Annotated in this window: 48 protein-coding genes, 1 pseudogene and 1 riboswitch; of the genes and pseudogenes, 20 read left to right on the top strand and 29 right to left on the bottom strand. The window is 70.5% G+C overall.

Annotated features, from left to right (window positions below; genetic code table 11):
- Positions 1-12: 12 nt before the first annotated feature.
- The 9 genes from ABZU99_RS29065 to ABZU99_RS29025 all read right to left on the bottom strand — a co-directional run bounded on the left by ABZU99_RS29065 (position 13) and on the right by ABZU99_RS29025 (position 10,581).
- On the bottom strand, positions 13-1,341 hold the full coding sequence (locus ABZU99_RS29065; protein WP_356048335.1) for a cyclopropane-fatty-acyl-phospholipid synthase family protein: 1,329 nt from the start codon (positions 1,339-1,341) through the stop codon (positions 13-15).
- 195 nt (positions 1,342-1,536) lie between these two features.
- Positions 1,537-2,916 (bottom strand): NAD(P)/FAD-dependent oxidoreductase, encoded by a 1,380-nt coding sequence (locus ABZU99_RS29060; protein WP_355950396.1) that lies wholly within the window; start codon positions 2,914-2,916, stop codon positions 1,537-1,539.
- A 395-nt stretch (positions 2,917-3,311) separates the two neighbouring features.
- Positions 3,312-4,274, bottom strand: coding sequence for a Ppx/GppA phosphatase family protein (locus ABZU99_RS29055; protein WP_355950394.1), 963 nt, complete (start codon positions 4,272-4,274; stop codon positions 3,312-3,314).
- Positions 4,271-4,849 (bottom strand): DUF501 domain-containing protein, encoded by a 579-nt coding sequence (locus ABZU99_RS29050; protein ID WP_356048332.1) that lies wholly within the window; start codon positions 4,847-4,849, stop codon positions 4,271-4,273. The genes ABZU99_RS29055 and ABZU99_RS29050 overlap by 4 nt, the downstream gene beginning before the upstream one ends.
- Before the next feature lie 64 nt (positions 4,850-4,913).
- Positions 4,914-5,396, bottom strand: a complete 483-nt coding sequence (locus ABZU99_RS29045; RefSeq protein WP_356048330.1) for a septum formation initiator family protein — start codon at positions 5,394-5,396, stop codon at positions 4,914-4,916.
- 139 nt (positions 5,397-5,535) lie between these two features.
- Positions 5,536-6,816, bottom strand: coding sequence for a phosphopyruvate hydratase (gene eno, locus ABZU99_RS29040; protein WP_355950385.1), 1,281 nt, complete (start codon positions 6,814-6,816; stop codon positions 5,536-5,538).
- A gap of 237 nt (positions 6,817-7,053) precedes the next feature.
- The gene (locus ABZU99_RS29035) at positions 7,054-7,764 is read right to left on the bottom strand and encodes a transglycosylase family protein (protein ID WP_355950382.1); all 711 of its coding nucleotides are present in this window, start codon (positions 7,762-7,764) and stop codon (positions 7,054-7,056) included.
- 7 nt (positions 7,765-7,771) lie between these two features.
- A riboswitch (cyclic di-AMP (ydaO/yuaA leader) is annotated at positions 7,772-7,940 on the bottom strand.
- A gap of 254 nt (positions 7,941-8,194) precedes the next feature.
- On the bottom strand, positions 8,195-9,157 hold the full coding sequence (locus ABZU99_RS29030) for a transglycosylase family protein (protein ID WP_356048328.1): 963 nt from the start codon (positions 9,155-9,157) through the stop codon (positions 8,195-8,197).
- Positions 9,158-9,303: 146 nt separating this feature from the next.
- Positions 9,304-10,581 carry a cytochrome P450 gene (locus ABZU99_RS29025; RefSeq protein WP_356048326.1) on the bottom strand — a complete coding sequence of 426 codons (1,278 nt, stop codon included), beginning with the start codon at positions 10,579-10,581 and terminating at the stop codon, positions 9,304-9,306.
- Positions 10,582-11,206: 625 nt separating this feature from the next.
- Between ABZU99_RS29025 and ABZU99_RS29020 the strand changes: the two genes are divergently transcribed.
- The 7 genes from ABZU99_RS29020 to ABZU99_RS28990 all read left to right on the top strand — a co-directional run bounded on the left by ABZU99_RS29020 (position 11,207) and on the right by ABZU99_RS28990 (position 17,234).
- Complete coding sequence (locus ABZU99_RS29020; RefSeq protein ID WP_356048324.1) at positions 11,207-12,328, top strand: ATP-binding protein; 1,122 nt, start codon at positions 11,207-11,209, stop codon at positions 12,326-12,328.
- Positions 12,325-12,726 carry a roadblock/LC7 domain-containing protein gene (locus tag ABZU99_RS29015; RefSeq protein ID WP_355950371.1) on the top strand — a complete coding sequence of 134 codons (402 nt, stop codon included), beginning with the start codon at positions 12,325-12,327 and terminating at the stop codon, positions 12,724-12,726. The genes ABZU99_RS29020 and ABZU99_RS29015 overlap by 4 nt, the downstream gene beginning before the upstream one ends.
- Positions 12,723-13,094, top strand: coding sequence for a DUF742 domain-containing protein (locus ABZU99_RS29010; RefSeq protein ID WP_355950368.1), 372 nt, complete (start codon positions 12,723-12,725; stop codon positions 13,092-13,094). The genes ABZU99_RS29015 and ABZU99_RS29010 overlap by 4 nt, the downstream gene beginning before the upstream one ends.
- Entirely contained in the window at positions 13,069-13,671 is a 603-nt protein-coding gene (locus ABZU99_RS29005) for an ATP/GTP-binding protein (protein ID WP_355950365.1), read from the top strand. Before ABZU99_RS29010 ends, ABZU99_RS29005 begins: the two co-directional genes overlap by 26 nt.
- Complete coding sequence (locus ABZU99_RS29000) at positions 13,668-15,029, top strand: cytochrome P450 (protein ID WP_356048321.1); 1,362 nt, start codon at positions 13,668-13,670, stop codon at positions 15,027-15,029. The genes ABZU99_RS29005 and ABZU99_RS29000 overlap by 4 nt, the downstream gene beginning before the upstream one ends.
- A 468-nt stretch (positions 15,030-15,497) precedes the next feature.
- Positions 15,498-16,454 carry a cytochrome P450 gene (locus ABZU99_RS28995; protein ID WP_355950360.1) on the top strand — a complete coding sequence of 319 codons (957 nt, stop codon included), beginning with the start codon at positions 15,498-15,500 and terminating at the stop codon, positions 16,452-16,454.
- Between the two features lie 3 nt (positions 16,455-16,457).
- On the top strand, positions 16,458-17,234 hold the full coding sequence (locus ABZU99_RS28990; protein ID WP_355950357.1) for an enoyl-CoA hydratase/isomerase family protein: 777 nt from the start codon (positions 16,458-16,460) through the stop codon (positions 17,232-17,234).
- Positions 17,235-17,247: 13 nt separating this feature from the next.
- Here the strand turns inward: ABZU99_RS28990 and ABZU99_RS28985 are convergent, their stop codons facing one another.
- From ABZU99_RS28985 to ABZU99_RS28960, 6 genes are all read right to left on the bottom strand, one after another.
- A complete protein-coding gene (locus ABZU99_RS28985; protein WP_356048318.1) occupies positions 17,248-17,667 on the bottom strand; it encodes a DUF6479 family protein in 420 nt (139 codons plus the stop codon).
- A gap of 28 nt (positions 17,668-17,695) precedes the next feature.
- Positions 17,696-18,694, bottom strand: a complete 999-nt coding sequence (locus tag ABZU99_RS28980) for a nucleoside triphosphate pyrophosphohydrolase (RefSeq protein ID WP_355950351.1) — start codon at positions 18,692-18,694, stop codon at positions 17,696-17,698.
- A 35-nt stretch (positions 18,695-18,729) separates the two neighbouring features.
- Entirely contained in the window at positions 18,730-19,347 is a 618-nt protein-coding gene (locus tag ABZU99_RS28975) for a SurA N-terminal domain-containing protein (RefSeq protein WP_355950348.1), read from the bottom strand.
- 140 nt (positions 19,348-19,487) lie between these two features.
- Positions 19,488-21,026: a serine/threonine-protein kinase gene (locus tag ABZU99_RS28970; protein ID WP_356048387.1), complete on the bottom strand. Its 1,539-nt coding sequence runs from the start codon at positions 21,024-21,026 to the stop codon at positions 19,488-19,490.
- 35 nt (positions 21,027-21,061) lie between these two features.
- Positions 21,062-21,628: a hypothetical protein gene (locus ABZU99_RS28965; RefSeq protein ID WP_356048316.1), complete on the bottom strand. Its 567-nt coding sequence runs from the start codon at positions 21,626-21,628 to the stop codon at positions 21,062-21,064.
- A gap of 130 nt (positions 21,629-21,758) precedes the next feature.
- A complete protein-coding gene (locus ABZU99_RS28960) occupies positions 21,759-23,900 on the bottom strand; it encodes an N-6 DNA methylase (protein WP_356048314.1) in 2,142 nt (713 codons plus the stop codon).
- A gap of 187 nt (positions 23,901-24,087) precedes the next feature.
- On the opposite strand from ABZU99_RS28960, the gene ABZU99_RS28955 reads away from it, so the two are divergent.
- Together ABZU99_RS28955 and ABZU99_RS28950 are read left to right on the top strand one after the other, a co-directional pair.
- The gene (locus ABZU99_RS28955) at positions 24,088-24,372 is read left to right on the top strand and encodes a hypothetical protein (protein WP_356048312.1); all 285 of its coding nucleotides are present in this window, start codon (positions 24,088-24,090) and stop codon (positions 24,370-24,372) included.
- Positions 24,372-25,112 carry a hypothetical protein gene (locus ABZU99_RS28950; RefSeq protein ID WP_356048310.1) on the top strand — a complete coding sequence of 247 codons (741 nt, stop codon included), beginning with the start codon at positions 24,372-24,374 and terminating at the stop codon, positions 25,110-25,112. Before ABZU99_RS28955 ends, ABZU99_RS28950 begins: the two co-directional genes overlap by 1 nt.
- Here ABZU99_RS28950 and ABZU99_RS28945 read toward each other — a convergent pair.
- Positions 25,109-25,429, bottom strand: coding sequence for a MerR family transcriptional regulator (locus ABZU99_RS28945; RefSeq protein ID WP_355950331.1), 321 nt, complete (start codon positions 25,427-25,429; stop codon positions 25,109-25,111). The genes ABZU99_RS28950 and ABZU99_RS28945 overlap by 4 nt on opposite strands.
- An 873-nt stretch (positions 25,430-26,302) precedes the next feature.
- On the opposite strand from ABZU99_RS28945, the gene ABZU99_RS28940 reads away from it, so the two are divergent.
- The 3 genes from ABZU99_RS28940 to ABZU99_RS28930 all read left to right on the top strand — a co-directional run bounded on the left by ABZU99_RS28940 (position 26,303) and on the right by ABZU99_RS28930 (position 28,787).
- The gene (locus ABZU99_RS28940; protein ID WP_355847077.1) at positions 26,303-26,506 is read left to right on the top strand and encodes a cold-shock protein; all 204 of its coding nucleotides are present in this window, start codon (positions 26,303-26,305) and stop codon (positions 26,504-26,506) included.
- 351 nt (positions 26,507-26,857) lie between these two features.
- A complete protein-coding gene (locus ABZU99_RS28935) occupies positions 26,858-28,330 on the top strand; it encodes a DEAD/DEAH box helicase (protein ID WP_356048307.1) in 1,473 nt (490 codons plus the stop codon).
- A 58-nt stretch (positions 28,331-28,388) separates the two neighbouring features.
- Positions 28,389-28,787: a CBS domain-containing protein gene (locus tag ABZU99_RS28930; RefSeq protein WP_355950326.1), complete on the top strand. Its 399-nt coding sequence runs from the start codon at positions 28,389-28,391 to the stop codon at positions 28,785-28,787.
- A gap of 106 nt (positions 28,788-28,893) precedes the next feature.
- Here the strand turns inward: ABZU99_RS28930 and ABZU99_RS28925 are convergent, their stop codons facing one another.
- From ABZU99_RS28925 to ABZU99_RS28910, 4 genes and pseudogenes are all read right to left on the bottom strand, one after another.
- A complete protein-coding gene (locus ABZU99_RS28925; protein WP_355950323.1) occupies positions 28,894-29,271 on the bottom strand; it encodes a hypothetical protein in 378 nt (125 codons plus the stop codon).
- 593 nt (positions 29,272-29,864) lie between these two features.
- Positions 29,865-30,347 carry a diadenosine tetraphosphate hydrolase gene (locus ABZU99_RS28920; RefSeq protein ID WP_356048305.1) on the bottom strand — a complete coding sequence of 161 codons (483 nt, stop codon included), beginning with the start codon at positions 30,345-30,347 and terminating at the stop codon, positions 29,865-29,867.
- Positions 30,348-30,401: 54 nt separating this feature from the next.
- Positions 30,402-31,130 (bottom strand): HNH endonuclease family protein, encoded by a 729-nt coding sequence (locus tag ABZU99_RS28915; RefSeq protein WP_356048303.1) that lies wholly within the window; start codon positions 31,128-31,130, stop codon positions 30,402-30,404.
- A gap of 170 nt (positions 31,131-31,300) precedes the next feature.
- Positions 31,301-31,750 (bottom strand): annotated as a pseudogene (locus tag ABZU99_RS28910) (HNH endonuclease family protein); the annotation flags it as partial.
- 77 nt (positions 31,751-31,827) lie between these two features.
- Between ABZU99_RS28910 and ABZU99_RS28905 the strand changes: the two are divergent.
- Positions 31,828-33,288 (top strand): DUF2079 domain-containing protein, encoded by a 1,461-nt coding sequence (locus tag ABZU99_RS28905; protein WP_356048301.1) that lies wholly within the window; start codon positions 31,828-31,830, stop codon positions 33,286-33,288.
- An 87-nt stretch (positions 33,289-33,375) separates the two neighbouring features.
- Here ABZU99_RS28905 and ABZU99_RS28900 read toward each other — a convergent pair whose 3' ends face one another.
- The 3 genes from ABZU99_RS28900 to ABZU99_RS28890 form a co-directional block, all read right to left on the bottom strand.
- Entirely contained in the window at positions 33,376-34,158 is a 783-nt protein-coding gene (locus ABZU99_RS28900) for a VOC family protein (protein ID WP_356048299.1), read from the bottom strand.
- Between the two features lie 214 nt (positions 34,159-34,372).
- A complete protein-coding gene (locus ABZU99_RS28895) occupies positions 34,373-35,653 on the bottom strand; it encodes an Ig-like domain-containing protein (RefSeq protein ID WP_355950311.1) in 1,281 nt (426 codons plus the stop codon).
- A 159-nt stretch (positions 35,654-35,812) separates the two neighbouring features.
- Positions 35,813-36,145: a hypothetical protein gene (locus tag ABZU99_RS28890; protein WP_355950308.1), complete on the bottom strand. Its 333-nt coding sequence runs from the start codon at positions 36,143-36,145 to the stop codon at positions 35,813-35,815.
- Positions 36,146-36,253: 108 nt separating this feature from the next.
- On the opposite strand from ABZU99_RS28890, the gene ABZU99_RS28885 reads away from it, so the two are divergent.
- Positions 36,254-36,574, top strand: a complete 321-nt coding sequence (locus ABZU99_RS28885) for a hypothetical protein (RefSeq protein WP_355950305.1) — start codon at positions 36,254-36,256, stop codon at positions 36,572-36,574.
- 303 nt (positions 36,575-36,877) lie between these two features.
- Here ABZU99_RS28885 and hutH read toward each other — a convergent pair whose 3' ends face one another.
- Positions 36,878-38,422 carry a histidine ammonia-lyase gene (gene hutH / locus ABZU99_RS28880; protein WP_356048296.1) on the bottom strand — a complete coding sequence of 515 codons (1,545 nt, stop codon included), beginning with the start codon at positions 38,420-38,422 and terminating at the stop codon, positions 36,878-36,880.
- Between the two features lie 252 nt (positions 38,423-38,674).
- On the opposite strand from hutH, the gene ABZU99_RS28875 reads away from it, so the two are divergent.
- Positions 38,675-39,772 (top strand): GGDEF domain-containing protein, encoded by a 1,098-nt coding sequence (locus ABZU99_RS28875; RefSeq protein ID WP_355950526.1) that lies wholly within the window; start codon positions 38,675-38,677, stop codon positions 39,770-39,772.
- Positions 39,773-39,850: 78 nt separating this feature from the next.
- On the opposite strand, the gene ABZU99_RS28870 is transcribed toward ABZU99_RS28875, so the two are convergent.
- The 4 genes from ABZU99_RS28870 to ABZU99_RS28855 all read right to left on the bottom strand — a co-directional run bounded on the left by ABZU99_RS28870 (position 39,851) and on the right by ABZU99_RS28855 (position 44,625).
- Positions 39,851-40,648, bottom strand: a complete 798-nt coding sequence (locus ABZU99_RS28870; protein WP_356048294.1) for an enoyl-CoA hydratase-related protein — start codon at positions 40,646-40,648, stop codon at positions 39,851-39,853.
- 82 nt (positions 40,649-40,730) lie between these two features.
- On the bottom strand, positions 40,731-42,263 hold the full coding sequence (locus ABZU99_RS28865) for a cytochrome P450 (protein ID WP_356048292.1): 1,533 nt from the start codon (positions 42,261-42,263) through the stop codon (positions 40,731-40,733).
- A 118-nt stretch (positions 42,264-42,381) separates the two neighbouring features.
- The gene (locus ABZU99_RS28860) at positions 42,382-43,575 is read right to left on the bottom strand and encodes an adenylate/guanylate cyclase domain-containing protein (RefSeq protein ID WP_356048290.1); all 1,194 of its coding nucleotides are present in this window, start codon (positions 43,573-43,575) and stop codon (positions 42,382-42,384) included.
- A 168-nt stretch (positions 43,576-43,743) separates the two neighbouring features.
- A complete protein-coding gene (locus ABZU99_RS28855) occupies positions 43,744-44,625 on the bottom strand; it encodes a biotin--[acetyl-CoA-carboxylase] ligase (RefSeq protein ID WP_356048288.1) in 882 nt (293 codons plus the stop codon).
- A gap of 190 nt (positions 44,626-44,815) precedes the next feature.
- On the opposite strand from ABZU99_RS28855, the gene ABZU99_RS28850 reads away from it, so the two are divergent.
- The 4 genes from ABZU99_RS28850 (at position 44,816) to ABZU99_RS28835 (ending at position 47,525) form a co-directional block, all read left to right on the top strand.
- On the top strand, positions 44,816-46,411 hold the full coding sequence (locus ABZU99_RS28850; RefSeq protein WP_355950288.1) for an acyl-CoA carboxylase subunit beta: 1,596 nt from the start codon (positions 44,816-44,818) through the stop codon (positions 46,409-46,411).
- Positions 46,412-46,425: 14 nt separating this feature from the next.
- Positions 46,426-46,632 carry an acyl-CoA carboxylase epsilon subunit gene (locus ABZU99_RS28845; protein ID WP_356048286.1) on the top strand — a complete coding sequence of 69 codons (207 nt, stop codon included), beginning with the start codon at positions 46,426-46,428 and terminating at the stop codon, positions 46,630-46,632.
- A 78-nt stretch (positions 46,633-46,710) separates the two neighbouring features.
- Entirely contained in the window at positions 46,711-46,842 is a 132-nt protein-coding gene (locus ABZU99_RS28840; RefSeq protein ID WP_355955340.1) for a hypothetical protein, read from the top strand.
- A gap of 77 nt (positions 46,843-46,919) precedes the next feature.
- On the top strand, positions 46,920-47,525 hold the full coding sequence (locus tag ABZU99_RS28835; protein ID WP_355955342.1) for a nucleoside triphosphate pyrophosphatase: 606 nt from the start codon (positions 46,920-46,922) through the stop codon (positions 47,523-47,525).
- 301 nt (positions 47,526-47,826) lie between these two features.
- Here the strand turns inward: ABZU99_RS28835 and ABZU99_RS28830 are convergent, their stop codons facing one another.
- Positions 47,827-48,285, bottom strand: coding sequence for a hypothetical protein (locus ABZU99_RS28830; protein ID WP_356050508.1), 459 nt, complete (start codon positions 48,283-48,285; stop codon positions 47,827-47,829).
- Positions 48,286-48,653: 368 nt separating this feature from the next.
- Between ABZU99_RS28830 and ABZU99_RS28825 the strand changes: the two genes are divergently transcribed.
- On the top strand, positions 48,654-49,099 hold a 446-nt coding region (locus ABZU99_RS28825; protein WP_356228046.1), incomplete at its 3' end, for a biotin carboxylase N-terminal domain-containing protein.

The raw sequence follows: 49,099 nt of genomic DNA, 5'->3' as shown, positions 1-49,099 counted from the left end.
TGGGTCCTGTGGTCACCCCCGCCAGTCGCGGGTGCGCAGCAAAAGCCCCGAGGCCCCGTCGCCCGGGGTACGGACCGCGAGGATCTGGTTGACGCCGATCCGGTTGCGTTCGAAGGAGAGCGCACAGGCGGCCATGTAGAGCAGCCAGACCCGGGCGCGGCCCGGCGAGGTGAGCCGAACGGCCTCCCTCCAGGAGGCCTCCAGACGGGCCACCCAGCGGCGCAGCGTGAGCGCGTAGTGCTCGCGGATGGCCTCGACGTCGCGCACCTCGAAGCCCGCCTCCTCCAGTTGCGAGACGGTCCGGCCGACCGGGGCCAGCTCGCCGTCGGGGAAGACGTAGCGGTCGATGAACTCGTCCACGCGGTACGCCGCTTCGTCCGGCTCGGGGCGCCGGGCGATCTGGTGGTTCAGCAGCCGTCCGCCCGGCTTCAGCAGCCGGTGCAGAATGCCGGTGTACTCGGCGTAGCGGGCGGCGCCGACGTGCTCGGCCATGCCGATCGAGGAGATCGCGTCGTACGGGCCGTCCAGGACCTCGCGGTAGTCCTGGACGCGGATCTCGATCTGGCCGGTGAGCCCGGCGTCCGCGATGCGCTTGCGGGCGTACGATGCCTGCTCCTCCGAGAGCGTGATGCCCACGGCGCTCACCCCGTACTCGTGCGCCGCGTGCAGCACCATCGATCCCCAGCCGCACCCCACGTCCAGCAGCCGCTGACCGGGTTTCAGGGCCAGCTTGCGGCAGACGAGGTCGAGCTTGTCGCGCTGGGCGTCCTCCAGCGTCGTATCCGGTCTGTCCCAGTAGGCGCAGGAGTAGACCATGGAGGGTCCGAGCACCAGCTCGTAGAAGTCGTTGCCGACGTCGTAGTGGTGGCTGATCGCCTCCTTGTCGCGGCGCGGGGTGTGCAGCGGTCCGCGCCGGACGGCCCGGACCTCCTCACGCGGCGGGGGCGGCGGCAGACCGGGGCCGGCGAGCACGATCAGGGCACGGACGGCGGCGCGCCGCCGGGGGTCGCGCAGCGCCTGGAGGGCCGCGGCCGGCCGGGACCGGCGCCGGGCGGCGGGGTCGGGGTTGGGGTCGCGCTCCCACAGATGTCCCGCCAGCCGGTCCAGGGCGTCGTACAGATCGCCCTCGATGGCGAGGTCGCCGGAGACCCAGGCGCGGGCGAGCCCCAGCTCGCCCGGCTTCCACAGCAGCCGGCGCAGCGCCCGGCGCCGCCGCAGGACCAGGGTGGGTGCGCCGGGGGGACCGGTCTCGCTGTGGTCCCAGGCGCGGATACGGATCGGGAGCGGGGCTCCCAGCATCTCCTCGGCCAGGGTGGCGAGTCGACCAGCGGCGTCGGCCATGTCGCACCTCCGTGATGGCGAGTCAGGACGATTCACTCACCACGTAAACACCATGGAACCCGCCGCGCAGTCCCGCCGACACGTCTGGAAACGGCAAAAGAGCCGAAATTCCTTACCCGTCACGGCATGACGAAGGGCGTCCGCCCCACGGATGGCGGACGCCCTTGCGTCAGAGGTGTGCCGGTGGCCCGGGCGTCAGGACGCCTTGGCCTTCTCGGCGGCCGGGGCCGTCTTGGCGGCGGCGGCCGCGGAGACCGGGGAGGCGGCCTCGTAGAACTCCTCGCGGGGGTTCTCGATGGCGCCGAGCGAGACGACCTCGCGCTTGAGGAACATGCCCAGCGTCCAGTCGGCGAGCACGCGGATCTTGCGGTTGAAGGTCGGCATCGCCATGCCGTGGTAGCCACGGTGCATGTACCAGGCGAGGCGGCCCTTCAGCTTGATCTTCATCTTGCCGAGGACGATCATCGCGACGCCCTTGTGGAGGCCGAGACCCGCCACGGCACCCTTGTTGGCGTGCTTGTACTCGCCCTGCGGGAAGCCCCGCATGCCCGAGATCACGTTGTCACCGAGGGTCTTGGCCTGGCGCAGCGCGTGCTGGGCGTTCGGCGGGCACCAGGCGCCCTCGCCGCTGGCGAGGTCCGGGACCTGGGCGTTGTCGCCGGCGGCCCAGATGTAGTCGGTGCCCTTGACCTGCAGGGTCGGCTCGGTGTCCACATGGCCGCGCGGGCCGAGCGGGAGGCCGAAGCGGCCGAGCGCCGGGTTCGGCTTGACGCCCGCGGTCCACACGATGGTGCTGGAGTCGAGCTCGAGGCCGTTCTTGAGGACCACGTGGCCGTCGATGCAGGAGTTCATCGAGGTGTTGAGGTAGACCTCGACACCGCGCTTCTGCAGATGCTCAAGACCCCACTGGCCGAGCTTCGGGCCGACCTCGGGGAGGATCTTGTCGGCGGCGTCGACGAGCACGAAGCGCATGTCCTCGCGCTTCACGTTCGGGTAGTACTTGGCCGCGTCACGGGCCATGTCCTCGACCTCGCCGATGGTCTCCGCGCCGGCGAAGCCACCGCCGACGAAGACGAAGGTGAGCGCCTTGCGGCGGATCTCCTCGTCCGTGGTGGAGTCGGCCTTGTCGAGCTGCTCGAGGACGTGGTTGCGCAGGCCGATGGCCTCCTCTATGCCCTTCATGCCGATGCCGTTCTCGGCGAGACCGGGGATCGGGAAGGTACGGGAGACCGCGCCGAGAGCGACGACCAGGTAGTCGAAGGGCAGCTCGTACGCCTCGCCGACGAGCGGCTGGACGACGGCGACCTTGCGGTCCTGGTCGATGGTCGACACCCGTCCGGTGAGAACCTCCGCCTTGGGGAGCACACGCCGCAGCGGAACCACGACGTGGCGCGGAGAGATGCTGCCGGCCGCAGCTTCGGGGAGGAAGGGCTGGTACGTCATGTACGAGCGGGGGTCGACGACCGTGACGGTCGCCTCGCCGTACCGCATCTTCTTGAGGATGCGGCGTGCCGCGTACAGGCCTACGTACCCACCGCCTACAACGAGGATCCTGGGACGCTCCGTGGTGCTCATGTTTCGAGTATCCAGCACCTTCGGGGGGTGACCTCGTGAGCCCCTTCACAAGCATGGTTGAGGGGTCTGCTACACTCCGCCGCTCGCGTGATGGACGCCATACGGAGACAAGGGAACCAGAAGGCGGACCAGCACGTTCCGGACCCCTCTGAGCAGGGATTGTCGTTGAACGCCGGAGTAGACCACCTCACCGGCGGACAGCCCCGCGGGACTGTTGGGATACCTCACGGTCCCTTCAGCGGCCAGGCGCCGTCAACGAAACCGCCCCGGAGCCCCCCATACGGCGGCGACCAGGCATCTTTTTCATGTGAAGGATTTCACGAACTTTTCGAGAAGCGGCTCGCGAACGGCCCCCGGAGGGGGTCTCGCGGCCGCTCATACGATATCCCGGAAGCTCAGGCGATGCTCCATGCGATCCCATCGAGGATGTCGTGCTCGCTCACCACGACCTCCTCCGCACCGGTCCGTTCCATGATCGAAAGAAGCACGAGCGCCCCGGCGGCGATCACATCCACCCGCCCCGGATGCATCACCGGGATCGCCGCACGCTCGGCATGAGTGGAGCGCACCAGCCACTCGGTGATCTCGCGCACCTGATCGACCGGGATCCGGGAGTGGTGGATGGCGGCGGGGTCGTACGCCTCGAGCTCCAGCGCGATGGCGGCGACGGTGGTGACCGAACCGGCCAGCCCGACGAGCGTATGGCCGCCCTCACCGGGCCGGCAGGCACCGGTGAGCGCCACGGTCTCCTCGGCGAGGTCCAGCGCCTGCCGGACGTCCTTCTTCATGGCGGCGATCTGACCATCCGTCGGGGGATCGCTGATCGCGCCATCGGAGACCAGATGGCGCTCGGTCAGCCGTACGCAGCCGATGTCCACGCTGCGGGCGGCCCGCACACGCTCATCGCCCGCGACGAACTCCGTCGAGCCGCCGCCGATGTCCACCACCAGATACGGCCCGGCCACATGATCGTGGCCCTTCAGCTCCTTGGTGGCCCCGGTGAAGGAGAACTCCGCCTCCTGGTCCCCGCTGATCACCTCGGGCTCGACGCCCAGGATGTCGACGACGCCGCGCACGAACTCCTCGCGGTTCTCGGCGTCGCGGGAGGCGGAGGTGGCCACGAAGCGGACGCGCTCCACCCCCAGCCCCCGTATGACCTCCGCGTACTCACGGCAGGCGGCGAAGGTGCGCTCCAGCGCCTCGGGGGCGAGCCGTCCCGTACGGTCCACGCCCTGGCCCAGCCGGACGATCTTCATCCGGCGGTCGAGCTCCAGCAGCTCGCCGGATTCCGGCTCGGCGTCGGCCACCAGCAGCCGGATCGAGTTGGTGCCGCAGTCCACGGCAGCGACGCGGGTCATGCGCTCTCCTCCCCGGCGTGCGGCTCGGCATCGCCGTTCGTGGCACCGTTCTCATGGGGTTCGCACGGGCTCACGCACGGGCCCTTGCGCCACCACTCCGGCAGCATGGCGAGCGCCTCGTCCCCGAGCGGATTGACCCCGGGCCCGGCCGCGAGCGCATGGGCGACCAGGACGTGCAGGCACTTCACCCGGTCCGGCATCCCGCCCGCGCTCGGAAAGCCCTCCAGCACCTCGATGGCATCGCGGCGCGCGATGTAGTCCTCATGAGCGGCCCGGTAGGCGGCGGCGAGCTGCGGGTCGGTGGCCAGCCGGGCCGTCATCTCCCTCATCACGCCCTCGGCCTCCAGCGTGCCGATCGCGGACGCGGCGCGCGGACAGGTCAGGTAGTAGAGGGTCGGGAAGGGCGTGCCGTCCTCGAGTCGCGGCGCGGTCTCGACGACATCCGGGTTGCCGCAGGGGCAGCGGTGGGCGACAGCGCGCAGCCCGCGCGGCACCCGGCCCAGCTGCCTCTTGACGGCGGCGATGTCCGCATCGGTGGGCGCGGTGTGCTCCGTCTGCGGAGGGGGCGTATCCATGAGTGGGAAGTTCTCTTCGATCGGTTTCGGACCGGGTACGGCCGGGCGGCTCGCGGCGGACGCCTCAGCGTCGCGCGCTGTCCGCCTTCGCGGCGTCCGCCGTGTCCACGGCGTCCCAGAGGTTGGTGTACCAGGGGCGGTCGGCCGCGCTGTGGTGCGAGGAGCGCTCGGTCACGCCATGGCCGTCCACCACGCTGTAGCCGGTCTCCCCCGGCATCAGGAAGTGCAGCCGCTCGCGGGCCTGCCGCTCGGTGTAGGCGGGGTCGCGCAGCCGGGCCTTGTGCTCGCGCAGCTTCTTCACGTCGTCCCGCGCCTGCTGGGCCTCGCGCCGCTGGTCGGCGATGGCGGAGCGCTGGGAGATGTACTGCCGCGTCGGATAGGCGAGCGCGACGACCAGCGAGCAGACGACCAGGGCGAGCAGGGCCGCGCGGCCGGTGAGCCGGCCCCGGCGGCGCTTGACGCGGGCGCGGTAGACCCGGGCGGCGGCGTGCTCGCCGAGCGCCTTGAGCCTGGTCGCGGTGGAGAACCGATCCCGATCCGCCGGCACGTCGCCTCCCCGGTGATGACTTCGCGTAGCTACGCCGTCCCCGGCCACGGTACGGGACCGCGGCCGGGGACGGGTGTCGGACGTGACTGCTCCGTGAACCGAGCCGCGCGGTCGGCCGACCGCGCGGCTCGGCCGGCGGTCAGCCCTTGAAGCGCGGGAAGGCGGAGCGGCCCGCGTACACCGCCGCGTCGTCGAGGATCTCCTCGATGCGCAGCAGCTGGTTGTACTTGGCGACCCGCTCGGAGCGGGCCGGGGCGCCGGCCTTGATCTGGCCGCAGTTGGTGGCGACGGCCAGGTCGGCGATGGTGACGTCCTCGGTCTCGCCGGAGCGGTGGGACATCATGCACTTGTAGCCGTTGCGCTGGGCCAGCTCGACGGCGTCGAGGGTCTCGGTGAGCGAGCCGATCTGGTTGACCTTGACCAGCAGCGCGTTCGCCGTGTCGCTCTCGATGCCCTTGGCCAGCCGCTCCGGGTTGGTGACGAAGAGGTCGTCGCCGACCAGCTGGACCTTGTCGCCGAGCTGCTCGGTGATGGCCTTCCAGCCGTCCCAGTCCTCCTCGTTCAGCGGGTCCTCGATGGAGACCAGCGGGTAGGCCGCGACCAGCTCGCCGTAGTACGCGATCATGTCGGCGGCGGAGCGGGAGGTGCCCTCGAACTGGTAGGCGCCGTCGTTGTAGAACTCGGAGGCGGCGACGTCGAGCGCCAGGGCGATGTCCTGGCCCGGCTGGTAGCCGGCCTTCTTGACGGCCTCGAGGATCAGGTCCAGGGCCTCACGGTTGGAGCCGAGGTTCGGCGCGAAGCCGCCCTCGTCGCCGAGGCCGGTGGACAGGCCCCGCTCCTTCAGCACGCCCTTCAGGGTGTGGTAGACCTCGGCGCCCCAGCGCAGGGCCTCGGAGAAGGACTCCGCGCCGATCGGAGCGATCATGAACTCCTGGATGTCCACATTGGAGTCGGCGTGCGAGCCGCCGTTGAGGATGTTCATCATCGGGACCGGCAGCAGATGGGCGTTGGGGCCGCCGAGGTACCGGAAGAGGGGGAGGTCGGAGGCCTCGGAGGCGGCGTGCGCGACGGCGAGGGAGACGCCGAGGATGGCGTTGGCGCCGAGCGAGGACTTGTCCGGGGTGGCGTCCAGGTCGAACATCGCCTGGTCGATCAGGCGCTGCTCGGTGGCGTCATAGCCGACCAGCTCGGGGCCGATCTGCTCGATGACGGCGAGGACGGCCTTCTCCACGCCCTTGCCGGCGTAGCGGCTCTTGTCGCCGTCACGGAGTTCGAGGGCCTCGAAGGCGCCGGTGGAGGCACCGGACGGAACGGCGGCACGGCCGGTGCTGCCGTCGTCGAGGCCGACCTCGACCTCGACCGTGGGGTTGCCTCGCGAGTCGAGGATCTCGCGAGCTACGACGACGTCGATGGACGGCACGAGGTTCTCCTTCGTATGTGTCTGCGGTAGCAGCACGAGCCTAACGGGCCGGGAGGGCTGCACCCCCCGTTAGCCCGCCCCGCGAGACAGGACGTGGCACAAAAACCCGGATTGGCCGCGGATATCCAGATTTCCGGGTGACTGACAAGCCCCGGCCGGACACACCGAGGGGGCGGCGCGCCCGGCCGGGGCTGGATTCTCGGAGGCCGGGCCCGAGCGGAGGCCGGCCGAGGTGGGTCAGCTCAGGTGGAGCTGCTGGCCCGGGTAGATCAGGTCGGCCTGCTCGACGATGTCCTTGTTCAGCGTGAAGAGCTTCTTCCAGCCGCCCTTGACCCGGTGCTCCTTGGCGATCTTGGCAAGGGTGTCGCCGGACTCGACCTTGTACTCGCCGTCACCCTTCTTGACCGGGCCGCGGGTCTGCGAGCGCCCGGCGTGCTCGGGCTCGCTGCGGGTCTCGGCCTTCGGCTGGGCGGGCTGGGCCGCCGGGGCCGACTGCGAGGGCTGGGGGGAGGACTGGGTGGAGGCGTCGGACTGCGCCTGCGAGCCCGAGGAGGAGCCGGAGGAGCCCGAGGGGGCGCCACCGGAGGTCAGGCCCTTACCGCAGACCGGCCAGGCGCCCTTGCCCTGGCTGGAGAGCACCTTCTCGGCGATCTGGATCTGCTGGTCCTTGCTGGCCTTGTCCGCGGTGGGGGCGAACGCGGTACCGCCGTAGGCGGCCCAGGTGGAGCTCGAGAACTGCAGACCGCCGTAGTAGCCGTTGCCGGTGTTGATCGACCAGTTGCCGCCGGCCTCGCACTGGGCGACCTGGTCCCACTGGGACGTGGTGGCGGCGGAGGCGGAGGTGGCGCCGAGGAGCGGCGCGGCCACGGCCGCGCCGGCGATGCCGGTGAGCGCGGCGATACGGGTGACCTTGGACGGGCGGCGGTGCTTGCCGTTGGACTTGAGCATCGTTGGTTCGTTTCCTCACCGACGCCTACGAGGTGAGCTGTCGGGTTCGGGCGTGAGTTGCCCGGCCGGATACGGCACGCCGCATCCGGCTTCACCCCTAGCCGTCGAGCCCGCTTCCACAGGCTTTTCGGCACCTACCTTGGGTCCCCCGCTCCTGCCTTCGGCGCTGACGCGTCGGTACCGGTCGACCGCCGGCAGGATTCGGCGTGACGATCGACGGTGCCCGCGGTAGCGAGCGGAAAGACGTTAAACACACCTGTGGGGAAGGTTCAAACACCTTCATCTCGTCGCAGGATGGTGTTCCCGATCTCACTTGTCGCACATCCCCGCAGGTAGGACCGGGTGCGGAGGGATCGGACAGGGGGAACACGCCGGACGATGTGACGAGAGGTATATCTCACCGGTTCCAGATCGGGCAATTCCCCCCGAATTACCGCCCCTTGGCGGATAGGTCAAGGCGCTGACCAGGGAGGATGAGGTCCGGGTCGGACCCGATGACCTGCTCGTTGGTGTCGTAGAGCCCATGCCACCCATCGGCCAACTCGCCCCGTTGGGCAATCGCTGACAGATTGTCACCCGGTCGGACGGTGTAGTCGTCACCCGTAGAGCCCTGGGCACGGTCCGCGTCGCCGCGGGAGGCATGCTTCCCGGAGGGCCGGGCATCCGCCGTCGAACCGTCGCCCGCGCGCTCTCCCGCGCCTTCTTCACCCCGATGGCGGCCGCTGGGCGCGGGATCGGCGGACGAGTCCGGCGCGTCCGGGGAGGCGGAGGGGTCCGGCGAGGACGTGGAGTCGTCCAGTCCGTCGGGGGACTGGGAGGTACGGGGCGCGTCCGGCTTCTCGGCACTCGGGGACGCATCCGGCGTACGGGGCGTATCGGATGATCCGGAGTCACCGGACGCGTCGGACGGCAGCACACCGTCCAGCAGCCCCCGGCCCTCCTCCGTGTCGCCGCGCTGGGCCGAACCCGGCCGGTCCGGGGTGGCCGTGGAGCCAGGGTCCACATCGGGGGCGCCGCTGCCGTCGGAGAGCCCGGCGTTCAGCGCACAGCTCGGCCAGGCGTCCGGGCCGCGGTCACCCAGAATCGATTCGGCAACGGTTATCTGCTGGGAGCGGCTGGCCAGATCGGGGCGCGGGGCGTAGTCCGTACCACCGTGGCTCTTCCACATGTCCAGGGTGAGCTGGAGCCCGCCGTAGAAGCCGTTGCCCTCGTTGGCGCTCCACATGCCGCCGCTCTCGCACTCGGCGACGCGGTCCCATGTGGTGGCCGGGGCGGCTTGGGCGCCGCCCGCGCCGAACAGCGGTATGGCGATGCTCGCCCCAGTGACGCCTGCCGCGACGACGATGGCCGGAGCCTGACGAGGGCGGCGGTGTCTGCCGTTCCCGGAAAGCATGCGATTGGGCCTCTCGTGTGACCTTCAGTTGCGGTTGAACATAGCGAGGCCGCCCGATCATCACAACCCGATGTATCCCAGGTCACGCCCAGGTCACGCAGCTGAGCGTTCGTCACTTATGTCGCCCCACAAGGGGCTTGATCGATTCACTCGTCCGGCGAATTCCATTCCACCGGAAGCGCGCGCAGCCCGCGCATGATCAGTCCGCCGCGCCAGCGCAAATCCCGCGAATCCACCGCAAGCCGCAGATCGGGCAGGCGCCGCAGCAGGGTACCGATCGCGGTCCGTGCCTCCAGCCGGGCGAGCGGTGCGCCCAGGCAGTAATGGATGCCGTGGCCGTAGCCGAGATGCTGATTGTCCTCGCGGGTGAGATCGAGGACCTCGGGCGCGTCGAACCGCTCCGGGTCGCGGTCGGCGGCGGCGAGCACCACCAGCACCGGCTCCCCCTCGGCGATGCGCTGTCCGCCGATCATGACCGGCTCGGTGGCGAACCGCCAGGTGGCGATCTCCACCGGCCCGTCGTATCGCAGCAGCTCCTCGACCCCGGCCGCGAGCACCCCCTCGTCCCCTTCTTCCAGGGCCCGCTGGAGCAGGGCGCGCTGCTCCGGATGGCGCAGCAGCGCGTACATCCCGTTGCCGATCAGGTTGACGGTCGTCTCGAAGCCGGCGAACAAGAGGATGAAGGCCATGGCCGCCGCCTCGTTCTCGGTGAGGTGCTCACCGTGGTCGCCGGCGCGGATGAGACCGGAGATCAGGTCCTCCTCGTCCCCTTCTACTCCGGGTGCCGCAAGGGACAGCCGCTTCCGGTGGATCAGCTCGGCGAGATACGCCCGGATCCGCTTCACCGCGCGGGCCACCCCACCGCGCGGCCCTCCGCCGTGCCGGATCATCGATCCGGCCCAGTCCCGGAAGTCGTCCTGGTCCTCGCGCGGCACCCCCAGCAGATCGCAGATCGCATAGATGGGGAGAGGGAAGGCGAACTCATGGATGAGGTCCGCCTCTCCCCTCTCCGAGAAGGCGTCGATGAGCTGATCGGTCAGCTCCCGCACGCGCGGCGCGAACGCGGCGACGCGGCGGGGCGTGAACGCCTTGGACACCAGCCGGCGCAACCGGGTGTGGTCCGGAGGGTCGATATTGAGCAGATGTGTCATCAGGTCCGCGCGCTGTTCGCCGGGAATGCCCACCTTGCCCCGGGCATGAGCCGACTCGCTGTGCCGCTGGGGATTCTTCGACAGACGGGGATCGGCCAGCGCCTGCCGTGCGTCGGCGTAACGGGTCACCAGCCATGCCTCGACACCACTGGGGAGCGTGGTCCGGTGCACCGGCGCGTGTTCGCGCAGCCAGGCGTACGCCGGGTAGGGGTCGGTCGCGAACTCCCAGGTGAAGAGGGTGGGAGGGGAGATGTAACGGGGCTGTTCTGGCACCCTCCGACGATACCGGCCACCATCCGGGGACCCCGATACCGACCTTTATCGGAAGTAATGGGATAAGGCGGTGGCTGAATCGATAACCGTCGAATATTAATTCAAGTTTCCCTCCACGCATCCTCCACCAGGCACACACAGCCGGAGTCGATTGCCCCGTATCCGAGGAGCGCGAACGACGATCTACGGCCACTCCACCACCCTCCGCGCGCCGCGTCCGCACACGCTCCGACCTGGGCCAACGCCCGCATGCCCAGGCTTGGCTGAAATGGCGTCAGATGGCCCGAATGAGACTGAGGCACATGCACGGCGACCCCTGAGCGTGGTGATACGATCACCGCGCTTGCCAGGCGAGCCAAGGGCGCGTAAGACACACGGCGACCCCGGCAGAAAGCCGAGAGGGTCACCACTCTGAGGAGCATTATGCCGCCAGTCGGGCATACGGAGCCGTTCCGGCGCACCGACTTCTGTGCGCTGCCGTCGGCAAGACGAGTGCGATGTCCCCGGACTCTGCGGACACCGTACGAGCGCTGACTCACCGCATCCTCTCAGCACACCCGGATGCAAAAACGCACAACACCTCCTTATCAAGTCCATGGCGGTCTAGTCGTTTAAAGAGAGTCTTATGACGCAATACATACAGGATCCAGCACTCTGGGGCCTGATCGTTGGCACGCCTCTCGCCGCAACCGCCCTTATCCGTGGCCGGAAGGCGCGGGCGACTCTGCGCAAGGAAAAAGCGGAGCTGGAGAAGCGCGCCGCGGACCTCGAGAGCAATTACGCCGAGGCGGTGCAGGAGGCTCAGATCCGCGCGGAGGAGGCCACCAAGAGTGCGCTGAAGTCCGCCATGCGAACGCTTCAGGGCCTCGCCAACGAGCAGCAGCTGGCCATCTCCAAAACCCAGGACAAATACGGGGAGCACCAGATTCTCCAGGACCTTCTGGAGATCGACCACATGAACTCGCAGTTCGGGCGGCGTGCCCAGTCCATCGCCGTGCTCTGCGATGGCTGGCTGGGCCGTCAGCGGTCCGTCGCCTCGGTGTACGACGTGGTGCGCAGCGCCAAGGGCCGTATCCGCCACTACACCCGCGTGGAAATCCGCTCCCAGAGCAATTTCGCGCTGGTCAGCAAGGCCGTCGAACCGGTCGCGCTGGCCCTGGCCGAGCTGCTGGACAACGCGACCAGCTACTCCGCCCCCGACTCTCCGATCGACATCACCATCCGCACCGTGCCGAAGGGCGTCTGCGTCATCATCGACGACGCCGGCGTCGGCATGAACGAGGAGGAGAAGAACCGGGCCGACAAGCTGCTGTCGGCCACGCGCTCGACGGGTGTGACGGGGCTCGGCAATCCACCGCAGTTCGGCTTCGCGGTGATCGGCGTGCTCGCCTCGCGGTACGGCTTCAGCGTCTCCGTCGATTCGACCTCTCCTTACGGTGGTGTGCGCGCCGTAGTGCTTCTTCCCGAGGACCTCCTGACCAACATGCCCGAGCCGGCGGAGCAGCCGTCGCGCCGCGCGTCCGCCGCGGCGGACCAGCCGGAGGCGAGCGCGGAGACCGGCTCCACCGCGGGTGGTCTGCCCAAGCGTCGCCGCAAGGGCTCGATCTCCATCGTCCCGAAAGCAGATTCCCCGAGTGCCTCGGCCAGGACGAGCGAGGAAACCGCTTCGATCATGGGCGCCTTCCAGCGCGGCACCCAGTCCGGACGCTCCGCAAACCCGAGCAGGGAAGGGCATGATCCTCAGTGAACAACGACCTGTCATGGATGCTTGACAGCGCCCTGGAGGTACCAGGGGCCCGTCATGCGATCCTGGTCTCCGCCGACGGTCTGCTGATGGCCCGTTCTCAAGAGGTCAACAAGGACGAGGCGGATACCGTCGCTGCCGCGATGAGCGGCATCCAGTCTCTGAGCCGGACCATGGCCGGCTTCTGCGGCGGCCCCCATATGACCTGGCGTCAGACACTCGTCGAGTTCGACGGAGGATGGGTCTTTCTCATCTCCGCCGGGGAGGGCGCGTATCTCGCGGTCTCCTCCGCGCCCGATGTCGACATGGCTGACATCACCTTCCGGATGCAGCAGCTCGTCGGGCAGCTCGGCAAGGTACTGACCACTCCACCTCGCGAAAACACGAGCGTTCAGGCATGACAGCGCCGGGTGAGCAGGAGCCGGAGTCCGCACAATTAGTGCGACCGTACGTCATCACCAATGGTCGCGGGCTCCCGGACAATGACCAGTTCAACCTGATCACTTTGGTCACCGCGTCCGACCAGGTGCGCCCCGGTCATCTCGACCCGGAAAGGCGCAGCCTGCTGGACCTGTGTGGGGGAGGCTATCTCTCGGTCGCCGAAATAGCGGGCCACATGGGTCTTCCGATCGGCATTGTCAAGGTTCTGCTGTCCGATCTCTCCGCGGACGGATACCTGATCACACGCGCCCCCGCGCCTCCCGCCCAGCTTGTCGATGTTTCGCTCCTTCAGGAGGTGCTGGATGGGCTCCAGGCCCGTTTCGGATGATGACGTCTATCTGGACGACGCCGTGCAGATCGCGGCCAAGGTCCTGGTCGTGGGGCACTTCGCGGTCGGAAAGACGACGTTCATCGGCACCATGTCCGAGATTCCTCCGCTGCGCACCGAGGAGCGGATGACACAGGCCGGAGCCCATGTCGATGACCTGATGGGCACCCGTGGCAAGACCACGACCACCGTGGCAATGGACTTCGGCCGTCTCACGCTGAGCGAGCGACTCGTTCTGTATCTGTTCGGCACCCCCGGACAGGAACGCTTTGTTCAGGTATGGGAAGACATGACCCGAGGCGCGCTCGGGGCGTTGATCCTGGTAGATCCGGAACGGCTCAAGGAGTCCTTCCCCGTGATCGACCTGGTGGAGCAGTACGGACTTCCCTACGCGATATCCGTCAATCACTTCGACGGCACACCGGCGCGCCCCGACGAGGAACTGCGCGAGGCGCTTGACCTGCTGCCCGAGACCCCCATCGTCACCTGCGACGCACGCGACCAGAAGTCATCGGCCAACGCGCTGATCACCCTGGTCCGCTACCTACAGGAACGTACCCGCCAGGAGCACGAATGAACACGCAATCGGATTACCCGGCGGCGCCGCCGCCGGGCTGCCCCGCCCATGGCAGCGGCAAGCGGGTGCCGCTGTACGGGCCGGAGTTCGCTGCCGATCCGGGGGCCTTCTACGCCCATCTGCGCTCGTACGGGCCGGCCGCGCCGGTCGAGCTGTCCCCCGGTGTGGAGGCCACGCTCGTCACGGACTACGCGGCGGCCCTTCAGGTGCTGCAGAACCCGGACACCTTCGCCAAGGACGCCCGCCGCTGGCGGGCCTTCAACGAGGGCAAGGTGTCGCCGAAGAGTCCGGTCGTGCCCATGCTGGGGTACCGGCCCAACTGCCTGTTCACCGATGGCGCGGAGCACATGAGGCTGCGCCAGGCGGTGACGGACAGCCTCGCCGGCGTCGATCCGCACTGGCTGAGCCGACACGTCGAACGCGTGTCCTCGTATCTCATCGACCAGTTCAGCGCGCGCGGCACGGTCGATCTGCTCAACGACTATGCCAAGATGCTGCCGCTCCTGGTGTTCAACGAGCTGTTCGGCTGCCCTCCGGAAATCGGTGACCGACTGGTCTTTGGAACCTCCGGAATCTTCGACGGCGGAGTGGACGCGGAAAAGGCGAACGCCGAGCTGACACAGGCCCTCGTCGAACTGATCGCGCTCAAGCGGAGGCAGCCGGGGGACGATGTCACCTCCCGGTTGATGCAGCACCCGGCCGAACTGAGCGACGAGGAGATGATCCATCAGCTCGTCATGCTCATCTGCGCCGGCACGGAGCCCCAGCGGAACCTCATCGCCAACGGGCTCTACTTCATTCTCTCCGACGAAAAGTATTCGGGCGGCGGGATGATGGTCGAGGATGCCATCCACGATGTGCTGTGGAACAGCCCGCCGATGGCCAACTACGCCCCGCACTATCCGGTGCAGGATGTCGAACTCGAGGGCGGCCGGCGGCTGAATGCGGGCGACCTCGTTCTCATCAGCTTCGCGGCGGCGAATACCGATCCGTCGCTTTCCTCGGCCCGGCAGACTCTGAGCAAGCGGGCGCATCTCGCCTGGAGCGCCGGGCCCCATGCGTGCCCCGCCAAGGACTCCGGTCAGCTCATTGCCGTGGGGGCCATCGAGAAGCTGCTCAACCACCTTCCCGACATCGAGCTCGCGGTGCCCGTCGAGAGCCTGACCTGGCGGCCCGGCCCCTTCCATCGGGCGCTTGCCGCCCTTCCGGCCCGCTTCGCCCCGGTTCGCCCCAAGCAGCCCCCGTCCATGCCGGCCGAGCGGCGGCCGACCCCCGCGGCCGGCACGGGGAGCCAACCCCCGGGAAGGCCGGAAAAGGGTAGCTGGTGGAGCTCATTCCTGTCGTGGTGGAAGGCATGACCAAAAGATGTGATCTTGCGCACAATTCGAATTTATTTCATCCTGAATGAATGTTCAATCACGGGGGTAGAACGTATCGCGAATTCGCGTGATCCACACATCACTCTCGGCATTCGGCGTGAATTGGATTAGCCGGTCCGAGGGTGTTGTGGACCTGAAGGAGTGATTGTGGAATCTGTCGCCGCCGGCACGGTTGTCGACCGACGTTCCGTGGTTTCGCTCATGTCTCGCCTACGCGCCTCGCGAGGACAGTCAAATCCCTATCCCATTTACGCGGAGCTCAGGGCGATGGGTGATGTCGTACCCGCGCCCTGGGGTGGTTTCCTGCTCATGTCCCATGATATCTGCGACTATGTTCTGCGCAGCAGGGAATGGGCGACATTCGACGCCGAATGGCGATCACGCCAAGGAGAGGGAAACCGTTGGTCCGCACCCGCGGCCCAACAGCTGAGTCATACGCTCCAGGGGTTGAATCCGCCGCACCACACCCGGCAGCGGCGGTCCCTGGGGAACATCTTCGACCGAGCCACCCTGAACGCCCTGCACGCCCCCGTCGCGCGCATGGCCGACGAGCTGCTCGACCGGCTCGCCGAGCGGCTGCGCACCGCCGGGGAAGCGGACTTCGCCACCGTGGTCGGCGAGGAACTGCCAGTGGCCACCATCGGCCACTGGCTGAAACTCCCCCGGGCCGACCACGAGTTGCTCAGGTCGCTCACCCACGGTCAGGCATACGCCCAGGAACTCCTCCCCTCGGCAAGTCAATTGACGCAGGCAAATGCTGCCGCCCGTGGCCTGCGCGACTACTTCACGGCGGTCGTCCAAGAGCGCCGGCAGGCCCTGGGAGACGACGTGCTCTCCGACTGGATCCGTACCTGGGACGCGATCGAGCCGGACCGGGCCGTGGCCGACGAGACGCTCTACCACCTGGTGATGTTCATCGTCATCGCCTCGCTGGAGACCACCTCCACGCTGCTCTCCAACATGGTGTGGCTGCTCGATCAGCACCCCCGGCAGCTGCAGTGGCTGCGGTCCCACCCCGAGGGGATACCGCAGGCCGTCGAGGAAGTGCTGCGCTACGATCCTCCCATTCATCTGACCACCCGTGTCGCCACCGAGGACACCGTTCTCTCCGGCTTTCGAATATCGAGGGACGACATAGTGCACGTCATGATCGGCGCCGCCAATCACGACCCGGCCCATATGGCGGATCCCGACACGTTCGATATCTGGCGCACGGCAAGTCATCTCGGTTTCGGGGGCGGAATTCACTACTGCCTCGGGGCGGCTCTGGCCCGTTTGGAGGCCAGGGTGCTGCTGTCCGGCCTCATCAGGCGTTTCCCGACCCTTCGCGTCGTTTCCCCTCCGGTATGGGAGCCGCGCGTGGCCTTTCGGCGTCTCACGGCTCTGCATGTGGTCGAGCGCTGAGCCATGGTGAGGAACACGGTGTTCAAGGACTTCAAGACCCTTCAGGTCACCGGTGACGGCCCCGAATTGCGGGTGCGGTTCAACAGCCCGGAGACCGGAAACGCCATAGGCGAACACACTCTGGACGAGCTCCTCACGGTACTCGACGAGGTGCACGAACGGCCGGATATACGGGTGGTGGTGCTTTCCGGCGCCGGACCCGATTTCTGCGTCGGCGGGGACCGCCGGGAATTCTCCGACCACCTCGCGGACGACCCCACCGGAGGGGCCCTGCGGACCATGGGCGGGAAGGCACGCAGAGTGTGCGACGCGCTCGCGACCACCTCCGCCGTCACCATCGCCCGGCTGCACGGCCAGGTCATCGGCGCGGGTCTGGCGCTCGCCCTGTTCTGTGATCTGCGCGTGGGGGCGGCCGACAGCCGCTTCCGTCTGCCGGAGCTCGCGCTCGGCCTCCCCGCCGCCTGGGGCGGTTCACTGCCGCGGCTGCTGCAGGAGGCCGGGGTGGCCAGGATCCGTGAGCTGATCCTGACCGGAAACAGCTTCGACGCCGCCAAGGCGGAGCAGCTGTCCATCGTGCACCGGGTGGTCCCGGAGGCCGAGCTCGACACCGTGGTCAGCGAGTGGTCCCGCCCGGTCATCCGCCGCTCGGCGGCGGCTCTGCGCACCACCAAGGCCCTGGTGAACTCCTACTCGGCCGCCGGCAGACTCGCGGATGCCACCTTGCTGGACGCCGAGTTGCTGGCGGCCGTGGTCGCCGCAGGGCGGCATCCGCGAGGCTGACCGGCTCATTCCGTCAGCCGGATCCGAACGAGCCGCTGTGGCCCTCGGTCCAGGTCGGCCGGTTCTCGGTGCCGCTTCTGCCGGAGTCCTTCGTACCGGAGCCGCCCAGTTCGTGCGGGCGGCGGCGGGCGCCGTCCTGCGGGAGCTCATCGGGCTCACGGCTCTGGGTGACGTAGCCGATCCGCTCGGCGTCATCCTGATGCCCGGGGCCGTGGCCCGCCTCCCGGGCCTGGCGGTCGGTCTCGTCGGCCTGCTGCCAGGCGTCCGACCGGGGCTGCGGGGTCCGGGGCGGTTCGGGCTCCCGGGCCCGGATCCGTATCCCCCACCACACTGCCGCGATCAGTACGACGACGATCACGGCTCCGACGATGAACGGCCCGGTCCCGATCAGCAGATCCCGGGCCACGGCGAGATCAGTGGCGTACGCATACATGCCGGCCGTGTACCCCCCGCCGCCCGGGTCACTCCGGGATGCCCTCGGCCGCGCGTATCGCGTCGCGGTAGGCGCGGGCCGCCGCGCGCAGGGACGTCTCCGGGTCGATGCCGTCCGCCTCGGCGCGCACCGCGAGCGCCAGCAGCTCGTAACCGATGCCCGCGCCCCCGGGGAGGGCCACGTCGAGACCGGCGGTCCGGGCGCGGGAGGCGAGCTTGGCGGTCAGCGCGAGGGCGGGCTGACCGAGCGGCACCCCTTCGGTGACCGACTGACGCTGCTTCTCGATCGCCTTGGTCCGCAGCCAGTGCGCCTTGACGTCCTCGGGGGTCTCGGCGGCCTCCTCACCGAAGACATGCGGATGGCGGTGGATCAGCTTGTCCACGATCCCGCCCGCCACATCGTCGATCGAGAACGGCTGGTCCGGGTCCTCCTGGGCGATCCGGGCGTGGAAGACGACCTGCAGAAGCACATCGCCGAGCTCCTCGCGCAGCGCCTCGCGGTCGCCCTCCTCGATGGCCTCGACGAGTTCGTACGCCTCCTCGATGCCGTACTTCACCAGCTCCTCGCTGGTGCGGGTGCCGCTCCACGGGCAGGCGATCCGGATCCGGTCCATGACCTGCACCAGATCGAGCAGCCGCGCCCCCGGCAGATCGTAGGAGCCGGGCAGCAGCTCCAGATCCGGCATCGCCTCACGACCGGATCCGGCCAGCCGGGCCAGCCCGTCGGTCAGCCCGGACTCACCGGCGGCCGAGGTGATCACGACCGTGGTACGCCCGCCCTCCGCGCGGCAGTAGTCGACCAGCTCGCGCGCGTCGGGCGCCGCGAGCTCCACCTCGATGCCCGCCTCACGCAGATACGGGAGCTGCGGATGGTCCGGGTCGCCGCACATCACCCGGTCGGCACCGCGCAGCACCTGCCACGCGGACCAGGACAGCAGGCCGGGCGCCACCCGGTGGCTGGTGGTGAGGAGGACGACACGGCCGGTGGCGGCTGCTTCGGCGGGGGCGGTGGAGTCAGGTGCGGTCACCCTTGAAACGTAACGTACGCCTGCCGGAACGGGACTTACACCGGCTGCTGGGGGGTGTTCGAGGTGCGCAGCCACGCCTCCTTGGCGAGGACGGCGGTGCCCTGGGTGTCGTCCCACTTCCCGTACCGCGGATTGACCCGGATGTCGAGCTCCTCGGAGGTACGGCTGAACACCTCGTTGACCTCGGCGGTGCCGAGCTTGCGCAGCAGCGCGGTGCGGGTGAGCTCCATCCGGACGGCGTCGTCGATCCGGTCGGGCGCGATGCCCTGCTCCAGGTAGACGGCGCGCAGCGTGGCGGGGCCGCCGCTCTGCCGCTCGGCGGCGGCGCGGGCCCGCTGCACCTCGCGACGGGTGACGTTGATCCCGTTGTCCTTGCCGGCCCGCTCAATGACCCGGAACTGGATCATCCGGATCAACGTGTCCTGGCTCAGCCGGCCGCTCCCCGCGACCAGCTGGTCGGCCCTCGGGGAGCCGCGCTGCGCGTCCCGGACGTCCCTCACCTGCGCCTGCAGCTGGGAGACGGTGATCCGGCCCCCGTCCACGACGGCCGCGGCGCCGGGGCGCGGGGCGTTGCCGCACGCGGTGAGCAGCGGGGCGGAAAGGAGCAGGGCGGACGCGGCGGAGACGGAGAGCGCGGTACGGCGGCGGATCATTGAGCCTCCCGGCAGAGATCGTGCGGCGCGACAAACGATCTGGCGATGATCGATGGTATGGAGTCGGCGCGGCCTAGGCCACTGCTTGGACAACGATTCACCGCGGTCTTGGTCAGCCTTCAGCCGTCGGCCCTCCCCCCTCAGCCGTGGACCCGGCCGAGCCAGTGCAGCGTGCGGCGGATCTCGTCGGTGAAGGGGTGGTGCGGCCCGTGCACCCGCTCGGCGTCGTGGAGGAGCCGGACGAGGATGTCATGGGCCGCCGGGCGGTCGCCGAGGGAGAGCAGCAGATGGCCGGTGCGGCGGCGGATGTCCAGCGGCTGGGTGGGGTCGGCGGCGGCGTACTGCTCGAAGTACGGCAGCAGGGTGCGGTATTCGTACAGCGCGGCGGCGGCCTCGCCGAGCTGTTCCAGGCACTGGGCCGCCTCGTAGCGGAACTGGAGCGACTGGCGCAGCGCGAGCGGGCCCGACTCGGCGGCGTACTCATCGGCCAGCCGACGCAGTTCGGGCAGGGCGCGGCGGTACTGGCCGTCGTCCATCAGCGTCGCCGCGTACTGCTTGCGCAGCGACCGTACGACGGCCGAGCGTTCACCGTGCTCGGCGGCAGCGGCCGGGAGGATCGCGCCGAGGATGTCCACGGCCTGGGTGATCCGCCCCTGGTCGAGCAGGCGCTTGACCTCGTCGACGGCCGCGGCGACATCCGGCCGCCCGGCCTGCCCGGCGGTCTCCGCGGGCCGCGGCAGCGGTACGGGGACGACGGGCGCCGCGGCGGTACGGCCCGGGTGATCCGCACGGTCCGGCCAGGGGGCGTGCGGGCGCAGAAAGGGGCGCGTGGGGTCCATCGGTCCGCCGGCCGGTGCGGGGCCCGCGCCCGGGTGGGGCAGCAGCGGCACCAGCGCCTTGTAGACCTCCTGGGCATCGGCGGGCCGGGCCTGCGGATCCTTGGCGAGCAGCCGCAGGACGAGCGCTTCGAGCGCCTCGGGCACCTCCGGGCGCACCTGGCGGACCGGGACGGGCGATTCGTAGAGATGGCGGTGGAGCACCCCGAGGGCGGTGGACCCGGCGAAGGGCACGCTGCCGATGAGGAGTTCATGGAGCAGCACACCGAGCGCGTACAGATCGGTGTACGGGCCGACGGCGCCGCCCATCGCCTGCTCGGGGGCCATATAGGCGGGGCTGCCGATGGGCGACCCGGTGTGGGTGAGCCGGGTGGTGTCGGTGTCGAGGACGGCGGCGACGCCGAGGTCCAGGACGGTCACCGAGCCATCCGGGCGGACCATCACATTCCGCGGCTTCAGGTCGCGGTGGACGATCGGCACCGCGTGCACGGCCGAGAGCACGGCGCACAGCTGGGCGGCCACACAGACCGCCCAGGGCCAGGGGTACGGATCGTGCTCGGCGAGGTGGTCGGCCAGGTCGGCGCCCCCGACATGGCTCATGACGAGGTAGAGGTCCTCGCCGTCGCTGCCCGCGTCATGCACGGTGACCAGTCCGCGGTGGTCAACCTGCGCGGTGACCCGGCATTCGCGGACGAAGCGGCGGCGCAACTCGTCCACGGCGTCGCCGGGACCGCCGGGGCCCGCCACCCGGTCGGGGCGCAGCAGCTTGACCGCGACGCGGCGGTCCAGTCTGCGGTCGTACGCGGTCCACACCTGCCCCATACCGCCCTGGCCGAGCAGCATGGCCAGCTCATAGCGGTCGGCGATGACGCGTCCGTTCAACGGCCCTGCTCCTTGCGCAGCCACTCGCTCAGCTCGTCCAGCTCGGCGCGGACCCGGTCGATGCGCTGGGGGTGGGGCTGCTGCGGCAAGGAGGGCTGGGCCCCGATCCCCGGGTGGGGGTAGGCCGGGGGCTGGGGCGGGACATAGCCGTACGGCCGGAGCCCGTAGGGGGGCGCCGACAGCGGCGCCGCGGTGGGGACCCCCGAGGCCGCCCGGGCGGCCGAGGCCGCGCGGTAGTGGCCGATGTCCACGACCAGGTAATGCGTCGTCACCCCGGCGGCCAGCGTGAACAGCGCCGCCAGCGCGATGTACCCCAGCGTGCCGGGGTTGTCGTCCGGTCCGGTCCCGATCTCCACCAGGGTCAGCACGACCAGCCCACAGGTGCCCCAGAACAGCGCCCAATCCAGCGGCCGGCGCCGCATGATGGCGATCCGCAGCATGGTGACCCAGGACAGGATGCCGATGCTGAGCAGGGTCACGGACACGAAGATCACCCGCACGATGACCACCAGGGCGGTGGCGGCGGGGCGGGGCTGCGGCGGCGCGGGGACGTGGCCGTGCATTGCTGCTCCTGGAGGGACCTGATTCGGCGGACGCCGATGGACGCTGACGCGCTTTTGAGCGTATACGTGGACACGGCGGAGGGAGCCCGGGTTGTACGGAACCGGCATGCGATTGATCACACAATTGTGATCAGTCGGGCTGGACGGTGCCGTCCGCGAGGCCGTCGTACAGCCCGCGCACCAGCTGGTCGCCCAGGCGGGCCGCGAGCCGCAGGGTCTCCTCGAACGCGGCCAGGGTGCGGTAGCGCTCACCGTAGCGCCGCTGGTCGGCCAGCGGCAGCCGGGGCAGCCGCAGCCGGCGCACGTCCAGCCGGGTCGCGGTGGAGGCGTAGCTGCTGGCCTGCCGCTGGTTGGCGCTGCCGCGCAGATACCCGGCCAGGAACCAGGAGTCCAGCGCCTCGGGGTCCGGCCGGAGCAGACACAGATGGCGGGCCGGGGCGGCCCCGGCCGTGGTCTCGTCGATGACGCGGGCGACGGTGCCGCCGCCGATCAGCGGGACGACCACATCGCCGACTTCGGTCAGCACGGGCTCCCCGTCCGCGGCCCCGGGGGCGGCGGGGGCGACCGGGGTGCCGGTGGGGCCGGTTCCGGCGAGGACGTCCTGTTCGGTGAGGAGCGGGGCCGCGGCGGGGCCGCCGCCGGTCTTGAGCACCAGGGCACCCGCGCGGGCGAGTTCGCCGACGGTGGTCATGGGCCAGCGGCCCTGGGCTCCGGCCGGGGCCGGGGCCTCGGCGGGCGGCTCGGCGGGGGTGGCGGGGGTCAGTTCGGTGGTGCGGGACAGGGTGGCGGTGAGCCGCTCCCGTACGGCGGTGAGCTCGGCGGCGCCGCCGCCCGCGGCGGGCGGCGGGAGATGGCGGGCGGGGGCCAGGTCCACATCGTCGTCGAGGAGTTGGATGACGGGCAGGGTGCGGCAGACGCCGGGCTGCTCGGGGGCGGTGCCGTCGCGGTCGAAGGCGCGCCAGGCGTCCAGGACGGTGGTGTGCACCGTCCGCCAGGGCAGCTTGTCGCGGCCGGGTGAGCCGGATGAGACGGCGGCGCCCTCCGTGGTCGCATGCCCGGCGGCGGCTGCCGCGTCGATGAGCAGCAGCCGGGGGGCGGCGGGCTGCCCGGCCCCGGGGCGGCGCAGCACCCACAGGTGCAGCGGGATCCCGTACGGCGGCGCCGCCCCGGCGGGCAGCGCGACGACGGCCCGCAGCGCACCGCGCCGCAGCAGATCGGCCCGGATCCGGCGGCCGGAGCGGCGGGAGGCGGCGGCGGGCGGCATCAGCAGGACGGCGGTGCCGCCCTCGCGGACATGCGCGAGGGCGTGCTGCACCCAGGCCAGCTCGGACTCGGTACGGGCGGGGAAGCCGTACTCCCAGCGCGAGTCGTAGGCCAGCTCGTCATGGCCCCAGTTGCGCTCGTTGAACGGGGGATGGCTGACCACGGCGTCGGCGCCGAGCCCCGGAAAGGCGTCCGCCCGCAGGCTGTCCCCGCCGCGCACCCGCACCTGGCCGTCGGAGTCCAGCGCCAGCCGCAGCGCGGTGAGCGCGGCGAGATCGGGGTCCAGCTCCTGGGCGTGCACGGTCTCCGCGCCCCGGGCGGCCCGCAACACTCCCCCGGTCCCGGAGGCGGGGTCGAACGCGGTGCGGGCGGGGGCGGCCGACGTGCCGGATCCAGCCCGCCCGGCCGTGGCCAGGCCCGCCAGGGCGGCCATGAGGGCGGCGGGGGCGGGCGGGGTGAGGGTGTACTGGCGGGGGTTGGCGTCCAGATGGCGGCCCAGCAGGAATTCGTACGTCTCGCGCGGACCGAGTTCGGCGGCGAGCTCCGCCGCCCCGCGCAGCAGCGGCACCGAGGGGCGCAGCCCGGCCGGGTCCGGGGTGGGTACGGGGTGGTCCTCTCCGAACCGTGCGGTCAGGGCGGGGGCGAGGGCCGCGGGCAGCAGCTCGGCCAGCTGATCGTCGGTGGCCCGGCCCAGCCGGCCCCAGACCCCGGGCCGGTCCCGTACCAGCAGCAGGACGGCGCCCACATGGCCCAGCGCGGCCGTGCCGCCCGCCGGGTGGCCGGCCAGCAGCTGCCAGACGCGCTCGCGCAGCGGGACCTCGGCGAGCTTGCCCTGGGCGCGCAGCCACTGCTCGATGTCGCCGAGCGCGAAGGTCGGACTGGTCTCGGTGCCGCCCACCGGCTTGGGGAAGTCGGCGTGGCGGCGGCGCCAGTTGGACACGGCCGCGCGGCCCACCCCCGCGAGCCGGGCGATCCCGGCGGCGGTCACCTCTGCTGCGTTCTCCGGCACCTGGCTGACTCCGTCCCGTGGTGCTGACCGGCGGTCAAGCATAGCGGCGAGCATCACATAGAGACCCATTCACGCCGTGAACCCCCCAACTCCCGCTGATTCTTGTTGACTCGGTTCACTGTGTCTGCTCTTATTAACGCGTCGGTTCACGGAGCCTCCTCCAACGCCTGAAAGGTGCCCATCCGTCATGTCCCAGCAGCAGAACCGGTTCGCCCGCCACAAGGTGCTCACCGGCACCGGCACCGGCACCGGCACCTGCGCGCTGGTCGCCGTCATCACCCTCGGTGGCGTCGCGGGAGGCGGTCACAACGGCGACGGCGAGAACGGCGGCACGGACACCAAGGCCTCGTCCGCCGACGGTGGTTCGGGGACCACGTCCAAGGCATCGGGCCAGAAGGCCATCGTGACCATCGGTGCCGACAACACCTATTTCAAGACCAACGGCTGCAAGAACTGGAAGAAGACGGGCTGATGCGCTCCACCACGACCCTGGCGGCGCTGTGCGCCGCCACCGCCCTCGCCCTTACGGCCTGCGGCACCGACGACGCCGGCGCCAAGAAGGCATCCGCCTCCCCCGCCCCCACCGGGGTCGCCGGGCTGACGGGTCCGCAGATCGCCAACAAGGCCATCCGGACGACGAAGTCGGCGTCCGCCATCACCGTCGACCTCGACGGGATCGTCGACGGCGGCGCCATGAAGTACCACATGTCCTCGGACAGCAAGGGCGACTGCGCCGGCACCATGTCCATGGGCGGCGACGGCAGCGTGCGGCTGATCAAGACCGGCGGCACGGCCTATATGAAGTACGACGCGGCCTTCTGGCGGGAACAGGGCGGGAAGGACGGGGCCGCCGCGGCCAAGATGATCGGTGACCGCTGGACCAGGACCGACGCCTCCGGCGCGGACGCCAAGGACCTCACCGGCATGTGCGACTCGGACGAGCTGCTCGCCGGGTTCGTCACCGGCGACACGGCCGCGCGCAAGGGCAAGGCCACCACCGTCGACGGGCAGCCGGCCATCACGGTGGTGGAGAAGGACGGCGACGAGACGTACACCCTGTATGTCGCCACCCAGGGCAAGCCGTACCTTCTCAAGCTGGTGACCAAGGGCGGTAAGGAGCCCGGCACGCTGCGGTTCGGCGACTTCGACCGGCCCGTCGACGCCAAGGCCCCCACCGGGGACATCGTCGACCTCGACAAGCTCGGCGGCTAGCCGCGGCGCCGCAGTTCCTCGTTGATCCGCTGGGCTTCTTCCAGCTGGTCCTCGAGGATGATGATGCGGCAGGCGGCGTCGATCGGGGTGCCCTGGTCGACCAGTTCACGAGCGCGCGCCGCGATGCGCAGCTGGTAGCGGGAGTAGCGGCGGTGGCCGCCTTCGGAGCGCAGGGGGACGATGAGACGGGCCTCGCCGACCGCCCGCAGGAAGGCGGGGGTGGCGCCGATCATCTCCGCCGCCCGGCCCATGGTGTAGGCGGGGTAGTCGTCGTCATCGAATCTGTCGTCGGCGCGCTCGTGGGGCTGTGACGTCATTGCACCTCTCTGGGGACGCGTCAGGGGGCCCTGGTGCCATATGGCACCAGGGCCCCGAGAGTTTCAACACCATCTACCGGCGCCGTGCGCCGGCCTTCTGTTTCCGCGTGCCGCCCGGCGGGCGGGGTGCGGGGATCGCGACTGCGTGACCGGGGACCACCTTCCAATCCGGGGTCTGCGGTACCCGAGCGGACCAGGTCCGTGCTCGGGCGATCCCGATGGCGTCTCCTCCTCTCCTGCTTCTCTCACTGATCTGGCCGATACCGCTGTCATCCTCATGCGCGGCCTCGTGCGCGGCGGCTCACCGCCGCGCCGGGTACCACTCGCGGCAGTTCGTCTCTGCCGCGCCTGATCGACCTCGTTGGCTACGAGAGAAACCCTAGTGGCAACGATCGCGGATGTCTACCTCGGCCGGTGCAGATTTCCCTCCGTCGGAGCAAGAGGCCCGGGATCGTCGGAGCAAGAGGCCCGGGATCGCCGCAGGGCGGGCGGCCGCCCGTCGGTCGGCACGCGCTGCGGGGTCGGGGCGGGGCCGTCCTCCCACCGGCCCGCCGATTTTCGGTTTCCCGGCGGCCTCCCTCTGCCCCCTCGCCGATGCCGAATATCTGACACCGCAACTACAGAAATACCCACGGGCGCGGCAAGGTTTTTTATGCCCGCCAATGACGCGGATCGAGTACCGTGCACGGCGCCGTATGCCGTGCTACTGTCGTTATCAGTTGCAGTTGTGGTTCCCAGAGACTTCAAGCGCTCCCACCGTCGTACACGGCGGGAGCACTTTTGTGCCCGGTGTATTTCCGGAGAGGGCAATCATCGCGGCGACGCGGGATCCGCAGAGTGTGGGATCCGAGAATTGCCAGAAGGAGATATGACATGGCTAATGGAACCGTGAAGTGGTTCAACGCGGAAAAGGGCTTCGGCTTCATCGAGCAGGACGGTGGCGGCGCTGACGTCTTCGCCCACTACTCGAACATCGCCACCCAGGGCTTCCGTGAGCTGCAGGAGGGCCAGAAGGTGACCTTCGACGTCACCCAGGGCCAGAAGGGCCTGCAGGCGGAGAACATCCTTCCCGCCTGACGCCCAACACCCAACGCGAAGCTGGGGCCCGCACCTAGGGTGCGGGCCCCAGGCTCGTTGATTCCTCTGCGACCCCCTCGTGCGCGCCGTGACGGCGGCATGAGCGGCGCAGGGCAGCCCGTCCGGTGTGCCGGCGCCATGCGGCGCGGCAGGACAATGGGCCGCCCATCCGATCCGGCATCGTGCGCGTCCGTCCGAGGGCGCATGCCGATCGTCTTTCGACACGATGGGGCCATCTCTTCGCGCCCCACTTCGATTTACCTGTTTCTTCGGTTCGTCCTTGCGATTCTTCTGTGCGCGGCTCATCGCTGCCGGGAATTCCTCGACGTGCCGCATCGAGGAAGGTTCCGCGTGAACCGCACACCCCGTACGAACAACCGCTCCTCCGCCCGCTACCGCTCCGGCGGGAACAGCCGGCGTCCCGCCGCGCGGCAGGGAGAATTCGCCCTGCCCGTCACCCTCACCCCCGCTCTGCCCCCTGCCGAAACCTTCGCCGCGCTGGACATGCCGCCCGCGCTGCTGACGTCGCTGACCGCGGAAGGCATGGCCGTGCCGTTCCCGATCCAGGCCGCCACGCTGCCCAACTCCCTGGCGGGCCGCGATGTTCTGGGCCGTGGACGCACCGGCTCCGGCAAGACCCTCGCCTTCGGCCTGGCCCTGCTGGCCCGTACCGCCGGACAACGGGCCGAGCCCCGCCGACCCCTGGGGCTGGTCCTGGTCCCGACCCGGGAGCTGGCCCAGCAGGTCACCGACGCGCTCGCCCCCTACGCCCGGTCGCTGAGGCTGCGGCTGGCCACCGTCGTCGGCGGCATGTCGATCGGCCGTCAGGCCAAAGCCCTGCGGGACGGAGCCGAGGTGGTCGTCGCGACCCCCGGACGGCTCAAGGACCTCATCGACCGCGGTGACTGCCGCCTGAACCAGGTCGCCATCACCGTGCTGGACGAGGCGGACCAGATGGCCGACATGGGCTTCATGCCCCAGGTCACCGCCCTGCTCGACCAGGTGCGGCCCGAAGGACAGCGGATGCTCTTCTCGGCCACCCTGGACCGCAATGTCGACCTCCTGGTCCGGCGCTACCTGACCGACCCGGTCGTCCACTCCGTCGACCCCTCGGCCGGCGCCGTCACCACGATGGAACACCACCTGCTCCACGTCCACGGCGCCGACAAGCACGCCACGACCACGGAGATCGCCGCCCGCGACGGCCGGGTGATCATGTTCCTCGACACCAAGCACGCGGTGGACAAGCTCACCAAGCACCTGCTGAGCAGCGGTGTCCGCGCCGCCGCGCTGCACGGCGGCAAGTCCCAGCCCCAGCGCACCCGCACCCTCGCCCAGTTCAAGACCGGCGAGGTCACGGTGCTGGTGGCCACCAACGTCGCCGCCCGCGGCATCCACGTGGACAACCTCGACCTGGTCGTCAACGTGGACCCGCCCAACGACCACAAGGACTACCTGCACCGCGGCGGCCGCACCGCCCGCGCCGGCGAGTCCGGCGTCGTCGTCACCCTCGTCCTGCCGAACCAGCGCCGCGAGATGACCCGCCTCATGAGCGCTGCCGGCATCACCCCGCAGACCACCCAGGTCCGCTCCGGTGAGGCCGAACTGAGCCGCATCACCGGCGCTCAGGCGCCCTCCGGTGTCCCCGTCACCATCGCCGCGCCGGTCGTCGAACGCGCCAAGCGCGGCGGCTCCTCCTCGCGAGGACGGCGCAGCCGCCCGGCCCAGGCCCGCCGGGCCGCCGGATCGTCCCGGACGGCGACATCGTCCCGGACGGCGTCAGGGGCCTCGCGGCGGCAGTACCCCCTCGGCTCGGCCGCGTAACCCGCGGACCGGTCCCGCCCGCACGGATCGTTGGACCACCACTTCCCGGAGGCTCCCCTTGACGACGGTTCACCCCCATCCCCGCCCGACGAGCTGCTCCCAGCGGACAGCCGACGACGCCATGGCCCCGCCCGGACCTCAGGTCGGGGACGACATGTTCCTGGATGTGGCCCTGTCCGTCCTGATGGGCGCCCGCGCCGACCATCTCCTCCTCCGTGACGAGGACGGCCGGTGCACCGGGCTGGTGGCCCACGCCCAGTTGAACGCCCACCGCGGAACCTCCTGGTACACCGAGGACACCAGGTTGCGGGACATCACGCACGACCGGGGACCGTTCACCTCGCCCCTGACGACGGTGAGCGAGGCGGAAGTCAGGATGCGCGAGCGCACGCTGCGTGCCTCACCGGTGGTCGACGACGACGGGTACGCCCTGGGAGTCCTCGTCCTCTCCTCCTGACCTCCCCCTGAGCTCTTCGGTCGGCAGCCGAACGACGAGGGCCCCGGCCGATGCGGCCGGGGCCCTCGTCGTTGCGGTCCTCTCGCCCAGGCCGAGGCGCCGGTCCTCAGTGGTCGGAATAGCTGAAGTCGCCCACGGTCCAGGCGCCGACGTCCGCGATGGCGACGCGATACATTCCGCCGGTCTCGGGAATGCCGACGCTCCCCTGCAGGATCCGCGCGACATGGAAATACAGGTGCGTGGGCGGCCCGCTCCGGTCCGAAGAGCGGGATTCCTCGGCGGCGGAGGTGAAAAGGTCGGCGAATGGCGCCAGCCGCTCCGACTCCTGCAGCACCTCGGCCACGCGCTGCCTCCACACGGCCTCCGGGGCCAGCCGGCCGGTGATGACCGTGCCCTGGACAACCACGGTGAGAGACATCTGGTTGCTCTGCTCCGACTCCACCATGGCGGCGATATCGACGAGCAGCTCATCGGGTTTCGACATGAGCAAAAATTCTACTACCGGGCCTGAGGGGCGCCGGAGCGCGCGGGCAGTTCGGTTTTCGGGCAGCGGCCGAGCACCCGCCGCATCGCGTCCTTCTCGGCGCGCGTCACCCACACCCCGTACTTCTGCGGCGCAGTCCAGCCGCTGATCCCACGAGACGACCAGGGCGCCGAGGTCTGCGGGCCCTGCGTCGGCTTCACCGCCGACTACAGCTGCCGCCAGTACGGCCGGGCCGGCAATCCCCACAGCCGCGGCCGATGCGCTCACTGTGTCCTCGCCGAGCGGGTCAATGCCCTGCTGGCCGGGCCCGACGGCACCATCGCTGAGCAGCTGAGACCGCTCGCGGACGCGCTGACGCACGCTCCCTCACCGTTCCCCGCCATCCAGTGGATCAAGGAAAGCCCGAACACCAAGCTTTTTGCCCGACTCGTTACAGAAGGCCACGCGCTCACACACGAGCTGCTGGACGAGCTCCCGCCCAGCCGGAACCAGCGGTACGTCCGCCAACTGCTCGTCCACGCCCACCGGGGCGGCTTCCGAACAGACATGACCTCGCAGAGCACCGCTGCGAACACCGCCCTTGCTCCGCCCACTTATCGGTTCGCCGCGGACAGCCGATCCAGCTCGACCCCGATCGCCTCGCGCAGCGGCTCATGCTGAGGACCGAGTGCAAACTGCTCGTCCGTCCATCTGTCGCGGGCGTAGAGCCAAACCGGCCGGCTCACCAAGTCGGCTGGCTCCCAGTTGAACCGTGGCCACACATGCGCATGCAGAAAGCCGTCGGTATTGCCCAGGATCTCCAGATTGATCCGGCGGAACTCCGTGTCCAGACGTCTGCAAGCCCGCTCGACTGCCTCTCCGAGCTGGTCCATGTCGGACAAGAACGACAGCCGCTTGGCTCTGGGCAGGTCAGACAGTCTCTCCACCTCCGAATCATCCGCTAGAAGCACCGAGTAACCCGGCAGGAACTGCACATCGCCGATCACTGCGAATCCCGCGGTCAAGCGCCTCAGCACAGCGGGGTTCTCGCCCCGCAGAGCGCTCCCGATCCGGTCCATTCGCCAGTTATCAGCCACGGCCCGAACCTATCCGGTCGCGATCAGCGTCCCGAGCCGGCCTCTCGGCCCCGTTCAGCCTCCGCATTGGCGAAGCATCGTGCTCTTGTCCGCCGCCGTCACAGGTAGCTCGTACTTCTCCGCCGCCTGCGCGAACCGCACCGAGTACGAGCACCGAATCGTCTTACTGGGCGGCAGCCAAGACGCGGGTCCCGAGTCCCCCTTGGCCGAGTTCGTGGAGCCCGAGACCGGCAGCAGATTGAGGACGTCGTTCGCCAGTCGCTGCCGCTTCTGCTTGTCCCATCGTGCGGCACCCATCTGCCAGGCGTACGACAACGGCACCACGTGGTCTATCTGTACCTCGGCGGCCTTCGTCTTCTTCCAGGAGATGTCCTTGCCCGTGTACGGGTCATACAGGCGCATTGACACGACCACGCAGTCCGAACCGGCCCGAAACCTGACCTCCTGACCATCGCGTTTCAGCAAGTCGTTCCGCGTGTCACAGCCATTCCGTGCCAGCGGCACGCCGTCCGCCGTGTCCATCCAGGCGTACCCGAACTTGTCACGGTCGTACCCGGTCTTCGCTCCCCGCCCCTTGGTGGACAGCTTGGAGATCAGTGCACGCGCCGTCGCCCTGTCCTTCTCGGAGGAGATCGACGCCAGCCCGGGCTTCGTGCCGTCCGGATCGGCCAGAGGACTGCTTCCGTGCCCTTCCGAGGCCGACGAGCCGCCCTCCGGTGTGCCACTCCCACTGGAGAGGTCGTTCCCCGCGCAGCCGGTCAGCGCTGCCCCGAGTACCAGCACGACACAGCTGGTGGCCCTGCCACGAGCAGCCCGGATCATCCGTCCCGTCACTTCCCCGCCCTTCCGCCAGCCACCGAGCCGGAACAGATTCCGCGTGAGACACGACCTCGCAGTCGGCTGCCCGGCCCCTGAGACACATCAGCATGAGACACCTACGCAGCCAACATAAGGTCATTGGCGAACGCGACGCGCTTGTCCCGGTCCCATTTCTGGGCGCCCTTCTGCCAGGCGTCCGACAGCGCCACCACATGGTCGATGTCGACCTTGCTGTGGCCCCGTACGAACCGCACGCTGCGGCCCGTGTACGGATCGTCGGTGAGCGTGCCCGAGGTCACCAGGCAGTGGCCGTCGCGGAATCGGGCCCCGGCCAGATCCCGCTTGAGGATGTCGTCGCGGGTACCGCAGCCGTTGTCATCGGTGTCGACCCAGGAGCTGCCGAACTCGCTCCGTTCATAACCCGTCCTGGGCGCCCGCCCCTTGACCGTGAGCGAGCTCACAGCCGCGAGCGCGGGCCCGGACGGCCTGCCTTCGCCGCTGCCGTGCTCGCCCTTGCCACCGGGCTGACATCCGGTGACGGCCAGCAGCGCGGCGAGCGCGACGGAAAAACCCCGCCCCGGTATACGAAACCGCCCCTGCAACCTACCCACCCCCTTCGCGTATCTTTTCGCACAGACCGCCCACACGATAAGGACCCTGGATGGATACGGCAGCAGCAGCCTCGCCCGGCACTACCGCCGAGAGGGCCACCGCCGCCACGGACCGCACCCGGCTCCTTGTCCGAGCGGCCGCGCTGCGTCATCCGCGCCTCGACCCGTACTGGCTGGCCCTCGCCCTCTTCGCCGCCTACGCGACGCTGTCGGTCTGCCGCTACCGCCGTATGGCCACCATGTCCTGGGACCTGGGCATCTTCGAACAGGCGATACGGGCGTACGCCAACCTTCAGGCCCCCGTCGCCGATCTCAAGGGCCCCGGCGCCAATATCCTCGGCGATCACTTCAGCCCCGTCACGGCGCTGCTCGGCCCCCTCTACCGGCTCTTCCCCGGCCCGGTCACCCTGCTGGTGGCGCAGGCGGCGCTCTTCGCGGTCTCCGCCGTCCCCGTCACCCGGGTCGCCACCCATCTGCTGGGGCGCGGCCGGGGGGTCGCGATCGGCGTCGCGTACGGGCTGTCGTGGGGGATCCAGCGCGCCGTCGACTTCGACTTCCACGAGATCTGCTTCGCCGTCCCGCTGATCGCCTTCTCCCTCGAAGCGGTCATACGCGGGCGCTGGTACGCGGCGATGCTGTGGGCCGCCCCGCTGGTCTTCGTCAAGGAGGACATGGGCGCCACCGTCGCCGCGATCGGCGCCGTCATCCTGCTCCGCGCCTGGCGCGAGCGCGAGCACCAGCCGCGCGTCGCCCCGCTCGCGGCCGCCCTCATGGGCTTCGGCGTCCTGGCCTCGGCCCTGGCGCTCGGCGTCATCATCCCGGAGTTCAACGGCGCGGGCGGGTACGACTACTGGGAGAAGGTCTCCAGCGGCGGCGGGCAGACCGCCACCATCCCCCTCGACACCGCACTGCGCACCCTGGCGTGGACGCTGCTGCCGACCACCGGTCTGCTCGCGCTGCGCTCCCCGCTGCTGCTGGTCGCCGTGCCCACCCTCGGCTGGCGCTTCGTCTCCCACGAGGAGCACTACTGGGGCACGGACTGGCACTACAGCGCGGTGCTGATGCCGGTCGTCCTCCTGGCCCTGGTCGACGCGCTCGACCGTGGCCGCGACAGCCGCCGGGGCTGGCTCGCGGCGTACTCCCGCCAGCTGCCCGCCGCGGTCTGCGGCGCGGCCCTGGCGCTGACCTCCTCGCTGCCGCTGTACGGCCTGACCGAGAAGCCGACGTACGACAAGCCGGCGACGGTCGGCGCGGTGGAGCGGCTGCTGGACCGGATCCCGGGCGGGGCGACCGTCGAGGCCAACGTCGGGCCGATAAGCCGGCTCACCAGCCGCTGCCGGGTCCTGTGGGTCGGGGCCACGCGAGGCGTCGAGCCGGAGTACATAGCCCTGCAGGAGCCGCCGGAGCGCACCGCGCGGCAGGTGGCCGACTACGCCCGGCAGCTGCATCCAGACGCCCGGTACGGGCTCCTCGGCTCGACGTCCGGCTACTTCGTCCTCAAGCGGCAGTAGCGGTCCCCGGCTCGTCCGGCCGGCTCATCGGCTTCGGTCCCCGGCTCGTCCGGCCGGCTCATCGGCTTCGGTCCCCGGCTCGTCCGGCTAGCTCATCGGCTTCGGGGCGATGACGGCGAACGGCGCGCCCTGCGGGTCCTTCACGACCGCCATCCGGCCCGCGATCATGTCATGCGGCGGCCGGAGTACCCTTCCGCCCGCGATGGTGACCTTGTCGGCCGTCGCGTCCACGTCCTCGACCGCGAAGTAGACCAGCCAGTGCGAGGGGACATCGGGCGGCGTGCCCTCGGGCAGCGGCTGGAGCCCGCCGACCGTGTGGCCGTCCACGGAGAGCGCGAAGTACCCCTCGGCGCCCTCCATCGGGGTGCTCTGGATACCGAGCGCGTCCGCGTAGAACGCCGAGGCCGCCTCCCGGTCGGTGGTGTTGAGCTCGTTCCAGATCAGGGCCCCCGGTTCATTGACGATCCCCGCGCCGGCGAACTTCAGCGGCTGCCAGCCGCCGAAGACGGCCCCGGTGGGGTCGGCGGCCACCAGCATGCGCCCGAGGTCCATCACGTCCATGACCGGGAGCAGGACGGTGCCGCCACTGCGGCTGATCGCCTCCGAGGTGGCCTGGGCGTCGGCGGAGCAGAAGTACGTGGTCCATACGGTCGGCGGCGCGACCTGGCCCTCCACCATCTGGGCCTCCATGATCCCCGCGACGGGCTTGCCCTTGAGGGTGCAGGTCGCATAGCCGCCGGTCTCCGGCGGTCCGATCTCCCCGGTCCAGCCGAACAGCCCGGAGTAGAAGTCGATGGCGGCCTGCTGATCGGGGACCATCAGATCGATCCAGCAGGGCGTTCCGGGCTGGTAGGACGTGACCTCGGGCATAACGACCTCCCGGCTGCCGCCCGCCCGGCCCGGCGCCGGACGGAACCACCCGCTCGTACCACCCTTCCCCCAGTCCGGCCCGCCCGCCACTCGGCGCGGATCGCCCCAGGTGGGGGCCGTTCGCGGGCAATGGAGCCGGCGTGGGGGAAACGCGCCGGGCGGCGGCCGGCCTTCGGGGCCGACCGCCGCCCGGCGGTGGTGAGGAGAGGGGGCGTCAGGCGCCGAGGGCGCTTCCGGCCACCCACTCGTTCCAGTCCATGTTCCATCCGTTGAGGCCGTTGTCCGGCTGGACGGTCCTGTCCTTGGAGTTCTTCACGACGACGACGTCGCCGATCTGGGAGTTCTTGTAGAACCAGGCGCCATCCGTGTTGGGGTCGCCGGCGCCCTTGGTGTCCGACAGGCCGACACAGCCGTGGCTGGTGTTGACGTTGCCGAAGATGGACTTGGCACCCCAGTAGTTGCCGTGGATGAAGGTGCCCGAGGTGGACAGGCGCATCGCGTGCGGCACGTCCTTGATGTCGTACTCGCCCTTGCCGTCGTCGTCCGTGAAGCCGACCGTCGCACCGTTCATCCGGGTCTCCTTGAACTTCTCGGAGATCACCATCTGACCGTTGTACGTCGTGTTGTCGGGGCTGCCCGCCGAGATCTTGATGGTCTTGAGCGGCTTGCCGTCGCGCACGACCTTCATCGTCTTGGCCGCGGCGTCCACCGTGGAGACCTGTGAGTGGCCGATCTTGAAGGTGACGGTCTTCTCCTGGACGCCCTTGACCCCCGGAGACGCCTCGACGCCGTCCAGGTCGAGCTTCATGGTGACGCTCGAGTTGGCCTTCCAGTAGTCCTTCGGGCGCAGATCCAGCCGCGTCCCGTCGAACCAGTGACCGACGACCTGCTGGCCGCTGCTGGAGGAGACCTTGATGTGCGACTCGACGGCCTTCTTGTCGGTCACCGACTTGTCGAACCGGATCGAGACCGGCATGCCCACGCCGACCGTCGAGCCGTCCTCCGGCGTGAAGTTGCCGATGAAGCTGTTGGAGGGCGAGACGGTGGTGAAGGACGAGTTCTCCGTGGCCTTGCGGCCGTCGGAGTCCTTGGCCGATGCGGAGATCTTGTACTGGGTGGACCGCTCCAGCTGGCCGTTGGGCTTCCAGGTCTTGCCGTCGGACGATATGGAGCCGGGGACCGTGGTGCCGGTCTCGGCGGCGGTCATCGTGACCGAGGTGAGCTTGCCGCCGCTGACGGTGACCTTGGTGTCACGGTTGATACCCGCGTTGGTCGCACCGGCCTTCGGCGTGATCTTGATGCGGGCATCCGACGCGTCCTTGGCCGCCGCCTCGTCCACCTGCGACTGCGATTTGCCGTGACCGTCGTTCTTGCCGTCGCTGCCGCCGTCACCGTCCCCGCCACAAGCAGCGAGAGTCAGTACGCCGCCGAGCACGGCGGCCGCGGCCACCAGCCCCTTGCGGCGCTTGCCGTCCGTCATCACACGCTTCTCCATTTGACCTGGACCTGATCTGGAACCCAGAAACCCCGGACCTATCTCACAAGAACGCCTGTACCTTTTGGCCGGTTCCTCGCACAGTAAAACTGTGCGCAAGGCCACTTAGCAAAGGCACCGGTCAAGCCTATGGCCCGCCGGTACCCGGACCCGTACGGCTCACTCTTCCTCGTCGTCCATGTCGTCGACGAATTCGTCCGTCCACTCCGCCGCGCCGGGGTCGTAGTCGATCCGCTCACAGCTCCAGGACGCCTGGGCCAGCTCGACCCCCGCCACCTCGTCCACGAGGTCGAACGGGTCGATCAGATAGGCCAGCGCCTCCGCCTCGTCCGACTCGGCGGTGATCCGCGCATGGCCCCGTTCCTCGACCGGCATGCCCGCGTCGCCCTCGATCCGCTCGTACGCCGTCCGCCGTAGCTCGCCCGGGTCGGTGATCTCCAACACGAGCTCCACGCGAAGCCGGACAAATGGAGATGTCTCGGTACTCGTCATGCGTCGGAGGGTAGGCGGCCGATCGGTCTCGCTTCCGTACGACCCGCACTTGTCACTACGATCGGGCGCACGGGGTCAATTTGCCGCAGCCGCAAGGAGGATGCCGTTGTGTCCGCACGCCGACCGCTGCTGACCGCCGCCGCTGCCGGTTCGCTGCTGTGCGGTCTGTGGTTCGTGCCCTCCGCCAACGCGACGGTGGAGCGGCCCGGGGCAGCGTCATCGATCTCGTCGATCTCGTCGACCTCGTCCCAGACCTCCTCGCGGTCCGGGGCGGCCGGCCCCAGGGCCGACGCGGTCCCCGGCGAGAACCTCGCCGACACCGGCAGTGTGGACGTCACCCCGTACCTCGTCGGCGGGACGGCCTTCGTGGGCCTGGGGGTCGCGATGGTGACCGCCTCCGTGCGGCGTACCCGCCCGGAGGCGTACTGATCACCCGCTGACCGGCCCCCGGCGGCCACCCGCCGACGCGGTCCGGGGCGGCCGGCCCCAGAGCCGACGCGGTCCCCGGCGAGAACCTCGCCGACACCGGCAGTGTGGACGTCACCCCGTACCTCGTCGGCGGGACGGCCTTCGTGGGCCTGGGGGTCGCGATGGTGACCGCCTCCGTGCGGCGTACCCGCCCGGAGGCGTACTGATCACCCGCTGACCGGCCCCGGCGGCCACCCGCTGACCCGTCCCGGCGCCCGCCCGCTGACCGGCCCCGGCGGCCGCCCGGCGGCCGCCCCGCTGTGCTCAGGCGAGCGGGCCCGTCACCGATTCCACGGCCTCGGCCAGCTTTCCGGACCGTACGAACGCCTCCGCCGCCGCCAGATCCGGCGCCAGGTAGCGGTCCTCACCCGCCCCCTCGACCCCCGCCCGCCGCACCGCCGCCAGCACCGCACGGCTCGCGGGCGCGGGCACCAGCCCCTCGCGCAGCTCCAGCCCGCGGGCCGCCGCGACCAGCTCGACCGCCAGCACCCGGGACAGGTTGTCCACCGCCGTCCGCAGCTTGCGCGCCGCCGACCAGCCCATGGAGACGTGGTCCTCCTGCATCGCGGAGGACGGGATGGAGTCGACCGAGGCGGGCACCGCGAGCCGCTTCATCTCGCTCACCAGCGCCGCCTGGGTGTACTGCGCGATCATCAGACCGGAGTCCACACCCGGGTCGCCCGCCAGGAAGGGCGGCAGCCCATGGGAGCGGTTCTTGTCCAGCAGCCGGTCGGTGCGGCGCTCCGCGATCGAGGCGAGATCGGCGGCGGCGACGGCGAGGAAGTCCAGCACGTAGGCGACGGGCGCCCCATGGAAGTTGCCGTTCGACTCCACCCGGCCGTCGGGGAGGACCACCGGGTTGTCCACGGCGGAGGCCAGCTCGCGGTCGGCGACCAGCCGGGCGTGCGCGAGCGTGTCCCGGCCGGCGCCCGCGACCTGGGGCGCGCAGCGGATCGAGTACGCGTCCTGGACGCGCGGCGCATCGTCCTGGTGATGCCCGGTCAGCCCGGAACCGGCCAGCACCCGCGCCATGTTGGCCGCGCTCGCCGCCTGGCCCGGATGCGGGCGGATGGCATGCAGCTCGGGCGCCAGCACCCGGTCCGTCCCCAGCAGCGCCTCCAGCGACAGCGCGGCTGTCACATCGGCGACGGTGAACAGCCGGGCGAGATCGGCACAGGCCATGATCAGCATGCCGAGCATCCCGTCCGTGCCGTTGAGCAGCGCGAGCCCCTCCTTCTCCCGCAGCTCGAGCGGCTCGATGCCGTGCTCGGCCAGCAGCTCGGCGGCGGGCCGCACCGCCCCGTCGGGCCCCTCGGCCTCACCCTCGCCCATCAGGGTGAGCGCACAGTGCGAGAGCGGCGCGAGGTCGCCGGAGCAGCCGAGGGAGCCGTACTCGTGCACCACGGGGGTGATCCCCGCGTTGAGGACCGCGGCGATGGTCTCCACCACGACGGGACGTACGCCGGTGCGGCCGGACGCGAGCGTCTTGAGCCGCAGGAACATCAGTGCCCGCACCACCTCGCGCTCCACCCGGGGGCCCATCCCGGCGGCGTGCGACCGGACGATGTTGCGCTGCAGCCGGGCGCGGAGGTCGGGGCTGATGTGGCGTACGGCGAGGGCGCCGAAGCCGGTGGAGACCCCGTACACCGGCTCGGGCTTGGCAGCCAGATCGTCGATCACCTGCCGCGCGGCGGCCACGGCCGCCAGCGCTTCCCGCGACACCTCGACCCGCGCGGCGCCGCGCGCCACGGCGATGACATCCTCGGCGGTCGTCCCGGACGTCCCCACCACCACAGAGTGCATATCCATATTCAGGAACCCTAGAATCTGAATCTCGACCTGTCACCTGTCCGGTTTCGTCTTGACCGCCCCGGCCGATACCGGCGGTGAACGGGCCACAGCGGATTGTTCCCGACATTCTTACGCTGGAGGACAGAGCGCGCGTCTGCGCGCGGTGAGGAATGCGAGGCCGTGGTGACGGACAGCGGGGACACGGGGCCCGGACAGCACAACGGTGGTCTCGACGGACGGCTGCGGGCCGTGGTGGGGCTCGCCCAGGCGATGGCGGCGGCGCACACCCCGCGCGAGGCGGTGGGCGCCGCCGCCGAGGCCGCGCGGAGCGCCCTCGACGGCACGTTCGCGGCGGTCTCGGTGTGGGAGCGGGAGCGGGGGCGGCTGCGGGTCCTGGTGAACGTGGGCGAGCTGACAAACGCCGAGGAGCCGCTGCCGGAGGACGAGTCGTACCCGGTGCACGACTTCCCGGAGATCGCCGAGTTTCTGCACGAGCGATGGGCCGCGGGCGGGGAACCGCACGCCTGGGTCGAGACGGCCGAGGGCAGACGCAGCGGCTCGGCCTCCTACTGCCATCAGCGCGTGGCCGCCCTGCGGCGGCGCGGGCGGGGCAGCTGTGTGGTCGCGCCGATCGTGCTGCACGGGCGGGCCTGGGGAGAGCTGTATGTGGCGCGGGCGGCCGGGATCCCCGTCTTCGACCGCGACGACGCCGACTTCGCGACCGTCCTGGCCGCGGTGACCGCCGCGGGGCTCGCCCAGACCGAGCGCCTGGAGGAGGCCCGCCGCCTGGCCTTCACCGATCCCCTGACCGGTCTGGGCAACCGGCGTGCGGTCGACATACGGCTGGACGAGGCGCTGGAGGCGCATCGCGAGCACGGCACGGTGGTGAGCCTGGTGGTCTGCGACCTCAACGGCCTCAAGCGGGTCAACGACACCCTCGGGCACGCGGTGGGCGACCGTCTGCTGGAACGTTTCGGCTCGGTGCTCTCCCTGTGCGGCGCGATGCTTCCGGGGGCCCTGGCGGCGCGGCTGGGCGGCGATGAGTTCTGCCTGCTCGGAGTCGGCCCCCCGGCGGACGAGGTGGTACGGGTCGCCGACGAGCTGTGCCGCAGGGCCACCGAGCTGGAGATGGGCGAGGGCGTCGCCTGTGGAATCGCCTCGACCGGCGACCCCATCGGCCCCATACGCTCGGCCCGCCGTCTCTTCCGCCTGGCGGACGCGGCCCAGTACCGGGCCAAGGCCGCCCGCTCCCTCAAGCCGGTGGTCGCCGGCCGCGACGGCGGCCCGGACGACCCGGTCATCCGCCTGGCCGACACCCCCGCACCCCAAGCCCGGGAACGCCGCCGCTTCCGCGGCCGCCGGCCGTAGCCGCGTCCGGGAGTACCGCGCCGCCGCCGGGTGACGGGCGCGCGCCGCCGGCGGGTGACGGGCGGGGCGCCCCGGAGGCTAACCGAGACCCTGGAACTTGGGCGGGCGCCTCTCGTTGAAGGCGGCCACGCCCTCGGCCCGGTCGGCGGAGAAGGCCACCGTCCGCCAGGCCGCGTCCTCGACTTCCAGCCCGGCCCGCAGGTCCAGACCCTGCCCCAGCCGCAGCGCCCGCTTGGCGGCCCGCAGGCCGACCGGGGAGTTGGCGGCGATGCGCCGGGCCAGCTCCAGTGCCTCGGTGCGGTCCTCCCCCTCGGGCGCCAGCCGGTCGACCAGGCCCAGCTCGTGCGCCTCCTGGGCGGCCACCCGGCGGGCGGAGAAGATCAGCTCGGCGGCGCGGGCGGAGCCCACCCGGCGCGGCAGGAGCTGGGTGCCGCCGCCGCCCGGGATCACCCCGACCGAGACCTCGGGGAGCCCGACGACCGCCGTGGGGTCGGCGATGATGACGTCGCAGGCCAGGGCGAGCTCATAGCCGCCGCCGAGGGCGTAGCCGTGGACGGCGGCGATGGCGGGCATCGAAAGCTCCAGTACGGCCGTATAGGCGGCGCGGGAGATCGGCCGGTGCCGCATCATCTCGGCGTCGGAAAGAGAATTCCGCTCCTTGAGATCCGCGCCCACGCAGAACGCCCGCTCGTGGGTGGAGGTCAGCACCACGGCCCGGACCTCGGGGTCATCCGAGAGCGCCGTGCACGCCGCCGTGATACAGCGGGCCATCTCCGAGGAGACGGCGTTCATGGCCTTGGGCCGGTCGAGCACCAACTCGGCGACGAAGCCGTCCCGCCGGACCGCGACCCACTCCCCGTACCGCTGCTCAGTCATCCGAACCCTCCCGGTTAACGACCGTGAACCCGCCGCGAGCGATCATCGCAGCTCACGTCGGGATGCGGAACCGGCGACGCCCCTATCGGCTTCGGCGTCGGAGCCAGCGCCGCAGCGCGCCCAGTACGGACGGCCGCGCACTGCGCCCGGGATCGGCGGCCTCGCGCTCGGCCTCCTCGGCCCAGGTGGGGACCGGAGCCGGAGCCCGGGCAGCCGGGGACTCCGGGGCCGAAGGAGCTGCGGGGGGCTCCGGGGCCGAAGGAGCTGCGGGGGGCTCCGAGGTGGCGCCCCAGGCGCCGTCGGCCAGAGCGCTGTCCTCGGCGTCCTCCCGCAGGACCGGCGCCTCCTCCCGCGGGACCGGCGCCTCCTCCCGCAGGACCGGAAAGCGCACCGGCAGGGCGACGAGCCCCCGCTGGTAGATGCCCGGCCGCCACTCCAGGCGTTCCGGCGGGGTGGCCAGGGCGACATCGGGAAGCCGGTCCAGCAGCCGTTCGATGGCGACGGCGGAGATCAGCCGCGCCGAGCTCCGGCCGGGGCACGTATGCGGTCCGGCGCCGAAGGCGAGATGGGCGCGGTTGCCCTGCTTGCGGTCGGAGCGCCGGAGCGCGTCCTGGTTGGCCCCGGCGAAGCTGATCACGATGGGCTCGCCCTCGCGCAGCCGTACGCCGGCGAGGTCGACGTCGCGCCGGGGGAAGTGCACCGCGAGGTTGGCCAGCGGCGGATCGGTCCACAGCACCTCGTCCAGCGCGTCCTCGACCAGGATGCTGCCGCCGGAGAGCCCGCCCGCGAAGCGTTCGTCGGTGAGCAGCACCCTCAAGGCGTTGCCGATCAGATTGATGACCGGCTCGCTGCCCACGGCCATCAGCAGCCCGAGCTGCTCGATCAGTTCTTCGTCGGTGAGCCGCTCGGGGTGGGCTATCAGCCAGGAGGTGACGTCGGCCCCCGGCTGCGCGCGCTTGCGGTCGATCAGCTCCTGGAGCGCCGTGGCGATCACGCGCTCGGCGGACCCCACGTCCGTACCGTCGAAGAACTGCGCGACCGCGGTGAACAGCCGGTCGGCGATCTCCGGCGGACAGCCGAAGAGCTCGCCGAGGGCGAGCAGGGGCAGCAGCGCGCCGTACTCGGCGACCAGATCGGCCTCTCCGGCGCGGATGAACTGGTCGATCAGCGAGTCGGCGATGCGCTCGACATAGCCGCGCAGCGCGCCCGGATCGATACGGCTGGTGCTGTCGTCGATCGCGGCGCGGTAGCGGCGGTGCTCCTCGCCGTCCGCCGCCGTGGCCGTCAACTGGTAGCGGATCATCTGCTTGGCGTGGCTGGTGTCGGGCACCCTGCCCTCGTTGTCCGCCCGCCAGCGCCGCGGGTCCTTGGAGAACGTCTCGGGGCGGCGCAGGATCTCCAGCGCGGTGTCGTAGCCGACGCACAGCGTGGCGGTGACGCCCGGGTCCAGCTCCACCGGGACCAGCGGGCCGTGTGCCTCGCGCAGCCGCTGGTAGACGGCGAACGGGTCCCTGCCGAACTCCGGGGTGTGCAGCGGCGCGGGCCCGGTTCGGCCGTGCGCGGGGCAGCCGGACGGTGGGACCGGCACAGCGCCCGACTCCTCAGGCTCGCTCACACGTGCTCCTGGCAGAGATCCACTCGTCGATCATGCGCAGGTAGGCTAACCGACCCCGTTCCGCCGCGTGTTCGACTTCAGAAATTCCGGTGCATTTCCCCAAAAGGTGCGGTGCGGATCATCCGCGGCGGCTCAGCAGCCACGGCTCCACGACCCCGAGTCCACGCACCGGCCGCTGCCACATCGGCTGCAGTGCGAAGCGGTACGAGGGCGGCTCCTCGCCCTCCTTCTCCGCCGCGGCGGCCGCCTCCGCGGCCTCCGCCTCCGACACCGGGGCCTCCCCCGTGCGGCTCAGCTCCTCCGCGAAGGCGCCGTCCACCAGGACCGCGTTCTTGGGGGCTATGGAGGTCAGCCGGCTGGCCAGATTGACCGTGGTGCCGAAGACATCGCCCATCCGGGTCGTGACCGTGCCGAACGCGATTCCGACGCGCAGCTCGGGCATGGTCTCGTCGTTGGTCAGCGTCTCGATCAGCCGCAACCCGATCTCGGCGGCGATGCCCGCGTCGTCGGCCGCGTAGAGCACCTCGTCACCCAGCGTCTTGATCAGCCGGCCGCCGTGCGCGGCCACCAGATCGGCGGCCGTCGTCTCGAACGCCTCGACCAGCTCGCCGAGCTCCTCCTCCTCCAGGCGCCGGGTAAGACGGGTGAAGCTCACCAGATCCGCGAAGCCGACCGCCAGCCGCCGGTCGACCATCTCCACGTCGTCCGCCGCCTGCACCACCCGGCCGGTCGCGGCGGCGAGCTGCCGCCGGTAGACGTAGACCAGGAACTCCTCCAGCTCCGGCAGCAACAGTTCGACCAGTGGATACGCGATCTCGGTGCGCGTCATCCCGGTCTCCTGCGGCTCGGTGAGCCCCTCCAGGAACGAGTCGATCTGCCAGTCGGCGAGCCGGGCGGTGGTCTGGCCGGTGGACCGCGCCACCTGGATGGCCATCGGCTCGCTCAGCAGCCCGGCCTCGACCAGACCGGACAGCCGGCGCAGCGCCAGCACATCGGCCTCGGTGAGCGCCTTGGCCTGGCCGATGTCGGCGAAGCCCATCGCCCGCCAGAAGCGGGTGGCCAGCTCGACCGAGACGCCGGCGCTGCGGGCGGCCTGGAAGGGGGTGTAGCGCCGCTCGGCACCGAGGATGAGCTGCTCCAGCCGGAGCGCGATGGGGTCCGGGGCGGTCTCGTCGTCGGCCTCGGCACCGGGCTGTTCCCCCGCCCCGGTGTCCCGTACGGCGCCGTCCTGCTGAGCGGCACCCTCCCGCGCGGCCTCCTCCGACGGCTCGCGCTCGTCGGCCGTGCCGGAACCCGTGTCGTCGGCGGTCACCGCCCGCCCCCTGTCCGATCCCTGCGCACTGCCCTTACGTTCCCTCTTCCGGTTCGGTTCCGGCCAGGCCGCATCTGACGGGTCCTGCTCGGCCGCGGCCGCTCCGAACTGGACCGACCGCGACAACGATACGTCAGGTGTGCCGTAGCTCACTCTCCACTTCGAAGGTCATTCGTCCCTCGGTACGGAGCGTAGATGCACGATGTCACCGGCGGACACCGGCTCCTGCACCCCGCCCTCCGAGGCCAGTACCAGCCGTCCGTCGCCGTCGATCGCGACCGCCTCGCCGACGAGCTCCCGGTCGCCCGGCAGCTCCGCGCGGACCCGGCGTCCCAAGGTCGCACAGCCCGCCGCGTATGCCTCCTGCAGCCCGCTGGCGCCGGGGTCGCCCTCGAAGCGGCGCCACTCCCCGTACCACTGTTCGATCGACCGTAGTACGGCGCGCAGCAGCGGATCGCGGTCGGTGGAGATCGCGTCCGCGAGGGCCAGCGACCCGGCCGTGGGGACCGGGAGCTCGTCGGCGTGCAGGGAGACGTTCAGCCCGACGCCGATGACCACCGCGTCACCGGACCGTTCGGCGAGGATCCCGCCGAACTTGCGCTCCTCGCCCGCGACCGTGACCAGCAGGTCGTTCGGCCACTTCAGCGCCGTGTCCACGCCCCCCGTCCGGCTCAGCGCCCCGGCGGCGGCGACCCCGGCGAGCAGCGGCAGCCACCCCCATCGCTCCACGGGCACCCCCGTCGGCCGCAGGATGACGGAGAAGAACAGCCCGGACCGGGGCGGGGCCGTCCAGGTGCGGTCGAGCCGGCCACGCCCGGAGGTCTGCTCCTCGGCGATGAGCACCGTGCCCTCGGGGGCTCCGGCCGCGGCCCGGGTCACCAGATCCGTATTGGTCGAGCCGGTCGCCCGGACCACCTCGATCTCGGTCCACAGCCCGCCGGGGCGCACCAGCCCACGGCGCAGCGCGGCTCCGTTCAGCGGCGGTCGCTCCAGGTCGGACCAGGGGCCGCTCGGATCGCCGGGGCTCCCAGGGGTGTCAGAAGGCGTCATACGGGTCAGCCTAGGGTCAGGAGGTGTGGCCAACGACGCACTGCCGCCACGCGATCCCGCCGATACGCTACGTGCCGGTAGCCCAGCCAGCGCAACACCCGCATCGACCGGTCCGTATCCCCTATCGACCCCGTCTCTTCCCTGAAATTCCCCTGAACCCACCCCCAGGACGAGCAGGAGCCGCATCCCGATGTCCGAGCCGGAGATCGCCCCCGAGATTCCAGACCGTCACACCACCGCGGGGAAGCTCGCGGACCTGCAGCGCCGCATCGAAGAAGCGACCCACGCGGGCTCCGCGCGGGCGGTGGAGAAGCAGCACGCCAAGGGCAAGCTGACCGCGCGCGAACGGATCGACCTCCTCCTCGACGAGGGGTCCTTCACCGAGCTCGACGAGTTCGCACGGCACCGTTCGACCAATTTCGGCATCGAGAAGAACCGGCCCTACGGGGACGGCGTCGTCACCGGCTACGGCACGGTAGACGGCCGCCCGGTGGCCGTGTTCTCCCAGGACTTCACCGTCTTCGGCGGGGCGCTCGGGGAGGTGTTCGGCGAGAAGATCGTCAAGGTCATGGACTTCGCGCTGAAGACCGGCTGCCCGGTCATCGGCATCAACGACTCCGGTGGCGCCCGCATCCAGGAAGGCGTGGTCTCGCTCGGCATGTACGGCGAGATCTTCCGCCGCAACACCCATGCCTCCGGGGTGATTCCGCAGATCAGCCTGGTCGTCGGCCCCTGCGCGGGCGGCGCGGTCTACTCCCCGGCGATCACCGACTTCACCGTGATGATCGACCAGACCTCGCACATGTTCATCACCGGACCGGATGTGATCAAGACGGTCACCGGTGAGGACGTGGGCTTCGAGGAGCTGGGCGGCGCCCGCACCCACAACACCACCTCGGGTGTCGCGCACTACATGGCCGGTGACGAGAAGGACGGCATCGAGTACGTCAAGACGCTGCTGTCCTATCTCCCGTCCAACAACCTCTCCGAGCCCCCGGCCTTCCCCGACGAGGCCGATCTGGAGATCTCGGACGAGGACCGGGAGCTCGATGCGCTCATCCCGGACTCGGCGAACCAGCCGTACGACATGCACAAGGCGATCGAGCACATCCTGGACGACAACGAGTTCCTGGAGACGCAGTCGCTCTTCGCGCCCAACATCATCACCGGCTTCGGCCGGGTCGAGGGCCACCCGGTGGGCATCGTGGCCAACCAGCCGATGCAGTTCGCCGGTTGCCTGGACATCGACGCCTCGGAGAAGGCCGCGCGCTTCGTGCGCACCTGCGACGCCTTCAACCTGCCCGTGCTGACCTTCGTGGACGTGCCCGGCTTCCTGCCCGGCACCGACCAGGAGTACAACGGCATCATCCGGCGCGGCGCCAAGCTGATCTACGCCTACGCCGAGGCCACGGTCCCGCTGATCACCGTCATCACCCGCAAGGCGTTCGGCGGCGCCTACGACGTCATGGGCTCCAAGCATCTGGGCGCCGACCTCAACCTGGCCTGGCCGACCGCCCAGATCGCGGTCATGGGCGCCCAGGGAGCCGTCAACATCCTGCACCGCCGGACGATCGCGGCCTCCGACGACCCGGAGACCACCCGCGCCGAACTCATCGCGGACTACGAGGACACGCTGCTCAACCCCTACACCGCGGCCGAGCGCGGCTACGTCGACGCGGTGATCATGCCCTCCGACACCCGCCGCCACATCGTCCGGGGGCTGCGCACCCTGCGGAACAAGCGCGAGTCGCTGCCCCCCAAGAAGCACGGCAACATCCCCCTCTAGGAAGGGCTGTTTCCATGATCCGAATCGTCCGGGGCAATCCCACCCCAGAGGAGCTGGCCGCCGCACTCGCGGTAGTACAGGCCCGCGCGGCGGCCGCCGCGGCCGTCGCGCAGGGCGAGGGCGTACCGCAGGAGTGGTCCGATCCGGCCCGCACCCTCCCCAGCCGCCGGGTCCCGCAGCCCGGCCCCAAGGCGTGGCGCACGACGTACTGGCCCGCCTGACGGATAAGTCCTTCGCACGGTCGCGCCTGAGTACGCGTACTCAGGCGCGACCGCGTCGCCGGCCTCACCATCGGTCCCATGCTGTGGTCCGAGCCGCCCGATGAGCCGCCAGAGGAACTGCGGCGGGCCCAGGCCATGCTCCGGCGTGCCCGCATGCTCCTGGCGATCTCGGTGATGATCGCCCTCTGTCTGCTGACCCTGCGGCCATGACGTCTGACCCTGCGGCCATGACGGCCCAGGGCCCAGGGGACGGCCCCGACCGCGGGAGACCGCATACTCTGGGGCGCATGACTGCGCAGCGCACCCTGATTCTCGCCTCCGCCTCCCCCGCCCGCCTCAAGCTGCTGCGGCAGGCGGGGCTCGCACCCGAGGTGATAGTCAGCGGAGTGGACGAGGACGCGCTCAGCGCCCAGACACCCGCCGAGCTGGCCCGGGTGCTGGCGGAGGCCAAGGCGGGCGCCGTGGCCGGGCTTTTGGAGGCGGCCGGGGCGCTGGTCGTCGGGTGCGACTCGGTGTTGGAGCTCGACGGTCAGGCGCTCGGGAAGCCGGCGGACGCCGAGGAGGCCACCGCGCGGTGGAAGGCGATGCGCGGCCGGTCCGGGGTGCTGCGGACCGGGCACTGTGTGATCGACACGGCGAGCGGCAGCCGTACGTCGGCCACCGCGTCCACCACGGTCCGCTTCGGCGAGCCGACCGACGCCGAGATCGCGGCGTATGTGGCGAGCGGTGAACCCCTGCATGTGGCGGGCGCGTTCACCCTGGACGGCCGCTCGGCGCCGTTCATCGACGGCATCGAGGGCGACGCCGGGAACGTGATCGGGCTGTCGCTGCCGCTGCTGCGCCGGCTGCTGGCCGAGGTGGGCGTGGGGATCACCGACCTGTGGGCCGACTAGAGACCTGACGGAACCGGGTGGTTCACGCGGGACTGGGGGCGTCCTGTCCGCCACCCCCGGCCTCCGCGTGACCTGTGGGCCGACCAGAGACCTGACGGAACCGGGTGGTTCACGCGGGACTGGGGGCGTCCTGTCCGCCACCCCCGGCCTCCGCGTGACCTGTGAGCCGACCAGAGACCTGACGGGACCGGGCGGTTCACGCGGGCTGGAGGCGTCCTGTCCGCCACCCCCGGCCTCCGCGTGACCTGTGGGCCGACCAGAGACCTGTGGGCCGACCAGAGACCTGACGGAACCGGGTGGTTCACGCGGGGCTGGGGGCGTCCTGTCCGCCACCCCCGGCCTCCGCGGCGGGGGTTTCGGCGACGGCGGTCTCGGCCTCGTACGCCATCAGGCCGAGCACGATCAGCCCCAACACCACCATCAGAAACGCGAACGCGGGCCAGCCCACCAGGCCGACCGAGAACGCGCCCAACAGCCCGTGCGCCACGGCACACGTGATGAGCAGAATGCGGCCGAAGCGGCCCGGGGCGCGGTCGCGCACGGCGGTGCGCAGCAGCACCACGCCGCAGCTCAGCAGATAGAGCCCGAAGACGCCGCCCGCCACCCAGGTGCCGACGGACATCGCGTCGGTGTCGAGGCCGCCCATGGACATCTGCTGCCGGTCCACGACCAGACCCAGGATCCAGTTCAGCAGCGCTATGCCGACTGCTTCCAGCATCAGCATCACAGCCGCAACTGCGGCCACTGGTCTGCGCGCCACGCCGCCCACCCTCTTCCACATCGACGTCGAAGCACGCTACTAACGAGTATGCCCATGGACAAGGGGTGCGCACTCAGCTCGTCCCGCACCTCCCACGGGCAGGACCACGCGGCAAAGTTTCCGCCCCTCGTTAGTAGGGACTCCACAAAGAAACCCGGAGCACCGCAGCACCGTGAGGCAGAGACGTTGCCCACATCGCGGACGCCGCCGCAGGGCGGAAAACCGGGCGTACGGTGGAGCGACGGGGGATTCGGCGGTCTGCTCGCCGCAGGGTTCACGCTCCGTGTGGTCAAGCTCACGCCCGAGGTCTTCTCGGCGCGAGGTGTCGCCTGTACCTAAACTCGGCTTGTTTCGAGGAGGGAGCCATCGTGCGCAAGGTGCTCATCGCCAACCGTGGCGAGATCGCTGTCCGTGTTGCCCGTGCCTGCCGGGATGCCGGGATCGCGAGCGTTGCCGTATACGCCGATCCGGACCGGGACGCTGTGCATGTGCGCGCGGCCGATGAAGCCTATGCGCTGGGCGGTGACACACCGGCGGCCAGCTATCTCGACCAGGCGAAAGTCCTGGCCGCGGCAGCCGAATCCGGCGCCGACGCCATCCACCCCGGCTACGGATTCCTCTCCGAGAACGCCGACTTCGCCCAGGCCGTCCTGGACGCCGGCCTGACCTGGATCGGCCCCCCGCCCCAGGCCATCCGCGACCTCGGGGACAAGGTCGCCGCCCGCCACATCGCCCAGCGCGCCGGAGCCCCCCTGGTCGCCGGCACCCCCGACCCCGTCTCCGGCGCCGAGGAGGTCCTCGCCTTCGCCCGCGA

Origin of the sequence: Streptomyces sp. NPDC005266 (assembly GCF_040607655.1) — a bacterium.
Classification (GTDB): domain Bacteria; phylum Actinomycetota; class Actinomycetes; order Streptomycetales; family Streptomycetaceae; genus Streptomyces.
This window is presented reverse-complemented; position numbering and strand designations above follow the sequence as displayed.

Bases quoted from the DNA above. Each gene is read 5' to 3' on its own strand.
- ABZU99_RS29035 (WP_355950382.1), bottom strand. From the start codon at position 7,764: ATGCTCAAGTCCAACGGCAAGCACCGCCGCCCGTCCAAGGTCACCCGT.
- ABZU99_RS28850 (WP_355950288.1), top strand. From the start codon at position 44,816: ATGTCCGAGCCGGAGATCGCCCCCGAGATTCCAGACCGTCACACCACC.
- ABZU99_RS28990 (WP_355950357.1), top strand. From the start codon at position 16,458: ATGGTGAGGAACACGGTGTTCAAGGACTTCAAGACCCTTCAGGTCACC.
- ABZU99_RS28945 (WP_355950331.1), bottom strand. From the start codon at position 25,429: ATGACGTCACAGCCCCACGAGCGCGCCGACGACAGATTCGATGACGAC.
- ABZU99_RS29020 (WP_356048324.1), top strand. From the start codon at position 11,207: ATGACGCAATACATACAGGATCCAGCACTCTGGGGCCTGATCGTTGGC.
- ABZU99_RS29065 (WP_356048335.1), bottom strand. From the start codon at position 1,341: ATGGCCGACGCCGCTGGTCGACTCGCCACCCTGGCCGAGGAGATGCTG.
- ABZU99_RS29010 (WP_355950368.1), top strand. From the start codon at position 12,723: ATGACAGCGCCGGGTGAGCAGGAGCCGGAGTCCGCACAATTAGTGCGA.
- ABZU99_RS29055 (WP_355950394.1), bottom strand. From the start codon at position 4,274: ATGACCCGCGTCGCTGCCGTGGACTGCGGCACCAACTCGATCCGGCTG.
- ABZU99_RS28970 (WP_356048387.1), bottom strand. From the start codon at position 21,026: ATGCTGCTCGGCCAGGGCGGTATGGGGCAGGTGTGGACCGCGTACGAC.
- ABZU99_RS28965 (WP_356048316.1), bottom strand. From the start codon at position 21,628: ATGCACGGCCACGTCCCCGCGCCGCCGCAGCCCCGCCCCGCCGCCACC.
- ABZU99_RS28940 (WP_355847077.1), top strand. From the start codon at position 26,303: ATGGCTAATGGAACCGTGAAGTGGTTCAACGCGGAAAAGGGCTTCGGC.
- ABZU99_RS28900 (WP_356048299.1), bottom strand. From the start codon at position 34,158: ATGCCCGAGGTCACGTCCTACCAGCCCGGAACGCCCTGCTGGATCGAT.
- ABZU99_RS29050 (WP_356048332.1), bottom strand. From the start codon at position 4,849: ATGGATACGCCCCCTCCGCAGACGGAGCACACCGCGCCCACCGATGCG.
- ABZU99_RS28840 (WP_355955340.1), top strand. From the start codon at position 46,711: ATGCTGTGGTCCGAGCCGCCCGATGAGCCGCCAGAGGAACTGCGGCGG.
- ABZU99_RS28985 (WP_356048318.1), bottom strand. From the start codon at position 17,667: ATGTATGCGTACGCCACTGATCTCGCCGTGGCCCGGGATCTGCTGATC.
- ABZU99_RS28975 (WP_355950348.1), bottom strand. From the start codon at position 19,347: ATGATCCGCCGCCGTACCGCGCTCTCCGTCTCCGCCGCGTCCGCCCTG.
- ABZU99_RS28925 (WP_355950323.1), bottom strand. From the start codon at position 29,271: ATGTCGAAACCCGATGAGCTGCTCGTCGATATCGCCGCCATGGTGGAG.
- ABZU99_RS28870 (WP_356048294.1), bottom strand. From the start codon at position 40,648: ATGACTGAGCAGCGGTACGGGGAGTGGGTCGCGGTCCGGCGGGACGGC.
- ABZU99_RS28855 (WP_356048288.1), bottom strand. From the start codon at position 44,625: ATGACGCCTTCTGACACCCCTGGGAGCCCCGGCGATCCGAGCGGCCCC.
- ABZU99_RS28845 (WP_356048286.1), top strand. From the start codon at position 46,426: ATGATCCGAATCGTCCGGGGCAATCCCACCCCAGAGGAGCTGGCCGCC.
- ABZU99_RS28905 (WP_356048301.1), top strand. From the start codon at position 31,828: ATGGATACGGCAGCAGCAGCCTCGCCCGGCACTACCGCCGAGAGGGCC.
- ABZU99_RS28950 (WP_356048310.1), top strand. From the start codon at position 24,372: ATGCGCTCCACCACGACCCTGGCGGCGCTGTGCGCCGCCACCGCCCTC.
- ABZU99_RS29005 (WP_355950365.1), top strand. From the start codon at position 13,069: ATGGGCTCCAGGCCCGTTTCGGATGATGACGTCTATCTGGACGACGCC.
- ABZU99_RS28835 (WP_355955342.1), top strand. From the start codon at position 46,920: ATGACTGCGCAGCGCACCCTGATTCTCGCCTCCGCCTCCCCCGCCCGC.
- ABZU99_RS28890 (WP_355950308.1), bottom strand. From the start codon at position 36,145: ATGACGAGTACCGAGACATCTCCATTTGTCCGGCTTCGCGTGGAGCTC.
- hutH (WP_356048296.1), bottom strand. From the start codon at position 38,422: ATGGATATGCACTCTGTGGTGGTGGGGACGTCCGGGACGACCGCCGAG.
- ABZU99_RS28955 (WP_356048312.1), top strand. From the start codon at position 24,088: ATGTCCCAGCAGCAGAACCGGTTCGCCCGCCACAAGGTGCTCACCGGC.
- ABZU99_RS28875 (WP_355950526.1), top strand. From the start codon at position 38,675: ATGGCGGCGGCGCACACCCCGCGCGAGGCGGTGGGCGCCGCCGCCGAG.
- ABZU99_RS29030 (WP_356048328.1), bottom strand. From the start codon at position 9,157: ATGCTTTCCGGGAACGGCAGACACCGCCGCCCTCGTCAGGCTCCGGCC.
- ABZU99_RS29060 (WP_355950396.1), bottom strand. From the start codon at position 2,916: ATGAGCACCACGGAGCGTCCCAGGATCCTCGTTGTAGGCGGTGGGTAC.
- ABZU99_RS29000 (WP_356048321.1), top strand. From the start codon at position 13,668: ATGAACACGCAATCGGATTACCCGGCGGCGCCGCCGCCGGGCTGCCCC.
- ABZU99_RS28895 (WP_355950311.1), bottom strand. From the start codon at position 35,653: ATGGAGAAGCGTGTGATGACGGACGGCAAGCGCCGCAAGGGGCTGGTG.